This window comes from Spirochaetota bacterium (genome assembly GCA_040756435.1).
Taxonomy (GTDB): domain Bacteria; phylum Spirochaetota; class UBA4802; order UBA4802; family UB4802; genus UBA4802.
Window position 1 is genome coordinate 1 of record JBFLZD010000021.1, and the last position, 55,058, is coordinate 55,058.

49 protein-coding genes are annotated in these 55,058 nt (G+C 34.8%); 13 read left to right on the forward strand and 36 right to left on the reverse strand.

All coding sequences use genetic code 11. From position 1 onward, the window contains the following. A partial coding sequence (locus AB1444_07545) for a M23 family metallopeptidase (GenBank protein MEW6526501.1) occupies positions 1-637 on the forward strand: 637 nt, incomplete at its 5' end. A gap of 6 nt (positions 638-643) precedes the next feature. On the opposite strand, the gene AB1444_07550 is transcribed toward AB1444_07545, so the two are convergent. Both AB1444_07550 and AB1444_07555 read right to left on the reverse strand, forming a co-directional pair. Continuing rightward, on the reverse strand, positions 644-1,375 hold the full coding sequence (locus AB1444_07550; protein ID MEW6526502.1) for an NTP transferase domain-containing protein: 732 nt from the start codon (positions 1,373-1,375) through the stop codon (positions 644-646). Next, the gene (locus AB1444_07555; protein ID MEW6526503.1) at positions 1,357-2,004 is read right to left on the reverse strand and encodes an HAD hydrolase-like protein; all 648 of its coding nucleotides are present in this window, start codon (positions 2,002-2,004) and stop codon (positions 1,357-1,359) included. The genes AB1444_07550 and AB1444_07555 overlap by 19 nt, the downstream gene beginning before the upstream one ends. A gap of 224 nt (positions 2,005-2,228) precedes the next feature. Here AB1444_07555 and AB1444_07560 point away from each other — a divergent pair, with 224 nt between their 5' ends. Genes AB1444_07560 through AB1444_07570 form a run of 3 tightly spaced genes read left to right on the forward strand, consistent with a single transcriptional unit; the run spans position 2,229 to position 5,865 of the window. Next, positions 2,229-2,516 carry a Smr/MutS family protein gene (locus AB1444_07560; protein ID MEW6526504.1) on the forward strand — a complete coding sequence of 96 codons (288 nt, stop codon included), beginning with the start codon at positions 2,229-2,231 and terminating at the stop codon, positions 2,514-2,516. A gap of 1 nt (position 2,517) precedes the next feature. Then, a complete protein-coding gene (locus AB1444_07565) occupies positions 2,518-3,441 on the forward strand; it encodes a TIGR01777 family oxidoreductase (GenBank protein ID MEW6526505.1) in 924 nt (307 codons plus the stop codon). A 30-nt stretch (positions 3,442-3,471) separates the two neighbouring features. Further along, positions 3,472-5,865: an endonuclease MutS2 gene (locus AB1444_07570; protein ID MEW6526506.1), complete on the forward strand. Its 2,394-nt coding sequence runs from the start codon at positions 3,472-3,474 to the stop codon at positions 5,863-5,865. Positions 5,866-5,879: 14 nt separating this feature from the next. Here the strand turns inward: AB1444_07570 and AB1444_07575 are convergent, their stop codons facing one another. Then, complete coding sequence (locus tag AB1444_07575) at positions 5,880-7,466, reverse strand: alpha-glucosidase (protein MEW6526507.1); 1,587 nt, start codon at positions 7,464-7,466, stop codon at positions 5,880-5,882. Between the two features lie 11 nt (positions 7,467-7,477). Continuing rightward, positions 7,478-8,674, reverse strand: coding sequence for a class II fructose-bisphosphate aldolase (locus tag AB1444_07580; protein MEW6526508.1), 1,197 nt, complete (start codon positions 8,672-8,674; stop codon positions 7,478-7,480). A gap of 168 nt (positions 8,675-8,842) precedes the next feature. Here AB1444_07580 and AB1444_07585 point away from each other — a divergent pair, with 168 nt between their 5' ends. Continuing rightward, positions 8,843-9,547, forward strand: coding sequence for a sulfite exporter TauE/SafE family protein (locus tag AB1444_07585; protein ID MEW6526509.1), 705 nt, complete (start codon positions 8,843-8,845; stop codon positions 9,545-9,547). Between the two features lie 5 nt (positions 9,548-9,552). Here AB1444_07585 and AB1444_07590 read toward each other — a convergent pair whose 3' ends face one another. Both AB1444_07590 and AB1444_07595 read right to left on the reverse strand, forming a co-directional pair. Next, positions 9,553-10,386: an amidohydrolase family protein gene (locus AB1444_07590; protein ID MEW6526510.1), complete on the reverse strand. Its 834-nt coding sequence runs from the start codon at positions 10,384-10,386 to the stop codon at positions 9,553-9,555. Further along, positions 10,383-11,513, reverse strand: a complete 1,131-nt coding sequence (locus AB1444_07595; protein ID MEW6526511.1) for a helix-turn-helix domain-containing protein — start codon at positions 11,511-11,513, stop codon at positions 10,383-10,385. Before AB1444_07595 ends, AB1444_07590 begins: the two co-directional genes overlap by 4 nt. Positions 11,514-11,680: 167 nt before the next feature. On the opposite strand from AB1444_07595, the gene AB1444_07600 reads away from it, so the two are divergent. Next, complete coding sequence (locus tag AB1444_07600; protein MEW6526512.1) at positions 11,681-13,522, forward strand: long-chain fatty acid--CoA ligase; 1,842 nt, start codon at positions 11,681-11,683, stop codon at positions 13,520-13,522. A 296-nt stretch (positions 13,523-13,818) separates the two neighbouring features. Beyond that, a complete protein-coding gene (locus tag AB1444_07605) occupies positions 13,819-14,256 on the forward strand; it encodes a hypothetical protein (GenBank protein MEW6526513.1) in 438 nt (145 codons plus the stop codon). 93 nt (positions 14,257-14,349) lie between these two features. On the opposite strand, the gene AB1444_07610 is transcribed toward AB1444_07605, so the two are convergent. The 4 genes from AB1444_07610 to AB1444_07625 form a co-directional block, all read right to left on the reverse strand. Then, entirely contained in the window at positions 14,350-16,959 is a 2,610-nt protein-coding gene (locus tag AB1444_07610; protein ID MEW6526514.1) for an adenylate/guanylate cyclase domain-containing protein, read from the reverse strand. Between the two features lie 86 nt (positions 16,960-17,045). Beyond that, complete coding sequence (locus AB1444_07615) at positions 17,046-17,657, reverse strand: YkgJ family cysteine cluster protein (protein MEW6526515.1); 612 nt, start codon at positions 17,655-17,657, stop codon at positions 17,046-17,048. Between the two features lie 113 nt (positions 17,658-17,770). Then, positions 17,771-18,361, reverse strand: coding sequence for an epoxyqueuosine reductase QueH (locus AB1444_07620; protein MEW6526516.1), 591 nt, complete (start codon positions 18,359-18,361; stop codon positions 17,771-17,773). After that, on the reverse strand, positions 18,358-18,714 hold the full coding sequence (locus AB1444_07625) for a hypothetical protein (protein ID MEW6526517.1): 357 nt from the start codon (positions 18,712-18,714) through the stop codon (positions 18,358-18,360). The genes AB1444_07620 and AB1444_07625 overlap by 4 nt, the downstream gene beginning before the upstream one ends. Positions 18,715-19,164: 450 nt before the next feature. On the opposite strand from AB1444_07625, the gene aroF reads away from it, so the two are divergent. Then, on the forward strand, positions 19,165-20,040 hold the full coding sequence (aroF, locus tag AB1444_07630) for a 3-deoxy-7-phosphoheptulonate synthase (GenBank protein MEW6526518.1): 876 nt from the start codon (positions 19,165-19,167) through the stop codon (positions 20,038-20,040). 5 nt (positions 20,041-20,045) lie between these two features. On the opposite strand, the gene AB1444_07635 is transcribed toward aroF, so the two are convergent. Next, complete coding sequence (locus AB1444_07635; GenBank protein MEW6526519.1) at positions 20,046-20,966, reverse strand: diacylglycerol kinase family protein; 921 nt, start codon at positions 20,964-20,966, stop codon at positions 20,046-20,048. A 307-nt stretch (positions 20,967-21,273) separates the two neighbouring features. Here AB1444_07635 and AB1444_07640 point away from each other — a divergent pair, with 307 nt between their 5' ends. Continuing rightward, positions 21,274-21,831 (forward strand): SGNH/GDSL hydrolase family protein, encoded by a 558-nt coding sequence (locus AB1444_07640; protein ID MEW6526520.1) that lies wholly within the window; start codon positions 21,274-21,276, stop codon positions 21,829-21,831. 46 nt (positions 21,832-21,877) lie between these two features. Here AB1444_07640 and AB1444_07645 read toward each other — a convergent pair whose 3' ends face one another. From AB1444_07645 to AB1444_07765, 25 genes are all read right to left on the reverse strand, one after another. Further along, positions 21,878-22,867, reverse strand: coding sequence for a nitronate monooxygenase family protein (locus AB1444_07645; GenBank protein MEW6526521.1), 990 nt, complete (start codon positions 22,865-22,867; stop codon positions 21,878-21,880). A 27-nt stretch (positions 22,868-22,894) separates the two neighbouring features. Continuing rightward, positions 22,895-24,043, reverse strand: a complete 1,149-nt coding sequence (locus AB1444_07650; protein ID MEW6526522.1) for an iron-sulfur cluster-binding domain-containing protein — start codon at positions 24,041-24,043, stop codon at positions 22,895-22,897. Between the two features lie 10 nt (positions 24,044-24,053). Beyond that, positions 24,054-25,541, reverse strand: a complete 1,488-nt coding sequence (locus AB1444_07655) for an NAD(P)/FAD-dependent oxidoreductase (GenBank protein MEW6526523.1) — start codon at positions 25,539-25,541, stop codon at positions 24,054-24,056. A gap of 386 nt (positions 25,542-25,927) precedes the next feature. Beyond that, positions 25,928-27,331 carry a citrate synthase gene (locus AB1444_07660; protein ID MEW6526524.1) on the reverse strand — a complete coding sequence of 468 codons (1,404 nt, stop codon included), beginning with the start codon at positions 27,329-27,331 and terminating at the stop codon, positions 25,928-25,930. A gap of 224 nt (positions 27,332-27,555) precedes the next feature. Then, positions 27,556-29,523, reverse strand: coding sequence for a glycoside hydrolase family 36 protein (locus tag AB1444_07665; GenBank protein MEW6526525.1), 1,968 nt, complete (start codon positions 29,521-29,523; stop codon positions 27,556-27,558). Between the two features lie 9 nt (positions 29,524-29,532). Then, entirely contained in the window at positions 29,533-30,573 is a 1,041-nt protein-coding gene (locus AB1444_07670; protein ID MEW6526526.1) for an SMP-30/gluconolactonase/LRE family protein, read from the reverse strand. A 143-nt stretch (positions 30,574-30,716) separates the two neighbouring features. Continuing rightward, positions 30,717-31,430, reverse strand: a complete 714-nt coding sequence (locus AB1444_07675) for a hypothetical protein (protein ID MEW6526527.1) — start codon at positions 31,428-31,430, stop codon at positions 30,717-30,719. A 41-nt stretch (positions 31,431-31,471) separates the two neighbouring features. Next, positions 31,472-32,851, reverse strand: coding sequence for a hypothetical protein (locus AB1444_07680; GenBank protein ID MEW6526528.1), 1,380 nt, complete (start codon positions 32,849-32,851; stop codon positions 31,472-31,474). Between the two features lie 14 nt (positions 32,852-32,865). Beyond that, positions 32,866-34,023, reverse strand: coding sequence for a hypothetical protein (locus AB1444_07685; GenBank protein ID MEW6526529.1), 1,158 nt, complete (start codon positions 34,021-34,023; stop codon positions 32,866-32,868). A 45-nt stretch (positions 34,024-34,068) separates the two neighbouring features. Next, positions 34,069-35,247, reverse strand: a complete 1,179-nt coding sequence (locus AB1444_07690; GenBank protein ID MEW6526530.1) for a BamA/TamA family outer membrane protein — start codon at positions 35,245-35,247, stop codon at positions 34,069-34,071. 51 nt (positions 35,248-35,298) lie between these two features. Continuing rightward, positions 35,299-36,669 carry an amino acid permease gene (locus tag AB1444_07695; protein MEW6526531.1) on the reverse strand — a complete coding sequence of 457 codons (1,371 nt, stop codon included), beginning with the start codon at positions 36,667-36,669 and terminating at the stop codon, positions 35,299-35,301. A 5-nt stretch (positions 36,670-36,674) separates the two neighbouring features. After that, positions 36,675-37,268: a sulfurtransferase TusA family protein gene (locus AB1444_07700; GenBank protein MEW6526532.1), complete on the reverse strand. Its 594-nt coding sequence runs from the start codon at positions 37,266-37,268 to the stop codon at positions 36,675-36,677. Between the two features lie 26 nt (positions 37,269-37,294). Then, complete coding sequence (locus AB1444_07705) at positions 37,295-38,089, reverse strand: transglycosylase domain-containing protein (GenBank protein MEW6526533.1); 795 nt, start codon at positions 38,087-38,089, stop codon at positions 37,295-37,297. Beyond that, positions 38,040-39,020, reverse strand: a complete 981-nt coding sequence (locus AB1444_07710) for a kelch repeat-containing protein (GenBank protein MEW6526534.1) — start codon at positions 39,018-39,020, stop codon at positions 38,040-38,042. The genes AB1444_07705 and AB1444_07710 overlap by 50 nt, the downstream gene beginning before the upstream one ends. Before the next feature lie 32 nt (positions 39,021-39,052). Beyond that, positions 39,053-40,525: a sigma-54 dependent transcriptional regulator gene (locus AB1444_07715; GenBank protein MEW6526535.1), complete on the reverse strand. Its 1,473-nt coding sequence runs from the start codon at positions 40,523-40,525 to the stop codon at positions 39,053-39,055. 27 nt (positions 40,526-40,552) lie between these two features. After that, positions 40,553-41,176: a histidine kinase dimerization/phospho-acceptor domain-containing protein gene (locus AB1444_07720; GenBank protein MEW6526536.1), complete on the reverse strand. Its 624-nt coding sequence runs from the start codon at positions 41,174-41,176 to the stop codon at positions 40,553-40,555. A gap of 7 nt (positions 41,177-41,183) precedes the next feature. Next, positions 41,184-41,561, reverse strand: coding sequence for a ribosome silencing factor (gene rsfS, locus AB1444_07725; GenBank protein ID MEW6526537.1), 378 nt, complete (start codon positions 41,559-41,561; stop codon positions 41,184-41,186). Next, on the reverse strand, positions 41,558-42,664 hold the full coding sequence (locus AB1444_07730) for a LytR C-terminal domain-containing protein (GenBank protein ID MEW6526538.1): 1,107 nt from the start codon (positions 42,662-42,664) through the stop codon (positions 41,558-41,560). Before AB1444_07730 ends, rsfS begins: the two co-directional genes overlap by 4 nt. Further along, complete coding sequence (gene nadD, locus AB1444_07735) at positions 42,654-43,241, reverse strand: nicotinate-nucleotide adenylyltransferase (protein ID MEW6526539.1); 588 nt, start codon at positions 43,239-43,241, stop codon at positions 42,654-42,656. Before nadD ends, AB1444_07730 begins: the two co-directional genes overlap by 11 nt. A gap of 68 nt (positions 43,242-43,309) precedes the next feature. Next, a complete protein-coding gene (locus tag AB1444_07740) occupies positions 43,310-43,792 on the reverse strand; it encodes a hypothetical protein (protein MEW6526540.1) in 483 nt (160 codons plus the stop codon). 104 nt (positions 43,793-43,896) lie between these two features. Next, positions 43,897-44,376: a hypothetical protein gene (locus AB1444_07745; protein ID MEW6526541.1), complete on the reverse strand. Its 480-nt coding sequence runs from the start codon at positions 44,374-44,376 to the stop codon at positions 43,897-43,899. A 19-nt stretch (positions 44,377-44,395) separates the two neighbouring features. Next, positions 44,396-47,644 carry a CusA/CzcA family heavy metal efflux RND transporter gene (locus AB1444_07750; GenBank protein MEW6526542.1) on the reverse strand — a complete coding sequence of 1,083 codons (3,249 nt, stop codon included), beginning with the start codon at positions 47,642-47,644 and terminating at the stop codon, positions 44,396-44,398. A 22-nt stretch (positions 47,645-47,666) separates the two neighbouring features. After that, positions 47,667-48,926, reverse strand: a complete 1,260-nt coding sequence (locus AB1444_07755) for an efflux RND transporter periplasmic adaptor subunit (GenBank protein ID MEW6526543.1) — start codon at positions 48,924-48,926, stop codon at positions 47,667-47,669. Beyond that, positions 48,923-50,245, reverse strand: a complete 1,323-nt coding sequence (locus tag AB1444_07760; GenBank protein ID MEW6526544.1) for a TolC family protein — start codon at positions 50,243-50,245, stop codon at positions 48,923-48,925. Before AB1444_07760 ends, AB1444_07755 begins: the two co-directional genes overlap by 4 nt. A 366-nt stretch (positions 50,246-50,611) precedes the next feature. After that, positions 50,612-51,322 carry a hypothetical protein gene (locus AB1444_07765; GenBank protein ID MEW6526545.1) on the reverse strand — a complete coding sequence of 237 codons (711 nt, stop codon included), beginning with the start codon at positions 51,320-51,322 and terminating at the stop codon, positions 50,612-50,614. A 315-nt stretch (positions 51,323-51,637) separates the two neighbouring features. On the opposite strand from AB1444_07765, the gene gatB reads away from it, so the two are divergent. From gatB to AB1444_07785, 4 genes are all read left to right on the forward strand, one after another. After that, entirely contained in the window at positions 51,638-53,071 is a 1,434-nt protein-coding gene (gene gatB / locus AB1444_07770) for an Asp-tRNA(Asn)/Glu-tRNA(Gln) amidotransferase subunit GatB (GenBank protein MEW6526546.1), read from the forward strand. Positions 53,072-53,119: 48 nt separating this feature from the next. Further along, positions 53,120-54,004, forward strand: coding sequence for a phosphoribosylaminoimidazolesuccinocarboxamide synthase (locus AB1444_07775; protein MEW6526547.1), 885 nt, complete (start codon positions 53,120-53,122; stop codon positions 54,002-54,004). A 95-nt stretch (positions 54,005-54,099) separates the two neighbouring features. Next, on the forward strand, positions 54,100-54,534 hold the full coding sequence (gene fliS, locus AB1444_07780) for a flagellar export chaperone FliS (GenBank protein ID MEW6526548.1): 435 nt from the start codon (positions 54,100-54,102) through the stop codon (positions 54,532-54,534). Beyond that, the gene (locus AB1444_07785) at positions 54,449-54,976 is read left to right on the forward strand and encodes a hypothetical protein (GenBank protein ID MEW6526549.1); all 528 of its coding nucleotides are present in this window, start codon (positions 54,449-54,451) and stop codon (positions 54,974-54,976) included. Before fliS ends, AB1444_07785 begins: the two co-directional genes overlap by 86 nt. The last annotated feature ends 82 nt before the right edge of the window (positions 54,977-55,058 follow it).

The following is a 55,058-nucleotide window of genomic DNA, read 5'->3' on the forward strand; positions in this document are numbered from 1 at the left end:
GTTAGATTCATTACTTGCAAAGGCAGGCACCAAAGTTGTTATCCCCCATAAAGATGGGCTCCTAATTGTGTGCAAACATTTCTATGATGCATGGCTTGCTAAACTCTTTACAGGTGGTAAAGGTTCAATTAACGGCAGATACATACACCATCCACTTGAATTATTAGCAATGGATGATATCCGGTTTGCATTTATTGAAAATGCCCGTCCTATAGCAGTGAATAGTAAAATTGAAAAGCTTTATACTCTAAGACAAAAATTCCAGTCACCTATAAATGGAAGGTTTACATCCATGTACGGCGACAGGGTTGACCCGCTTGAACATGGCATGGCTTTCCATAATGGGCTTGATATCTGTGCACCGCAGGGTACTCCTATTAAACCAGTTCAAAAAGGGTTTGTCAATTTCACTGGTTGGTTGGATGGGTATGGGTTTACAATCATTATTCAGCATGATGAAGGTTATGAAAGCTGGTATGGACATTGCCAGAAAATATTTGCCCAAACAGGCGAATTTGTAACAACTGATACTATCATTGGAACGGTAGGCTCGACAGGAAGATCAACTGGCCCTCATCTTCATTTTATGTTGTTGCAGCACGGCAAGATGCTTAATCCTATCATGTTTATATGGTAACTTACTTTAAGAAAAATTTGGATTTTGAAATAAACCTTTTTCAGCTTTAATTAAATCTTGTTCATCATCCACTTCATACCACCCAAATCCTGAAAGGTCACATATTGTTGGTGCGGTTTTAGGATTTTCTGCAAGTATTTGTAAAATATTTTCCACTACCGCTTTTTCTCCAAACCTTTCTATTGCCCGGTATGCTGAATCTCTATATACCGTTTCCATGGTTCTATCAACATACGTCATTCCTATATATCCACAGTCAAAATCATGCAGTTGTTTGCTTATATGAATAACTGTCTTCTTATCAGCATCTAATTTAACCTTCATATCATCAGGACCCAGTTTTCTGTCAAAATCACACATGGCAGTAATTTTATTAAATGATTGCTTCATCTTTTCAAACATAACCCTTGGATAAATATGATCAACATTAGTTATAAGGAATGAATCATGAGCAAATGTTTTTAATGCGGTAATTAAAGTAAATATATTTCCTTTGTGGTATTCTTTATTTTCAAGTATTTTCAAATGTTCTATCTGTTTTTGTTTCAAATGCTTTTCAAGGTCGTTAAAAGCAAAACCACCTACAACAATGATTTCATTAAAAAAATTAAGATCAAAAAATTCAAACAAATAGTCTATAAGAGGTTTTCCATTTACCTGTACCATCCCTTTTGTCTTGTCTTTAGTCATTTCACCTAATCTGCTACCAGTACCTGCTGCTAATACAATTGCACGCATGATAATAACTCCTTCAATGATTCAATTGTTACAATATTGGGATATTTTTGTAAAAATTGCTCCCTGGTAAAAGTTCCACATAAACCTATAAATTTAATATTATTCGTAATAGCCTTTTCTGCATCTTTAAGTGAATCGCCAACAAAAGTCAAATCTTCTTTTTGCAAATTAAATTGCTTAATTACATATTCAAAATGTTGTTTACCTTTTTCAAAACCATCTTTAAAACCTAAAACTATGTCAAATTGTAGTCCTTCCCTGCTGATAAATTGCTCTATGAGATATTGAAAATTATTTGACGAAACTCCAACTATAAATCCTGAGCGACGCAATTCACTGATCACATATCGCACTTCCTGGGAAAACGTTGATCTAAAAAAACCATCTTTTTTTGTTTCTTCAAAGATTGCAGCTTTCTGGCTGTTTGTTGGATCACCAGGCAAAATTATCTCAAGCTGCTGGAAAAAAGGAACGCCCGATGTTTCTAAGTATCTTCTGCGTGCTTCCTCAAACGAAATTTCTGGATGAAATCTATTGATTACTTCACCAGCTATATCAGCAAATCCTTCCATAGTATCAACCAGAGTACCATCAAAATCAAAAAGAAGAGCCTTCGTTTGAATGATCATGTACAATTATTCCTATTTTATTAAGCTTGCAGCAACTATCACGTAAAACCAACTGTTACTGCTTATATATTAGTACATATTAAAATTTTTTATCAATCTTGCGGATTTCATATGATTGTCAATAGAAAAAATTATATTATACCATAGCATAACAGTTTTACTTTTAATAGAAAATCAACACAATACTTGACATATGATTAAATATATTTACAGTATAAGACATCATGACAAAAAATACTATGAATTCAGAAGAATACATTATAATAGAATTAGCTGATACTATTGATCTACATTGTTTCCATCCTAATGACATAAAAGGTATTCTTGATGAATTTTTAGATAATGCTCTCACAAAAGGCTATAAAAAGGTTGAGATAATTCATGGTAAAGGAAAATCAGTAATCAAATCACTTGTTCATAACTATCTCAAAAAAGATTCAAGAATTATTAATTTTTTTGATAAACCCGGCAATTGGGGAACAACAGTTGTCATTTTGAAAATTGGAGAATGAAATGAATACAATAATTATTACCGGAGGCACGGGATTTATTGGATCATATCTGACGCAAAAACTACTGACAAAGGGATATTCTGTTGTAATACTAACACGTAACCCTGATAAATTTTTATCACATACTCCTGCATTGAAGTATGCTGGATGGGATGGGAAAACTGCTGATGGTTGGGGTAATCTTGTTAATAAAGCCAAAGCTATTATAAATTTAGCCGGCGAATCAATAGCAAGCACCCGATGGACCACGGAAAAGAAGTCAAAGATATTGCTAAGCAGAATCAATGCAGGTAACGCCATCATGGATGCAATAAAAAAAGCAAAACATTATCCTGAAGTATTAATACAGGCTTCTGCCATTGGATACTACGGTTCAAGAAGTGAATCATTAACTGAAACATCAAGCCCTGGACTGGGTTTTTTGCCTGATGTTGCTATCCAATGGGAAGCATCAACAAAAGAAGCTATTAATTATGGAATACGCCATGTAATTATTAGAACCGGGCTGGTGCTTGGAGAAAATGATGGATTTTTAAAAATATTAATTCCGGTATTTAAATGGTATTTGGGTGGATACTTTGGCGATGGCTCACAGTGGATGTCCTGGATTCATATTGAAGACGAAGTTAATGCCATTATACATTGTTTAGAAAACAATATAATCAAAGGCCCTGTTAATGCGGTGAGTCCAAATCCGGTTAATGCAAAATATTTTTATAAAACATTGGCCAAGGTTCTAAAAAGACCATGTTTATTTAAAATCCCTGAATTTGCTATTACATTGTTATTGGGACAAATGGCAGAAGAGCTAATTTTATCCAGTCAAAAAGTCCATCCTGATGTGCTGATATCCACAAAATTTAACTTTACGTATGCTAATCTTTATGAAGCATTGTATTCCTTACTATCGAAAAAATCACATTAATTCACCTAAGTGAATAATCCATTCTGCGACATGAATAACGTACCAGTAATTACATACGATGAAGCGCAAATGCTTGAATGGCATACCCTTTTGACATATTTCAGGGATTTTTGTTATACAGAAATAGGAAAACAATTTTACACAACTTTACAGCCTTTACAGTATCATGAAATCATGACACAGTATGCAAAGATAAACTGCGTAAAAGAAATTTTACGTGTAGGCCACTCTCCTGATTTTTCCGGTATATATGATATAACACCCTTACTTGATAAGGCAGCTAAGGGTGGGACCCTTTTATTAGATGAAATTTTTAAAATTCGTTTGTTCCTTGTTGCGCAACACAGAATAACATCTTTTTTTAAATCAGTACACTATGATACATCAGTTCTTACAGAACTTCATGCAATTAATGATTGCGCACAACTTTTCAGACTGTTAACAACCTCAATAACCGAGAATGGCAATCTTAATGAGAACACCTATCCCTCTTTACGTAAAATACAAAAAGATATCAATGAAATACGCAGTACCATAGAAAAGAATCTTAATAACATTATGCATTCACAAGCTTTTCAGAATGCATTACAGGAAAAGATTTACACAGTAAAAAATAATAGATATGGTATCCCGGTTAAATCTTCGCATAAAGGTAAAATTAAAGGTACAGTTTTAGATATATCTTCTTCAGGTGCAACTTTTTTCATTGAACCTGAAAGCATTCATGAATTAAACAATACATTATTGTATAAAGAAATAGAATTGCAGCGTGAAATAGATAAAATACTTCAAATTCTTTCTTCCGAAATTGGAGTCTATTCACAAGATTTAAAACATAATACAGCCATTTTATCCTATCTGGATTTCTGCATATCGTGCGCACGTTTTGCCATTACCTACAATGCACATACACCTGCTGTTTCACCTGATCCCCTTTTAGATTGCATAAACGCTAAACATCCACTTCTTGCAATTCTTCTACGTGATGCCGTTGTACCCTGTACCATAGAATGTGGAAAATCATTCAACTGCCTCATCATATCCGGTGTTAATACCGGCGGCAAAACAGTTTTGCTTAAAATGTTAGGATTGTTTGCGCTTTTGGTACGACATGGTCTTCCAGTTACAGCTAACCCCGATTCAACCATTGGTTATTTTGAAAATATATTTGTTGATATTGGTGATGAACAAAATATTATGCAATCGCTTTCCACTTTCAGTGGCCAGATAAAAAATATTGTGCGAATACTCAATCATGCCAATGATAAAAGTCTTATTTTGATAGATGAGATAATTGTTGGTACCGACCCAAAACAAGGAGCAGCCATAGCACAGGCAGTACTGGAATATCTTACTGATAAAAAGTCAATTATAGCTGTTACCACTCACTATTCGCAATTGAAGGAAATTGCATCACATGATAACCGTTTTGAGAATGCATCGGTAGTATTTGATATTCATACCATGAAACCAACATACCAGGTTCTTTCAGGTATACCAGGTGCAAGCTATACTATAGAAATAGCTAAAAATCTATCACTCCCTGATACAATTATTAATAAGGCACTATCACTCCTGGATTCAACCTCCCAATCTATTGATGCTCTTCTTTCTAAAATTACTGAACAATCGCACGCTTTGCAGCAAAAGGAGCAGGAACTATCGCTTTTAAAAGAAGAACTACAAAAATTACAGCAAGAATATAATAAAAAAATTATAGAGCTTCAGGCAACCATTGAAAAAGTCACCAGAGATCAGGCCACATCTTTTATGAATGAACTACAAGAATACCGTAATATAATTGTCAATAGAATCAGGGAAATACAATCAATGTCTATGAAAGATGCAACGACTTTGATACGTGATATAACTCAATTGCAAGAAAAGGTTAAGGGCACAATTTCATCATTGCACAAGCCTCACGAAAACTCTGTGGCCTGCAATACCGAAACTGCAAAAAAAGGTGTGCGTGTGTATATACCCTCTTTACAACAATATGGTATAATTGAAGAAGTAGATGCCAAAGAACAAACCGTTAAAGTCAGAATGGGTTCTATTGCCAGTAGGTTCTCATTTGATGATGTATACTGTATTGTTGAATCAAAAAAACCTGTTGCCATAAAAAAGAAAAAGCCTACTATAAAAGAAGAAATAACATCAGTACCCCTTACCATCCAAACACAGTACAATACTATTGACCTTCGCGGCTTGCGAGTTGATGAAGCATTACAAAAGTTAGACAGTGAACTAGATGCTATGGTAAAACAAAGTGTTCCGTCTGCAGTTGTAATTCATGGGCATGGCACAGGATCATTGAAAAAAGCAGTGCGGGATTATGTAAAACATTCTTACTATGTTAAAAATTTCCGCCCTGGCGAGCCAGAAGAAGGTGGTGACGGCGTTACCATCATTCAGTTGCGATAATTCATTGTAAATACTCATTGGCTGCAAATAACTGCTTCAAAAGGATCCAGGGTAATTGTTTGCCCATCAACAAATTGTTTTTCATACGATGATAGCAACACTTTGCATTTGTTACTGCAATCGACTACTTTTTTTGAAGAAGAAAAATTTAGTGCAATAATACACTTTTCATTGTTCCATACACGTTTATACAGCATGACATCATCAGGTGCTGATAAAAATTCTATGTCACCAGCATACAATTCTTTACGAGATTTTCTCAATCCAATCAATTTGCGATAGAATTGGAGCATGGATTCTGTTTGTTTAGACTGTCGTGCCACATTGGTGCGTGTATAATCAGGATTGACTGGCAACCACGGTTTAACTATTGAAAAGCCTGCATAGTTGGTTGCGTCCCATTGCATGGGAGTCCGTGCCTTATCCCTTCCTGTATGGAAAGGCCAGTACTTTTTACCCACAGGGTCCTGAATATATTTTCTAGGGATATTCCCATCAACCATTCCAATCTCTTCGCCATAGTATATAAACGGCGTTCCTTTCTGAGTAAGCAATAAAACCGCCAGAAGTTTAGCTTTTTGTAGATCATTCTTTGCTATACGTGTAATAGCACGTGACTGATCATGATTAGAAAATACATGGCATGGCCAGCCTCTGCTGCCAATGGCATTATACCAGTCAATCATTATCTGCTGTAATTCTGTGCAATCAAACGACGCAAACATTGTTGAAAAATTAAAATTCATGTGTAACTCATCATTATTACCCAAAAACGATGCAGGCAGGTGAGAATCACGAATCCCTTCATCTAAATATATTTCTCCCACACTCATTATGTCACCATAACTATCGAACAAAATCCGCATTTCTTTTAATATATCATGTGTTTCAGGCTGATTACGGTCGTAAACATGCAATTGCTGATCATGCCTTCGGGGATTAGTAAAACGCAGCTTATATGGGTTATTCCTGAAATGCCTGTCCTTAACCAATAAATTAATAACATCAAACCTGAATCCTTTGACTCCATTATCCATCCAGAACCGCAGCACATCAAACATTGCTTTTTTCACGTTTGGATTGCGCCAGTTTAAATCAGGTTGTTGCTTGGTAAAAAGATGAAGGTAATATTCTTTAGTTAATGGATCCCATTCCCATGCACTTCCGCCAAATGCTGCCATCCAATTATTGGGCACTTTCCCCTTTTTGCCAGGATGCCATATATACCAGTCTCTTTTCGAATTGTCTTTTGATGAGCGTGATTCCAAAAACCATGGATGCAAATGGGATGTGTGGTTAAAAACCATATCCATTATAATTGCAATATTTCTTTTTTCTGCTTCTTTTACCAGTCGTTTGAAATCGCGCATAGTGCCAAACACGGGGTCAATATCGCAATAATCACTGACATCATATCCAAAATCATACATTGGTGAACGGTAAATTGGTGATAGCCAGATACCATCAATACCTAAATCCTGCAGGTAATCAAGCAATCCGGTAATTCCGTTTATATCACCAATTCCATCATTATTGGAATCTTTAAAACTGCGGGGGTAAATCTGATATATTACCCCGTGTTTCCACCAGACCTTTTTCATGAATGTTTTATTTATTCGTAATCTTTTTCTTTTGACTCTTTGACTTCCTGTTTACTAACAGTCTTTTCCATCTGCGCCTTTACATCATCAGCTTTTCCCACAGCCTGTAATGCCTTAAAGTATGCAGCAGCAGTTTCATAGACAGCCTGATCAATCCTTTCCTGTATTTTTTTGTTAGAATAATACTCCTGTGCCATAGCATCCTTAAAGGGCTTAAATAACTTTTTCATGTTACCGCCCTTCATGTTATTGGATAGCGCATACTCCTCCATCTTCTTCCATAAATCCATTGAAATGCCTTTATCAGGATTCTTTTGATATGAAGGACCCTTTTCCACTGCAACACCAAATTCATCTGTATCAATACCCCATATCACATTCTGCCAGGTTGTACCAACATTAGCTTTGAAAATTCCATATTTATAAAATTTTCCAACATCTTCTATTGCTGTTCCTGTTGTCCCATGCTGAGCAATTCCAACACCCCATGGGGCCATAGCTTTATAGGTATTATACGTTAGCTTGAGATCAATGTTACCCCGCACATTGCCATGAGTGGTACCATTATTAATGGCAATTAAATCAGGGCATTGACCTAACTTTGCCAGTGCTTCTACAAGCGTCACAGCCTCACTGACTGAAGAATTACCATGAGCACCACCAATCTCCCCAACTTCAGATTCATACATAAGTCCTGCCCGTATAACCTGTTCACTTAAAAGAGCACTCAATGCAATATTCTGTTCCATTGGTAAAAAAGAACAATCTATTGAAAATGAACCATACCCTGCCTCAATAGAAGCTTTTATAAGGGAATCAGCTTTATCAAACGCTTTGCGGGTTATCTCCTGCACTGTGGTGTGATCTCTGTGGCAGGTAAACGGAACAGCCTTTTCACCAACATTTCCCATTTTTTCATTTAAGGTTACTACCAGAGTAATAAAATCTTTAGGTGTTAAACCTGTATATCCGCCGGTTAAATCGCTTTCGGATAATGCTAATTCATATATAACTGGTGCTTGCAATTCCATGGAAGCTTTTATCAATCCGGGAATAGCAATTTCATGTCGTGTATTCACCGCCATCACCACCCAGTGATTTCCTTCTTTCATTGAAGATTGTATAATAGATTTTCCATTTACATGCATCACTTTGGAATCAGGAAATGCTTTCCTAAAATTTTCTGGACGTAAATCAAGAATACTCATATATTCCTCTCCATTATTGTTTTAATAGTGTAATGTGATAAATTAAATAAAATCATATTACAATTGCAAGAAATTTTTATTTTATTTGTTGCATAAATTACTGAATGTCATTATCTGGATTATAATATAAAATACTTCACAAAAATAACTATAATAAGGCATTTTTATATGAGTTATGATATTTTTATACTATCACTTTCCACTATAAGCATCGGGTTTATACATACGATACTAGGACCAGATCATTATCTCCCATTTATTGCTATAGCAAAAGCCAAACAGTGGACGCATAAAAAAACTGCATTAATAACTTTCATTTGCGGATTGGGACATGTACTGAGTTCATTCATAATAGCTTTATTGGGAATATTATTAGGATTATCCTTAGAAAAACTTGATCTAATTGAAGGTTATAGGGGTTCTATAGCTGCCTGGATTATCATCACATTTGGCTTTATATATTTTATCTGGGGAATTACATACATTGTTAGGAATAAACAACATACACATTACCATATTCATAATACAACTTTCCATGTGCACCAACACAATCACCACGATTCTCATATACACATACACCATGGTGAAAAATCCATTACACCGTGGGTTTTATTCATCATTTTTATCTTTGGCCCTTGCGAACCATTAATCCCTATGGTTATCTATCCTGTTTCACAGAATCATTTTGGTCAGGCAGTTTTTGTAAGCTTGCTATTTTCACTAACTACAATTACCACCATGCTTACCGTCGTCATCATTAGTAGCTATGGATTGTCATTACTTTCGTTTAACAGATTTGAAAAATATTCACATGCCATTTCAGGTCTTATCATTTTTTTGTGTGGTATAGGCATACAATTTTTAGGATTATAATGTTTTTATTGTTTCCCTTGTATTATATTTTTAATAAGTCTATGACCATTATCATACAATATCTTCTTTAGTGTACCTTGAGTTATGCCATAGTTTTTGATTGTATTAATCTCCAACTCACGGGGAAAGATAATATTGGGAAAATCAGAACCATACAAAATTCTATCCTGATATTTTTCCAGCACCTCAGAGTCCTTATGGAAAGCTCCTTCATAATCCGGTAAAAAAACAAACGCCGTATCCATCATAAGATTGGGATAATCATCTAAAAGTTCTAAAAATTCATCATATTCATACGCACCCATATGGGCGATAGTTACCGGTAAATCAGGATATTGCCTCAGTAATTTCTTAAATCCGCCAACCCCAACAAACTCGTTCCCCACCGGGCCAGTGCCAACATGCATCAGGATGCGCTTTTTATAGTGTTGTACCAGTTCATATAGTGGGAAAAGGCGTTCATCATAAGGATAAAATTTCTGAACTAAAAGCTGCAACTTAAACCCCAATACCTTGGGATGAGTAATAATATTTTCAGCAATAGCGATATCATCATTGGGATGAAATGCACCAAAGCAATACACGTTATCCTGTTCATTCAAAACCTCAAGGTTCCACTCATTTAAATGTTTTGCAACACCTTCTCTATGAGCATAATTTGAATACACAATTTTTTCAACACCACATTTCTTAAGATGTGAAATACATTCCTTATAGTACAGATGATAGATAACATCCCAACCATAGTCTTTCACAAAAGATTTCCAGATAGCATCAAACATCTTGTCCGGAAACAGATGCACATGAAAATCAATGATTGGATATTGATACATGTTCATTTTTTACCATATTCTTTGCGGTATTGTTTTGGCGACATCCCGGTCATTTTTGAAAAAACCGTACAGAACGTAGTATTGGAATTAAAACCAACTGCAACGCCAATAGATAAAATTGAACGGTCAGGTTCTTCCAATAAAAGCTTTTGGGCTTCGTTTACTCTGAATTCATTAACAAAGGTGTTAAAATTTTTTTGGATATGTTCATTTAAAATTTCTGATAACTGATGGGTGCTTATATTAAGTTCTTTAGCCAGATCAGGCAGTGACAGTTCCTCATCAGCAAATGCTTTCTCATCTTCCATAATTTCATATAATCGCTGAATAATTTGCTGTATATCAAGCCCTTTAATCCGTGAACGTTCATATCGTGCCTTCATAGCTTCACTTTTTAGTAATTTATTATAATCAGGATGACGCTGTGTAACAAGATACACAAAAGTCATTGCCGTATTAGCTATGATTACTGCCCATTCCACTATGTGTAATGAAACAAATGCTCCATACACACATATAATATTGGATACAACTATGGATAACGCAAATATGTAGCCCATTCTTGAAACTCCAGGCACTACATTCCATTTTTTCTTATTCCATACATATTCCATAGTAATCAAATTAGGCAACATGAACGTTATAAGATAGATATTGGGAATTATAAAAAGGAGGTATACCCCTTTATCATAAAGCGATAATTCATAGAATCTGTCACTCAGCAGTGGCAATCCCGGGAAACATGATACACCGCAAGAAATACCTTTGATGCAAAGAGGTGCCAGCAAATAGAATAAAGAAATTATAGAAGGCAAAAATACAATATAATATATTTTCTTTATATCAAAGAGGCTTGATATTATCCAGGTGTATCGCATCACCATAAGTGGCGGAACAATAAAAATTACAGGAATTGAGGCAATACTTACATAGTACCCAATACCGGAGCTATCGAACAAACCTGACGAATAGATGCATATTTGCAGAAGCCAAATTCCTAAACCAAAGAAAGAAACTGCATATAGCTTGTTAATGGTTACAATTTTTTTTTGTACAAACTGACCCATGGCAATAATCACTGAAAAAACTGCGCCATAGAACATAAAAAAATGTAATATTGACTCGCCGCTCATGGATACTCAAATTTATATAATTATAATTTTAAAAATATAAAACTTTCAAAGTTATAACTCTGAAAGACTTTGAAACATATAAATGATATACTCTGAATAGTATTATACAATACCATCCGGTCGTTATCTTGCTTTACCGGATGTAACCTATCATGGGAGGTTATTTTATGACTCAACACCAAAATGTCAATTATGAAAAAGAATTTGAAGAATACCTTAACAGGGAAAAGCACCTTGCTCTGATGCTGCTTAACAGGGCAAAAAAATTTGGCGATTCAAAAATTGCTGTACGCCATAAAGCGTACGGGACATGGGAAGCATTTACCTGGAAACAATTTGGTGATTTAATTGAAGCAGCAGCCAAAGGATTGCTTCTTTGGGGAGTCAAGGAATTTGAATTTGTAGGTATTTTTTCAAATAACAGAGTAGAATGGGCTGTTATTGATTATGCATCATTTGCAATACGAGCGTGTTCAGTGCCGGTTTATGCCACAAACTCAGCTAAAGAACTAGAATACATTGTTAATGATTGTGGAATACGAATTCTTTTTGTAGAAAAGCAGGAACACTATGACAAAGCAATGAGTATAATAGATTCATCAAAAAACCTTGAAAAAATCATTGTTTTTGATCGTAATACAAAAATTACCAATGACCCCCGTGTCATGTTGTTTGATGATTTTATTACCATGGGCAAAATTAAAGGCATTGATGCACAATTGCAAGAACGTTTATCAAAAGTACAGAGTGATGACCTTTCTACACTTATTTATACTTCAGGAACCACAGGCGAACCAAAAGGTGTTATGCTTACCCACAAAAACTGGTTTGCCATGTTGTTTGGAACAGGTTATCATATTCCAGTAGAACCAACAGACGTAAATTTAGCATTTTTGCCATTATCACATGTTTTTGAACGTGCCTGGAGTTATTTCATCCTTTGCAATAATGCACAGGTAGATTACTGCCATGATACAAAAGCACTTCTTGACTTCTTAAAAGAATCCAGACCACACTTTATGTGCAGTGTTCCTCGAATGTGGGAGAAGGTATATGCTACTATCATGGATGGTATAAAAAATGCACCTACAGTAAAACAGAAACTTTTCAACTGGGCACTTGAAATTGGCGGGAAATACCAGTATTTAAAGAAAGATCACAAACCTATTCCAATAGGGTTAAAATTTAAACATGCATTGGCTACAAAGCTGGTGTTACATAAAATTCGTGATCTTTTTGGTGGTAGAAACAAGGTATTCAATTGTGGTGGTTCTGCATTTTCAGGTGAAATTAGTGAATTCTTCTTTAAAGCGGGGGTATTCATTTTACAGGGTTATGGTATGACAGAATGTTTTGTAATATGTGTATCCAACCCCGAAAGAAATAAATTTGGCACCTGTGGACCTGTTGTTCCACTTATGCAGGTTCGTGTATCACCAGAAGGTGAAATTCAAGCTAAAGGTCCCAGTATGACACAGGGATACTGGAATAAACCTGAACTTACCAAAGCTCTCTTTACTGAAGATGGATGGATAAAAACAGGTGATGTTGGTTTTATTGACAGTGAAGGTTTCATCACAATTACTGACAGAATAAAAGACCTATTCAAAACGTCCGGCGGAAAATATATTGCACCACAACAAATTGAAATGTTATTCAAAGAAGATATCTACTTTGAACAAACTGCAGCAATTGGTGATGGTCGTAAATTTGTTTCAGCTTTAATTGTTCCCGCATTTGAACAACTGGAAAAATGGGCAAAAAACAATAATATTAACTTTTCTTCACGTGAAGACCTTGTAAAACATCCAGAAATAATTAAATTCTATCGTGAAAGAATTGATTATTTAACACGAGATTTGGGACAGGTTGAAAAGATTAAAAAATTCACATTACTTCCACATGAATTTACTCAAGAAAGTGGTGAAATGACACCCACCCAAAAAATAAGACGCGAAGTAATAAATGAACATTACAAAGATATTATTGAAGCAATGTATGCTGAGTAAAAAAATATAAGGCCGTCTCAAAACAAACCTTGGAGCTCGCAATGACGTGGGTGCAATGTCATTGCGAGCGTAGCGCCTGTGCTGAGCTTGTCGAAGCGAAGCAATCTCAATGCCGTAGAAGACAAAATTGCTTCGTCACTTCGTTCCTCGCAATTACACGGGTGCAAAGTCATTGCAAAGAGATGTCTTTTATGACACCCCCTTTTTTCTTTTAAAAAAATACAGAATTACTTGACATTTACTATCTCTTTAGTTATATTTAAGTATATTCTTAATATCTTAAAAGGAGTTCATGTATGTACAATATTAAAACAATTATAACTTTAAGTTTTATTTTTATTGCTTCCATGGTATTTGCACAGCATCAACATGGTAAAGGTATGATGTATCATATGTATGATCCATCATCTGAAGTAACAATATCAGGTACAGTTGAAGATACTGTAACAGAATCCCACCCATGTTGCGGTTCAACTATGAATCATTTTTATATAAAAGTTAAAAGTAATAAAGAAATAGTTAAAATATTTTTAGGACCAACTGACTATGTAAAATCACAGATAACTATTAACAAAGGTGACAATGTAACAGTAATGGGATCAAAAACAACAATGAACAATGAAACTGTTATAATTGCAAAAACAGTTAAAACCAAGGATAAGGAAATAACTTTCCGTAATGATGACGGTACACCCAAATGGGCAGGTCAGATGAAGTATAAAATGAAGAAGTAATGTTTAAAAATAATATTAATAAAAAATAAGGGACTAAATTACGTCCCTTATTTTTTACTATATGAAATAAATAGTTTTATGGTAATCCACAATTTATTTGGTTTTTAATCTATATACTCCATCCCATTTCTTTGGTGGAGGATTTTTGGCAAATTCTTTACAACGTTCTATATACGTTTTACAGGGACCATCATCGGGAACAATCTTAAGCCCGGCTTTAAAGGCTGTTTGTGCATCCTCCCATTCCCTGTTCCTGAAAAGCTCCAATCCTTCTTTATATTTCTTCAACATTTCATACATGTAATCAGGGAGTGTACCTTTTTTTCCCAATAACTCGTACACCTTAATTGGCTGCTCTTTACCAACAACCCGTATTAAATCAAGCTCCCGTGCTTCTACAACATCTTTTACACGTTCATATGTTGTTTCGCTTATCATTGTATACGTACCATAATACTTATTTGCTCCTTCTAATCGTGAAGCCAGGTTAACAGCATCACCCATCATGGTATAATCCATACGCTGTCGTGAACCCATATTCCCAACTACAGCATCACCAGTGTTTATCCCCATTCTTACCCTTAACTCAAATGTACCCTTTTTACGCCATTCTTCTCGTAGTTCTGCAAGCCGCCGTTTCATATCAATAGCTGCTAAGCATACCTTTTCAGGATGGTCCTCAAAGGCAAGAGGTGCTCCAAAAAACGCAATTATTGCATCCCCTTCATATTTATCTACAGTACCTTCATAACGTAAAATTATATCCGTCATTTCGGATAAATATTCATTTAATAGTGCAACAAGCTGTGGTGGAGTTAATTTTTCTGAAATTGATGAAAATCCTGCTACATCTGAGAAGAAGATACTTATATTTCGCAGTTCGCCTCCTAACTGCAATTTGCCGGGATCCTTTATGAGTTCTTCAACAACCCGCGGTGCCATATATTTTGAGAATACCTCTTTAATATACCGCTTCTGGCTTTCCTCACTCATGAACTTGACACTACTTACAATTGCTGAAGGTAAAAGTATAGCCAGCGATACACCCAGTTGGTCCAAATAAAGATTTTGAAATGCAAATAATGCTATGTTAATAATATTATACACCACAAGCGTTCCAACAATTGCTGTTATTGTACCTGTTGCACTTAACCGTTGAACAGCAAGCACCAGTATAACTGCCAATACTAGTATTAAACAATAATCTATCCATTGTGGAACCTGATAGATATAGGCTTGCTGTAAAACCGTGTTGATAAAATTATGATAGGTACCAACCATCAGATATTCTGACGATAGCGGTGTCACACCAATATCATGTGAAGCTGTTGCTGTTAATCCTATTATGCATGAATGATCTTTTAACCTGTCAACCTCAAGCACCAGGCATGCAGCGTTGATAAAATTAATTAAATTTATACTTGCCTCTTTTAACTGATTATCTTTGCTTTCTTTTAATTGTTTATTGATTTCAGCTAACTGATTTTCAAGATTCTTTATATATCCACTTTCTATTTCATACAACCTTTTACGATTAGTTTTTATTTTTCCCCATAGATCCTGTTTGGCTTTCAGGTCTTTTGTTTTTTCAAATATTTCACGCATGGTAGACAGTTCGCCATATAATCTGCTTCGTTCAGTGTTTTTAGAATGCACCTCCTGCTCATCAAAGAACTCATGGATTGTGTCTTTAACTTGATTATATTCCAGCAGTGCATAAAAAGATACATGATTGAAAGTTTCAGTAAATTCTCCACTCCAGTGAACATATGCCATTCCATCATCATCAATTGGGATGACATAATCCTTTTTTTGCAAGGTTATTGGGTCAATTGCATTGTGCAGTATGATATGTTTGCCATGTACTATCTCCACATCAGTTTTTTTAACTTTCATCAAATCCATCAACATAACCATAGCCATGTGGAAATAAATTCTGTCATTGAATACACGTATAAGTCGTATGCGGCGGGCAATACCATCAATATCAAAGTCACTATCCACATATCCAAAATCCCTGGCACTCATGGCAAGTTCTGGTATTGGATACTGAATAATTACTCTGGTGGGATCAACGTAACGTGAAAATTCTTTATGCTTATCTTTGGGAACCGGAATTGAAGCTATTTTCTCAAAGCGCTGAATGGATTCATTTCGTTTTTGCTGCTCTTCTGGTGACAATTTTGTTTGCGTCAGCGTGCGGTTTAAAAATGAATATGCTAAAACAACATTATTTTTAGCAATAGCTTCCGAAAACAGTCGGTCGCTGTCAAGTATTGCCTGATTAAGTTCTTCATACGTTATTCGTTTGCCAGTTTTTGCTTTTTCCTCAACAATTTTCAATATGTCAGGTTGTGCATACCGTGGTGATTTATCCATAAATTGAATATCAAAGGCTATCTGTTTTGGCACAATATCCTTTATCACTTCAAGACCACTGGCATAGATATACCGTGGCCATGGAAATTGGCCAACATTGCTGATACTGTTATCATCAATATCAAGAAAGGTAAGATATTCCCATTGTGGAAGCTGTGGTTTTATTTTAAACCGCACATCAAATAATTTGTATTCAAAAAGCCTGTACACATTAGTGAACAAAAAGCCAATAATAAGCAAACCTAAAATCAACCCTAATGCAGTTCCATATAATGGATTTGATTCAATATTTTTTCTTATAGTATCAAATTTTTTTTCTGGCATAAACCACCTGCTTTTCTTTGTTTTTCTGCATTATAACAGATTGTTGGTAATTTTTACAAGTATATTAATAATAATGCTGTAGTAATTTATGCAGTTTTATTGCAGTCTAATTGATTGTGAATCAAACGCATTTTCAAGATAACATATTCCATTGATTTTATAAAAGCCTCATTAATTGGAAATCTTTCACCATTTACAGGGTTAATCATCATCGACTGCATTGAAAGAGAACTCATCTGTGGGAATTCACTTGTGTGGATGCCAACCATTTCTTTTTTTTGAGTATATTGCTTTTGTAGCGTTGTACATGCTACAGGAACTATCGCCCCATATTTATTTTTCATAAAACTAAAACCAAACAAGCGACACACCAACGGCCTATATTCATATACAGCACAATTTCCAACATTGTTGTACAGTGTTTCAGAATCATAAAATGGGCACAGATTACTAAAAGCTTTATCAAGCCAAAACTGATAGGAATTGTTTTCATACAGGTATACACAAAGCGGTAACATTTCAATTATTGATGCTTCAATATTATAGCAAGCTGTATTGCAGCACTGGCCACAACCGTTTGGACAGCTTACTGAAAATAAACTTTTTACATTACTGATGATTGTTTCAATTTCTTCATACAGTTGGATAATTTTTTGCAGTTGTGGAAATAACGAATAATAATTTTGACTAATATACATAATCTTGCAACACCACTTTTGTAGATTAGAAAATTATTACTGTTACATAAGGAAGTAAATTCAAAATAGGTAATGTGCTGTCAACTTATTTATTTAATGCATTGTGAGATCCTTTAAATGCATGTACTCGTTTGGACCATAAAGAAATTTTTTTTCCTTTCAAGCTTTGAGTATATGCACCCACAATATTTCTGGCGATACATCCCATATTGTTTGGATAATTCTATGGAATGCTGGTAGCCACCATTTGATTTAAAATCTGAAGGTATATAGGTTACCTTATACACTTTTGAAAGCGTGCTACCTATCTCATTTATTTTTTCAGCATCTTTATATGGGCTGACGGTTAACGTGGTGCATACAGCATCAAATTTTTGTTCCCGGGCAAGTTTAAATGTTTCCTCTAAACGGAATGCATAGCATGCATGACAGCGCGGCGATAGTTCCCCATAAAAGCGATAAGGCTTTATTGCATCAAACCATTCCTTTTGATTATATTGTCCGATAGTTATTGGGATGGAATGAAGACGTGAAAATTGTTCCACTTCATACAATCGCCTTTTGTATTCTGACTGTGGTGATATATTGGGATTGTAATAAAAAACATGGATAGAATAGCGAGACACAAGGACAGAATACACATGTGTTAAACACGGTCCACAACATGTGTGTAACAGAACAGTTTGTAATTGACTATTTCTCACTTAAGATACTTATCAATAAAACTATTTAACTTTTTCAACTTTGCAGGATTTACTTTGCCATCAAGCCACAATAAAAGATCTGCATTCACACCGCGGTTACAGTTGTATTCGTGATGAATCACAAAATTAGCAATTTCAAATTTCAGCTTTTCAAAAATCTCTTCAGCAATACACAGATTTGAAGGCTCGGGTCCAATACAGTCAGCAATTTTTACGATGATCTCATGTTTGTTGATTTCTTTGATCTCTTCACGGTAAGGTTCGTCAAAAATACATTTTGCTAAACAAATATTATCAGAAGGGGATAAATACCATCCATTTATCCCAAAAGAAGCCTTATTTTTCTTCTTCATTGATTATCCCTCTTGTACCATGGCTAGATATAAAAAATAAATACAACATAATATTTCTATAAAATATATAAAAATATTATCAAAATGTCAAATATTTAAGGCTAAATTGCTCCATGAAACTAAATTTTTTTTTGATTCTCCATATATTTGTCATTGGTAAATAAAATTATTTTTTTGCTTGACATGATTACATTCAATTGATTATTGATTTACACATCATTAAATGAATGTATTAACTATGGAACTATCATTGTATAACATCATCAGCAAAAGCTATTATTTTTGGTTTTATTATTTTTATAGCAGGGCTCGTCTGTAGCTTTTGCTGATGCTGTTATATATGCAAGGGCCGCAGGCGGGTAGCCGGCGGCCTTTGTTATTTAAGGATTCATGTATAAGGCCGCCACCCTCCGGGCTCGTGAATGAATTTTCAAATTTACGGAGGAATATATGGCCACATGTAATGCAGATCCTGCTCCATTATCTTGCAGTATTACCAATGGTGCAACACCATCATCACCACTTTATAGCAAAACATATCGTGATAGTACGGTAATTCACCTACCCTATAACATATCAATATCGGAAAGCACATTATCAGTTATAGCGGGACCATGCTCTATTGAATCAGAAGAACAAATTATGGCAACCGCTGAATTTGTAAAAAAATCAGGTGCTACAATATTACGGGGTGGTGCTTTCAAACCAAGAACATCACCTTATGCATTTCAGGGCATGGGGATAACTGGCTTACAGCTGTTACGAAAAGCTGGTAATTATTTCAGGATGCCAATCATTACAGAAGTTTTGGACAGTGAAGATATCTCTATTGTGGCTGACTATGCTGATATCCTCCAGGTTGGCGCACGCAATTGCCAAAATTTTTCCCTGCTGCGGAAATTGGGGAAAATCCGTAAACCAGTGCTTCTAAAACGTGGAATGATGGTTACCATAAAAGAGTTTTTAATGGCTGCAGAATATATATTAGCTGAAGGTAATGAAAATGTCATACTGTGCGAAAGAGGCATCAGAACATTTGAAACAGAAACCCGTAATACACTGGACATATCGGCAGTGCCTGTTTTAAAGCATAAAACACACCTGCCTGTTATTGTCGACCCTTCACATGCAGCAGGTAACTGGAAGCTCATTCATCCATTAGCACTTGCTGCGCTTGCTGCAGGCGCTGATGGCCTGATGATTGAATGCCATATAAGCCCGGAATCAGCATTATGTGATGGTGAACAATCGTTACGTCCTGATAAATTTGCTCTTTTAATGAATGATGTACAAAAGATGAATACCTTGCTCAACAAAAAACTTTGATATATCTAAACATAAACCAATTGTACAGGTATGCCAATGGAAACTTTTAATGAACCATCACAGTGATACAGGTCGCCATCCATAGTATACATAAACGGTTTGGTTGAATGTATTTCTATTGTGCTAACAACTTTTTCAATGTAATCTTTATGGTTTATAGGTGAGCCATTTTTTAGTTTTAGTACATTCTTTGCCAGTTCCCCTGGTTTCATTGCACAAACTATGGTATGAAATTTATCATTATTTTCATTTGCTCTGTATAATGGATAAAACCCCATGCCTATAGTCTCTATGGTTCCTGCAAGAATCCCCAATACTTTTGAATACGGCATACTTTCATCATCACATTTAATATTTCCTTCAAATCCTTTAAATAAATTTGAATGTTCTTTAGCCAATGCCTCATAAATACTGTTAAATATTAAGCCTACCAGTTTAGTATAGCTTTTGCCTATGCCATAGTAAGTTTCCAGAAAATCTGAAACAAGACCATTGCCAAATAAAAAACAGTGATTTTTTTCTATACACATTGTTTTACGACTTACAACGCTGATATTCTTGCCATTGTTCATGGCAACAATTGTCCTCTGCAATATCGACTCTGCATCACCATTTAAATTAATACTATTAGCAACGTTGTTCATTGTGCCACCTTTTAATATTAACACAGGAGGCAGGTTATTTTTATACACAGTTGCAAACTGTGTAATAACATGATGTAATGTACCATCACCGCCTGAAGGAGCTATATAATCAATACCCATATTTTTAAACTCACGCGCTACATCAGCAATTTCTTCTATTGATTTTGTATATTTCACTATGACGTTATCCCGCCCAATTTTTTCAGATATACCTTTGGGACTTTTCTTTGATAATTTATATTTCCTTGAGTTGAGATTAACAATAACACCAATCTTTTTCATATGGTATCCTTTATATGTTATGATATAATTTCACAATGATTTTGTATTTTCTATGTATGCATGGTATATGTGTCAAACCTTTTTGGTTATGGGCAAATCTAAAAACTGCTTCCTTCCTAAATTTTTATATAATATTAAAGAAGTTTTATCCTTATTTATTATGCCCACAATGGAACATCCAAGTAAACAATTTTTTTACAAATCCCCTTATTATTAAAAATATATTGACTGGATCTTTATTGCAAGAAAATATATATTGCAAATAACAAAATTGTTATATCAAATTATAGTTGGATTGTAATCTTTTATGGCAATTATTTGTATACGTGGTGGGTCTCTATCAGCGGGACATAATGTTATTACATCATATGTCGATATACTTTCCCATGATGGGCTGCTTCAAGCTCATACATTAATTAATCTTTCAAAATTGGGCGATAGTTCCTTTGAAGGAGTGTGGCAGTTTGATACTGTACTATTGCATAAGCCAGATATTTTGATACTGCATTTTGGAATAGATGATATTTATAGGCCAGTCTACCGTTCAGAATTTAAGGAAAACCTTGTACGAATGGTACAGAAAGCACGCAATGCATCAATTAATCATATTATTCTGCCAACACTACATCTGGTTAGAAATCAATACGACATGAATGCAGTAGACGTTTTTACACGTACTGTACGTGAAGTAGCATTAGATATGGATTGTTTGCTTGCAATGGTGCATATTGAATGGATAAACTATCTCTATGAAACAGGACAAAGCTTAGATAGGCTATTAACTGTCGATGATAGATATCCCAATGAACAGGGACATGCATTAATTGCTGAAGCGATCAAGAAAAAGTTGGTACATTTATTGTAAGGGCACAATTCAGTGTGCCCTTACAATAACTTTATTAATATACTAACTACATTATATTACCTGCAATTTTTTTAATCTGTTCTTCAGCTTCTTTGTTCATCTTTTCAAGTAGCTGTGCACAAGTTGGTATATCATCTATAAGTCCTATGGATTGTCCAACCATCAGTGGTGCTGCATCTACATCACCCTGTTCCCATGCTTTACTCATTCGTTCACCTGATATTAATGGGAACAGTTCCTCAAAGCCTCCACCTCGTTGTTCAATTTCCAATATTTTATTAACTACTTCATTTTTCAAAGCCCTTCCTTGTAAATGCAGGCTTTTCATGATAAGTGTCGTTTCATACTCCTGACGTTTGACAAGCTCCTGTTTAATATTATCATGTACCTCACATTCTTTTGTAGCTATAAAGCGGCTTGCCATCATAACGCCTTCAGCACCTAACATCAGCGCCGCTGCCATAGTTTTCCCATTTGCAATACCACCAACTGTAATAACTGGAATTTTTACAGTCTGTGCAATTTTTGTCGTTAACACCATGGTTGTTACATCATCATTTAACGGATGTCCGCCTTCCTCTATACCCGCTGCATAAATTCCATCGTATCCAACGTGTTCAGCATGAACGGCATGCCGTACTGCACCCACTTTATGAAAAAGTTTTACACCTGCTTTTTTCAGCATGTCAATATATTCCATACCACAAGCTTTATCAATAGGTGCTCCTGAAACTTCAATTCCTGCAACCTTTTCTTCAGCACATACTTTAAGATACATTTTATGATGCTCCCCTGTGATACGAACAGAAGGTAGTATTGTGACATTGACAAAAAATGGTTTGTCGGTTAATTTTCGTGTTTCACGGATAGCATTTCTGAATTCTTCTTCGGTATTGTAATTACCTGCTGTGAGATTCCCTATCCCACCTGCATTTGAAATTGCAGCACATAATTTTGGCTTACACAACCACATCATTGCACCACAAATAATAGGATATTTAACCCCAATCATCTCAGTAATCTTTGTTTTAATCATATAGAAACTCTCCTAAAAAATATTGTATTAAATTATTATCTCACAATCACTGATTGGAAATGCTGCGCATGAATGGATGTACCCAAAACGCCTATCGGCCTGTCTAAGTTTTACTCCTTCAGGTTGATATACTTTACCACTCACTAACTTAACCCTGCACAAACTGCATTCACCGCTTCGGCACAGTGATGGTACCACAATCCCATTTTTTTCAAGTGACTGAAGCAATGGTTCACCTGCACTAACGGTAAAACTGTTTTTCCCTCGTACTTTAATAACAAAGGTTGTGTTTCTATTAATATCTTTTGGCCATCCTGGCTGCGCAAAGACATCAGTGGGTACACCGTACATCTCCATTCGTAGCTGCTTTGGTTTTAATTCAAGCGGCTGCAATTCTTTGAGCAAATGTTCATATAATGCCTGTGGTCCGCAGATAAAGAATGTTTTATCGGAACTATCGCCCACTACTTCTTTTATGATTTTTGCTGTAATGTACCCTTTATATGTGCCTGTGCCTTCTTCAAGTACGGGGATATAGTGAAAATATGAATATTTGGAAGCTAGCATAGAAAAGTAATCATGAAAAATCAGCTCACCTGCATTTTTACTTCCATAGATAAGCCATATTTCCATTTCAGTTCCTGTATTGATAGCATGTTGTATCATTGACTTAAATGGCGTTATACCACTACCACCTGCAATACAGACAAGTTTCTTGCTATGGATAATGGGATTATGATAAAAATTACCTGCAGGGGCTGATATCTGCAAACTATCGCCTATGGTAATGCTATCAAGTAGAAAGCTTGATACTAAACCGCCCTCAACACGGCGTACTGTTATATCATAATAGACAATTTCATCTGGCGAAGACGATATGCTGTATGGACGTGATGTGCGTATTCCATTGATTTCAACAATCACCGATATATATTGACCAGCCTGAAACGGTGGAAGATATTTTTGTTTTGATGCCAGCCGCAATGTTTTTGTTGATTGTGTTTCTTCTATAACATCAATTACCTTAACATCAATGTTCTGCGGATGCAACCGTTCAACATATTTTTTTGCAAGGCCTCTGTCCAATCTATAATTATATCCGTAGCGTTTCAGTACTTCTATATCTGTTATAACTTTGTCATATCCTTCAAGCTGTTTTAATATCTGGCTGTCCATGTGTTACCCCCTATTTATTTCTCATTTCTTTCAGGATAGCGCGTGCAGCTGAATGCCCTGAAGTGAGTGTTGGCTGATAACCAGCAGAACCATACCAGCTGCCTGCACAATACAGCCCATCAACAGGCGGTTTTGGCGAAACAAACAACGTAGAGTCTTTCACATACTGGTCAAATCCGTACGCTCCGCCACCTGGATGTCCCAAATAGCGCATATGGGTAATTGGTGTCGCTATCTCCATTTCTTCAATATGGCTAATAAGTCCCGGGAAAACTTTTTCTGCATTTTTCAGCATGGCTTCAGCACATCGGCATTTTTCATCATTGTACTGATGGGGAGGCACTTTCAGCCATGGTTCGGCATACTTCATGGTAACCAATACAACCTGCGATGTCCCTTTTGGCACCATTTCATTGTCAAAAACATTATAACAGGTTAATATGAATGAACTTTGATCAGTTTCAAGTGTTTTCGATAGTTCATAATCAAAATCCATATTTGTGGTGTTGCTGATAAAATTTGTTTCTTCATTAATGCCAACTTCATGATACTCACAATCCAGACCGCAATATATGGTAAAGAACGATGTCCCCACGCTGCTTCCTTTATATTGATCCAGAATTTTCTGATTTTCCCCATCATCCATCATATCTACAAATGTGCTTATTGCTGAAGCATTGGACAGCACATACTTAGATTCAAACTGCTGACCAGCAGCTGTCCTAACGCCACAAGCCTTATTGTTTTTAACCAATATTTTTTCAACTTCAGTATTGAACAATACCTCTCCGCCATTTTCATATACCACTTCCAGCATTGCATTTGACAGCATCTGCGAACCGCCTTTAATATGATATGGTTTAAACTCTACATATGAAAAGAGCAATGCTGCCATATCACTGAAACAAAGTTTGGAAGGTGGCAGTCCCATGTATGTCCAGTATGGGCTTATGACTGCTTTTAGTAACGGATCATTAAAATATTCATCAAGTACTGATTGAGTATCTTTTAAAGCATATTTGTAATATAAGGGATATTTTTTTGGATTAATATCTGGGTCATTTAAGTAAAATGCACCAATAACTTCAGTGAAAAACTGCCATACAAAATCAAAAAACTTCTTTATTGCATCCTTTTCTTTAGGGAACTTGTCCTGCAACACTTTAATCAGTTCTTCTTTATTTGTGGGCAAAGTTACATCGATAACACCAGGTAACACAACCCGGTAAAGTTTTTCCATTTCAACAAATTCCAGTTTATTCAGCACACCAATGCTATCCAGTACACTTCTTAGTGGTCCTGGCCGTTCAGGAGTACCCAACCCGCTTAACTGATGAAGCGAGACTTCAAACTCAAATCTACCCCGGCAAAAGCTTGTTGCACACCCGCCGGGAATGTTGTGCTTTTCTATTAAAAGGATTTTAACTCCTTTTCGGGCAAGAGTAGCAGCTGCAGATAAACCCGCATTTCCTGCACCAATAATTATTACATCATACATTGTAGAACCTCCTTTAACATAACATTGTTATGTTAAAAAACTAAGAATTTTAGTCAACTATTTTTAAACAAAAAAAGTATTAAATCTCCAACTAAATTCAGTAATAATTCCTTAAAAAATATCATAATGAATATAGTGTACGCCCCGCCGCCAAAGGCTGCGGGGGTGTACACTATATTATATTTTGTTCAAATTTCCACATTTAGGAATAATTAATAAACTAAGTTTATCATTTATATAAAATACTTCGCTAACGATCTATAAAGTCACGCATACACTCTTTTTTTTGTTGAGACTATATGATTATTATAAATTATCACCAAAAACTAAAAGAGAGGCATGACCAACCTCTCTTTTAAAAAATTTTTTAACATATCCTGATATATTTATCGTTTTGCTAATGGGATATACTCTTTATAGCCATCAAGAGAAGATGCATACGCTGGCCGTATTATTTTATTATGAATTATCTGTTCTATCCTGTGAGCTGACCATCCACTAAACCTGGCCATTGCAAAAATAGGAGTAAACAGTTCCATAGGTATACCCATCATTTTGTAAATTAAGCCAGAATAAAAATCAACATTTGGTGAAGCAACTGTTCCTTTATATTTCTGTACTAAGCGTGAACCAATATCTGCAACTTTTGCAAAGAGATTGAATTCATCTAAATTCTTTTTCATCCTTGCAAATTCTTCTGCTTTTTGCCTGAAAATAATTGCACGTGGATCAGATTTTGTATAGACCGCATGACCTATACCATATATTTTACCACTTTTGTCATGAGCTTTCTTTTCAAGCATAAGCTTAAGATAATGTTCTACCTCTTCATCATCCTCCCAATCTTTAACATGCTGCTTAATATCTTTCATCATTTTCATGACTGCTTCGTTTGCTCCACCGTGTAAATGGCCGCTTAATGAAGCCACACCAGCACATAAAGCCATATAGGTATTGGCACCACTTGAAGTCACTGTTCGTACAGCAAATGTTGAGTTATTGCCTCCACCATGCTCTGCATGCAACATGAGAGCTAAATCAAAAAGTTTAGCTTCATATTCATCAGGTCGTTGGCCTCGCAACATATATAAAAAGTTTTCAGCAGTACTCCATTCAGGGTTGGGCTTTGTAATAAATAAATCACCCCCTTTTCTGAATTTCATTACATTATAATTATATGCAATGATTACCGGAGCTTTAGCAATAATGTTTATACACTGTCTGCTTACATCCTTTATATCTGTTGAATCGGGATCTGGATCACATCTGCTTAAATGTGAAATGACAGAATGTAAAGCATACATCTGATTATAGTTAACATCTTCCTGCATTATAATACTGCGTTCAAGTTTAGTCAATGGGCGTCTGTCAGCGATTACTTCTTCAAATCGCTCAAGATCCTTTTTATCTGGCAACTCACCGGTAAGCAGCAAATAGGTTACTTCATCAAATCCATATCTCCCTTCCTCCTGAATATGCTGTGCTAATTCACAGGCATCATACCCACAATAATAAAGCTTACCCTCAACTGGCTTAACAGTAAATGTCCCATCAGGATTTGGAATTTTTTCATACCCTATAACTATCCCTTTAGAAGTTATACCGGCTACAACTCCTGAACCATCCGGATTCCTGAGGCCTAATTTGATATCCTTTTTCTTAATCAACTCTGGAGAAATTGCATCATGCTCCAGCATCAGCTTTTCAATCTTCTTTAAGATGTTTTCCATCCACGCCTCCGTATTATTAATTGGTATTGGTTCTGCTGTTTTTGCCAGTATCATAGCCATATGAGTACCTACCTTTTTATAATTTATGACTATGATACACAGTATAGTGTAATGTACAAGAACATCTACATTAAATAACAAAATTTTCTATATATTTAACATTATTGCAATAAAAGAACAGGATTTTGTGGGATTTTCAAAGCAGCAATCAGATAGATTAACTAAAATTCAAGGTTCTAAATAATAACAAAAAATTTGTATCATAATTTTGTCAAGCTTTAAAATCACTTAATCTTACATAAAATGGATTCATGCGGCTTGAGCTCGCCTAAATCTATATGGTCACTATACATATAAATTTCCCTGTTACCCCAAACGTCAACAAGCTTACTTGTTGGTGTCATGATTGTTTTTAATAATCCTTTAAGTTGCACTATCTTTTTCCTGGTACTATCGGAAAAATTGAAAAATGCAATATAACCAGCTGAATTATATATAATTTCGGGCATCTCCTTTTCCATTATATCAACTGGATAAGATTTTTCTAAACTACAAATCTTACTCAATTCATCAATGGTATCTATCAGCTTCCAATCATCATTGTGCAATAAGGCCAAATTATCCGAAATAAAGTACATGCCACCTGTAATAATAACCGCATTGATCAGTGTCATCCTTTCTTCTTTTGAAAGTTTTGTTTCTGTTTTTCGCAACATGATACAATCAGGGTCATTGAGCCATAAAAACCTATTCATCTGAGATCGATTCAGTATACTTCGTATTGCAAATTTAGTGCATAATGCATGTGGATCACGTGTTAGATAGTAACGATATTTAGCCATCCAGTAAGGAGCAACGTCAGGGCCAATACGCATACCATCAACATGCCCTATTGATGCTGATAAAGGCGCACCACATCCCAGGATAAACACTCTATCACCGGCAATATCCCTGATCAAGGAGTATCCTAATTTCAAACGTTGAGCAGATGTTAAAGTCATATCATATGCCTTGCCGCACAATGAAGCAGCATACACAAAATCTAATTTCAAATATCCAAATCCCCATTCATGGACAAATGTATTAATAACCCCTTTTATGTATTCCTGATACTCAGGATGCGTAGTATCCAGAGCATAAAAATATCCAAATATATCCCAATTGGGATTCCATCCTGCAACAACTGGCTTCCCATCACTATCATGAAGAAACCAGTCAGGATGATTTTGATAAAGCATTGATTTTCGTGAAGCTATAAAGGGAGCAAGCCATATACCCGGAACCATCCCCATAGTCCTGATCTTGCGGGCAATTGGAGCAAGACCACTGGGGAATTTATTATTTATAGATAGCCAGTCACCTATTGCTGTTTGATAACCATCATCTATCTGGAAAACATCAAACCGCTTTCCTTTACTTCTTAAAACATGAAGATTGTGATAAATACTTTTTTCATCCACTTTTGTATAGTAATAGTACCAGGAACACCACCCCTTAGGTATTTTTCTTCGTAATGAAATTTGAGAACGAATGAGTGCAAAATATCGATCAAAAGCTTCGTTGATGTTTTTATTGGTAATTAAGTAAATTAAATCAGCTCTTAATTTTAATGAAGGGCTTACTATGATATTGCAAAAATCATGAATTATATCCAGCTGTATAGTGTTGTCGACAGTTAATGTATTTAAATATACATATTGATTAAACTGCCTTCCCTGCCCTATCACACAAAATGATGAATTTTCTGAACCAATAGCAGTAAACATGGTACTGTTAAAAGAGCCTTTTTTTCCTGAAGGCAAATTTCTGATATTATCCTGTAAGATATTCATGCAAGAAAGCCAGCTAGCCATTTCTTTATCATTCAATGAATAAGAACTGGTTAAACTCCATGACTGATAACCATTTTTAAATACACGATAATTCTCAGTTTTTGGAATGGAGAATCTGCCAATTGATGTAATAATTTTATCTAAGGATATATCCTCATCGGAAAGGTTGTCTATAGTATATTTTATAGCAAGATGATCTTCTTCATCTGATATAACAACAGTAATTCGTATAGTATCATCATTGATGATACAGGTGGTTTTCTTTTTACCCAATGCTGTTACAGGTAATGAGTGAATCTTATGAATAGTTTGATTTTGTAAGCGGTATATATATTGTATTTTCCATCCTTCAAAAAGTACATCCGGCTTTTTTAATTGTATTTTAAGTTCTTTTTTACTTTTCGATACAATCCATTCCATAATGGGCCTCTATTTTGATGAGCAATCAAGAATGTGATTATCAAATACGGAACCAATCAGCAGTGATGAATTGTATCGCACACCCACAGTAGAAGATTGAATTAATTTACCATCATCCAGGAATTCTATTTCTTTTTTGTAGCCATTATCAGTAAAAATAATTTTAATTATTTCGGATGGGGCAATTGCCTTTTCATTTTTTGAATGTTTTACAAATGTTAATAATTTTGGATGGCAACCTGCCCATAACATTCCCTGTCTGTCAAACGTTATATTATCAACACCTGTATTGCATTGTATATCATATAAAAACGTTAAATTATAATCTTTTTCAATAGCATATGCTTTTATACACTTACCTACAGGCGAAGCAACAAATAACTTTGACCTGTCAGGGCTTAATGTTACACCATTAGCATATTTAATATGTTGAGCTTTTATGTTAAATTTTTTCCCATCATAAAACAATACATACGAATTGGATAGCTGGAGATATTCCTCCAGAGCCTTGCCAAATGATGATTTGTTGCCATGATCATTGGTAACGTAGAATATATCTTCTGCTACCATGGCACAATCGTTGGGTGAAAACATAAGATTATGATCCTCAATGGATTGTATATATTTCAGATTGTTTTCTTTAACAAGAAATTTTTCAATATAATGACCATTAGTACGATGATTCACCACATACAGTAACAGCTTATCTTTTGTAATTTTAATTAAATCAATACCATGGGGATGAAACTCAAAAGGAAAATCAGATTTCATTTTATTGAGAACTTTTGTTTTTGTATTGTACGAAAATATTGCCCCATTTATATTCTGCCCACGAGCAAATGCTCTGCGGTCATCAGAAGAAATGTATGCAATCCCGGAATTATAATCTACAACGATATCTTCAGGCCCCGGTATAGAACCAACTGGTTTACATGAATAATTTGAAAATGGGGTTATTGTTTTAAATTCACCCGCATCATATAATGTTTTGATTACAAAGACTATAACTATAAGAATTAATACAATAATTGTTATAGTTGACTTTTTCATATATAGAACCTCCCAGAAGAATCATACATAAATTTATTTTTGTGCTAAATATACTATATGCAATACATTATAGTTTACTTGATGATAGTAAGATAGTGTATATGTCGTCAAGTATTATTACAATAAATTTTTTATGAATATTATTAAATTTTATTTACATCCTTCTTCATGGATTCCCATATCTCTTTAAGTCCCTTTTTCCACTTTTCATTTTCCAATGCTTTACCCCGCCATTTTCTACCTTCAATGACATTACGTTCCAGTACTTGCCAACCATGTTTATAATCAAACCACTTCCACTGGCTTCCAGCTTTATAGATACATTCACAATTTTCTATTTTAATCAATACATCTGAGGCTTTAACATAGTCAAAATAAACCCAGTGCATACCAGCATAAAAGATATATTCTGGATCTTGTATGCTCAATAATGCATCAAAACCCCTTGTATGATTAAAGCTTTTCCAGTCCAACCCTGCATGGTATATATATTTGGAAGAGTGCAATTCTATAAGGCGGGCAAGCCCCCTTTCATAATCAAACTGCTTCCAGAACCTCCCTGCCCTGAAGATATACTCATCATTATCCCATTTAAGAATTTGATTAATCCCGCATTGATAATCAAAGTTTTTCCAATAAATACCTGCATGATACAATCCATCGATATCATTATTTTTTATGAAATACTCCATTGCCAGAGCAACATCAAAGTATATCCAATCTTTGCCAGCTTTTACAATATAATCTGTTACATTGCAGGCTAATAGTTCCTGAACCAGGTTTAACGATCGGTCATGCTTTTCTAATCCTTCTCTGTAAATTGCCTGGGCTTTTTTTATGTTATCTTCTTTAATCATATTGTATGTTCTAAATCATCTAAAACAATATTGCTATGGTATCAAACAATGGGAATTGCTTTCCCAAATGGTGCCACAAAATTTTCATTGCGGCTTTTTGTTATTAGCCATAAGGTATTGGGATACGGCTTCAATCTATCAACATCATATATATATCCATCCGTAATGACAAGCACCATTTCCTTATGCCCTTTTAAATAGTCATTAAAAAATGATGAAAAGAAGGTTGCACCGCCATATCCTGATTTAATGAGCTTCCAGTCACCTTTTTTATATTCATACGGTCTTGCTGATGTGTCAGAACGTATGAATGTGTCCCCATGTTTTACCGGGATGAAATATTCTTCGTCAACACATACAAGAAAGACTTTATATTTGCCGGTTAAATCTTCTATAATCCCAAAAGCTGTTTCCAGATCTTCCCTTTGTGCCATCATAGAAGCAGAAATGTCGATAGCTACTGTGATTATTTCACTCTGTTTATAAGCCCTGCCTGCTATATATATTCCCCGGGCAACATATCTTCGGTTAAACCGCGAATGGGTGTAATACCACTCGTTTGAATGCGACATGTAGTCAATAATACTTTTGATATGATTTTTATAGTATGAACTATCGCACATATTAATTTTTTCAAGTAATGCCACTATATCCATATAAGACCGTTCAACAGCACACCATTCATCTTTTTTTGCATGGGCAATAATTTTATTCTTCACTGAGCGCTTGTTGGCGTTATCTTCGGCAAAATAATGGACACCGGTTGGAAGATGTGAATTTTCATCCTGGAGGACTATTTTTTCATCATCTACGGATGAATGAGAAAGATAATTTTTATAATTAAATTCATCATCATTTTCCTGGCTATTATTATGAGCTATCGCATACCGATCATCATGAAACATTCCTTTTTGTTTTTCTATATCACCATGATGATGTATAACTGTTAATTCATTTTGTTTTTTTAATAGCCACCGATATACATCCTCCCACAGTGGATCCTGGATAGCTGTTTCATCATAAAACTCCTGAGGAATAAATGGTAAGCCTTGAGGAATAGTAAGAACAGGTACATCCCACTGATATTGCCCTTTATGAGAAAAAAAACTTTTGCTATGGTTATGAATGAATGTATTGACCACCATATCCTGGGCAATGTTCTGCAACACAATATCACCTGCCTTTGCCCTGTGTTCATGTTCCAGTATGACATGAAGCATTTCATGAACTAAAAGACCAATAAATTCATCCTGCGAAATGGTGTTTAAAAAATCAGGATTGTAGTATAAAACCATTCTCTGTGATGCAACCAGTGATAATGTTGGGATTGATTGTGTTTCTACAAATTCAACGGCATGATAAAAATACGAGGTAAACCTGCTCTGTTTCCAGATTTTAAGAAGTGCTTCGTTAATAAACATATTGGCCATTGCTATTACACATCAAGAAAAACCTGAACTTTTTGCATGATACTCTGTTTTTCTTCCGGATTATCAATATAGTTTAACGCATCCGGTATTTGTGTAAACAGCCCACAGTCCCTTACCAGTGAATACATGAATGATACTCGTGTATCGGCGCGGGTGCAGGATACAAATTTCAAGAAATTGGATAACTTTTTCAGCAATTGTTCATCGGGGCTGCCACTTCTTTTTACATTGTCATCGTGCAGCATATGAATGGCGCCGTTAACAGCCCACAATATATCTTCAGCGGGAATAGTATCATTTAAAAGTTCTTGCAATTTATTTTCATCACCTGCAAGGATATCATTGCTGCTTATAGCTCGCGGCGATACATACTGTAAAATAAAATCTGTGCCGGCAATATCGCCAATTAAGGATATAATAATTTTTTGAAGCACCGTATAATCATTATTTAAGAGATAGTTCCTGAATTGCTCATCAGTCTGGAAATTATATGCCTTATACAGTGTATCTGAAACCTGATGCCATCCACGGGGATTAGGATTAACCGATGAACTATCCCATAATCTGTCAGGGTACGTTGCAATGTATTGGATAACCGCAGGATGAATGCCTTCTTCAATTGCCCACTGCAGCCAGTTTGAAGCATCCGGAACCAGATTAAATACTGCTAATCTACCATCAAGAGCAGAATCATCAAAATCAGTGATGACTGTATTATCTGAATCACCTAAATTACCTGCAAGGACAATAGCAGTCTTTGGTGGCAATATATGTTCGCCACACATACGCTCGGTTATAATCTGAAATAATGTCTGGATAACAGTTGGGTGAGCCCTGTTTGCCTCATCTAAAAACCATAAAATCCCATTATAGCCTTCCGGAATAGTTTCTGGAGGGATGAATCGCGGTCTGAAATAAATCATCCTTTTAAGATTGTTGTCGGGTACAGGATAGCCACCCAAGTCCACATTTTCTTTGAATGCTAATCGCGTATCTATGTAATAATAATTATGTTTTTTTGCAACCTGCTCTACAATTGCTGATTTTCCAACACCCGGATACCCAACTATTTTAATAGCATAGTTGATTGAACCTTCAGTTTGCAGGTATCTGTCAAGAATCTCAATTAATTCAATAGTTGATACTTCTACTGGCCGTTTCATAATAATTAATTCTATCGTAAACAATATATTTATTCAATAATTTATTTATATAGCTTCACCTATTGTCACATAAACACCAGTAAAGTTTTTACTAAATCCTATATCCAGGCGTGCATTAAGAGTTTGATCTTTCTTTAACTTAAATCGCAAACCTCCACCCCAGGTATAGACGATGCATTCTTTGTTAAAATCACGTATAGCCGGAGCAACTTCTCCAGCACCAGCAAAACCACACCCAATAAACCTCCAGAATAAAGGGAATCTATACTCTGCCTGTACAACAACGACATTGCGGTCCCTGTATCTACCTTCATACAAACCTCGCATAAGCTTTGCTCCTCCCATTTGTGACAATAAATAAAAAGGAGCCTGACCGTGTATATAACCCGAAAAAAATTGCAAAGCCAAAACATGCGAAAACCAGAAAGGTTCAAAGAAACGATAATCAAAGGTTACATTAATATAATCAAAATCACTTTTGATATATTTTGAATACTGTGTAATGGTAAAATTAGCATACGAACCATCACGCGTAAACAAGATGTCATCACGATTGTCATAATTTAAGGTAAATCCAAGACCGGAAACAAGCCCTTTATCTGCCCCTGGTAATATATTTGAGTCAATGAGTCCACCATCTTGAGCCTGTGTTGTTTTTCTTACATCTATGTGATACAACAAGCCAATATAAAATCCAGGAATAAATGCACGCTCAATAATATTTTTAAATGAAAATATCCTGGATGTATAGGCTTCTTTGTCCTCTTCTAAAGTATCCTGGCCAATTCCATAAAATTTATCGGGATAATTCATATACTGGAATTCATTCTTGATATGATATTTGTCTCTAAAAAAATAGAACTCAGGAAAAACCTGAAATATAAACTGATCATTTTGTGTATGGGTAAATGTTATTGCCAATGTTGTTGGACGCAATTTTATTGGTGGTATACTCATTATTATATCCTGAAAGTATGTCAAAAATACGACACCATAGGCAAACTGTGTTTCAGGTTTATAATAAAGATGTGGTATTATCAACCAGTCATTCTGGCTTATGACAACTATATCCTGTAATGGCTCACCTGTTACAGTATCTTTTATGTCAGTTTTTGCATACAAATTAGATGAAAAATAAATACATAATAAAAACAGTATTATACATAAACTGATTTTCGTGGATTTTCTTATGATAGATCTATTCATAATTACTATTATAGACATAAATATGAATCTATTCCCAAAAAATGGAACGAATGGCATTCATAACAGCTGCTACTGTTTTATTTTAATCCAGTAGTATACTAATCCTGTAGAGGTTAACACTATCCCTAACAGTGAAGGAATAAATGCAGTAATCAGTGTAACTATTAAATATATTACATAAAATAAAACTACCAGAATTACAGTGGTAGGATATCCCCATGTCTTAAATGGCCTTACAGCCTCAGGGTATTTTCTACGTAAAACAATAACACTTGTTAAAGTCAATATATTAAAAATGGTTCCTGTTGCCGAAAAATAATCAATGACTGCTTCATAAGAATTTTTATATATCGATGCAAAAATTACCAGTACACATGCCCAAACACCCTGCATAACCATTGCATTATTAGGTGTTTTATAGGTATCATGAACCTGTGCACACCATGAAAAAAATAAATTATCCTGTGCCATGGCGTGCCATGTCCGCGCTTTTACCATTACCTGAGTACCAACATTGCCAAATGTATTAATCATTACTGCATATGCAACAAGCAGTGCCCCTGCTGCACCAAGAGCATTTTGCAAAGCATCAACCGCTATCCATTTTGAAATTGCAAATTTATCTACCGGTATCTGAAACAGATACGCTGCATTAGCACTCATATAAAGAATCAAAACACACGCGATACCAATCAGTAACGACATTGGCAGGTTTTTTCTGGGATTCTTTACCTCTTCGGCAACATACGTTGCCCCTTCCCAGCCACTGAATGCAAAAAATGCATACCTGAGAGCAGCTCCAATTCCCAGAATATGAGTAAACGTAAAATGCTCTGGCAAAAGTGGTGTATAGAAATTATGAACATTACCATTTTTTGCAAAACACGCTATTATAATGTAACCAAGCGCAATGACTTTTGATGAACTGATAATAATTTGTACAACGCCACTGAGCTTAACACCAAAACAATTAATAATGGTATGAAACACTATTATAAGTAATGCAATGATAACAACCATAGCATGAGATAGATATATCCCTGAAGAAATTTCAAGGGAAGCCTGAGTATATTCGGCAAAGACCAATGCCACAGCAGCAATAGCTCCTGTTTCAGATACAAAGAACATTGCCCACCCACGTAAAAATGCAATCAAAGGGCCATATGCTTCTTTTAAATATATATAGGGACCACCAGACCGTGGCATCATTGCTACCAGTTCAGCATAACACACTGCAGCAAAAATTGTAATAACTGCACCAATAATCCAGACGCTTCCAAAAAGCAGTGTTGACCCCACAAGAGCCATAATGGGTCCGGGTGTTCTGAAGATGCCTGATCCAATAATACGGCTTATTACAATAGAAACAGCTGAAGGTAACCCCAATCCCCGAGTTAAATTTGTTTCTTCAGTAAAATTCTTATTATTGATGTTATGCATGGTGGTTATTGCGCAGGATGGTAGGTATAGTTACGCTTTATGTATATATCTTCAACCTTAAAATCATTAGAACGCAATAAATTAAATAACTCCCTTGCCAGCGTAAGATTAGATAATCCAATTACCACTCCACAATGTCTGGTTATAGCATTAGGAACAGGTAATAACGCATATGATAATTCAGGATAATTGTTCTGCAACCAGTAATGTGCACGCATTCCTTCGGCAACTGACACAAATGTGATTAAACATCGGGTAGTATCTTTTCTGAAAAGAGAAACAAAAATTTTGTGAATATGCAATCGTACCCCTAATAGAAAAAAAGCAATCATATCAAATAATGATTGAGGTTTATATCCTTTCCCTTTTATTATTTCAAAACGGGCAGTTGAATTATCAATGACAACGGTGTTCATGATATTACCCGATTCAACACACCATTGCTCTATCTCTTTCTTCATAGAAGGGTCATCGGAAATAATCTCTACAGATGAACCATCACTGACGGTATTCATAGTTTTAGCAATCAATGCAACAGATATGGGACAACTATATCCACGGGTATCTATAACTGTTTTTTCACTTTGATTTTTAGCCATCAAACTATGACCTGATAGAGTATATCTTAATTATGATATGCATACTGCAACATGTTTCTATATTTATTATATGTATAATACCTGAACTTTAATATATAGTAACGGTTTGTGATGAGTTTTGAATTTTTAAAATCATATGGCGAAAAAAGTATAGGATTTGCTAAAATTGCTAACATCCTGGATTTTTCATCAGTGCTTAGCTGATATATATTTCTTCCAAAATAGTAATATGAAGCATTTTTAATTCCAAATACTCCCTTACCTAATTCACAATAGTTAAGATATAATTCAAGTATCCTATCCTTATCCAGAATCATTTCCATTTCCAATGAAATCAAAAGTTCAACATATTTTCTGATAATTGATTTAACTGGCAGTAGAAAAAGAGTGCGCGATAGTTGCTGGGTTATAGTGCTGGCTCCATACATTCTATATCCAACTTTATAATTAATTACTATCGCCCGTTTGATTGCTTCAATATCAATACCATTATGTTTATAAAATTTATAATCTTCTATTGAGACAACCATCTTTTTAATGTCATCAGGGATTTTCTTAAATGGTATGAACTTTACCGGTTTTACCGTATAACCATCAACATACAACCGGTATGCCATTAACGGTGTTGTATAGGGGTTATGATTAGAATAATATAATAGTAAAGCCCCCATACCCAGAAAAAAGACTATATGAAGAGCTATCGCCGCTTTAATAATTTTTTTTGTGAAAGCCCACTTATAGTTCAAAGATTCCAAATAATAATCAGTTGTATTACTCCAGCGTTTTAAACGCCCATACATCATTTTTAAATCCTGTACCATCAAAACCACCTATTAAAATAATTCTGTCTTTGAAAACAGTACAACTGTGCGAAACCCGCTCACCCATTGGCGTGAAGCTTGAAAAAAGTTCCCAATCTTTCCCATTGTCCGACCTGTAAACAGTGCCTCCTTTTCTGAATCCACCAATAACCCACAATGATTTTTTATACACCACTGCCCCATGGCCACCGCCAGCAAAAAAAGGCATATTGCTTGCCACTTTATGCCAGTGAATTCCATCAGATGAATTCCACACATCGCTGAAGCTTGTAAAATTATTGTTTCCGTCAACACGGATACCGCCAATCACCCATAATTTATTGTTAAATGATGTCAAAACATGTCCACCACGTGAACCAAAAGGTAAATTTCCTGCTACTTTATGCCAGCTAATACCATCGTCCGATTTGAAAGCTTCTGCGCCACAGGCAATACCTCCAACCAGCAAAATAGTGTTTTTAAATACTGTACATGCATGTCCGCCACGGGGCATAAATTCAGCCGTTTCTTTTACACACTGCCAGCTAATGCCATCATCTGTTGCCCATACGTCATTCAGGTCAATAATATTTCGTGATTCATCAAATGTAAGCCCACCAACAATATATAATTTATCATTATATACAAATGCAGTATGTCCTGCCCTTGGTTTAAAAGGCATTGGCCCGGCATTATACCAGTGTAATCCCTCTTTAGAATACCATACATCGTTATACGGATTATTGCCGTCCCATCCACCTATAAGCCATAATTTCCCTTTGAAGACAGTGCAGGTATGCCCTGCCCTGCCAGAAAATGGTGCATGCAAAAGATAACGGGTAAAGCTTGATTCTTTTTCGTTAAAACCAATCAGCAGTGAAGTAGCAAAAACAATCAGCCCTGTAATTAATAGTACTGTTACACCATATTTATATAAAATTCTAAAATTCATATGTATTCTTTAAGTTTACCTGACAATGTTATTTAGTTTTCTATTACAGTCTTTTTTATCGCTATATTGTATTTTTTCAATTTATTATGCATTGTTTTACGCGATACATTAATGGCCTTTGCTGTTAAGGAAATATTATAATCAAAATGTTTCAACATTTCTTCAATATATTCTTTTTCAATTTCGTCAAGCGTTTTAACATATTGGGCCTTGCTTTCACTATCTTCTATTTTTTTTGTAGTTGCATCAGTCTCAGAAATGACATGGTTTATGTTTTCGGATTCAACATCTATGGCTTTTGCTTTTGGTTTATTATATTCTTCAAATTCCAAAACGCTTTTAACAACATCAAGTTTAACGGCAGGTTCCGTTGAAAGTAGTACAAGCCGTTTGATAACATTTTCCAGCTGCCGCACATTGCCAGGCCAGTGATAATCTGTCAAATATAATCGTGACTGTAAATCAAGTGAAATATTCCGACCATATTCGGTTGTAAATTTATTCAGGAAGTAATCAATAAAAAGGGGGATATCTTCTTTTCGCTCTTTTAAGGGGGGCAAATAAATTGGCACCACATTTAAACGATAATATAAATCTTCCCTGAATGTGCCCTGCTTAACCATCTCGCGTATGTCGCGGTTACTTGCAGCAACAATTCGTGTGTCCACTTTAATGATTTCGTTACCACCAATGCGCTCAAATTCTTTTTCCTGCAAAACACGCAACAGTTTTGCCTGCATATCAAATGAAAGGTTACTTATCTCATCAAGAAAAAGAGTCCCTTTACTGGCAACTTCAAACTTTCCAATTTTTCGGGCGATAGCACCTGTGAATGCTCCCTTTTCATGGCCAAACAGTTCACTACCAATTAAATCCTGTGGTATTGTACTGCAGTCAATTGATTTGAAAGGATATTGTTTGCGATTACTGTTATAATGGATAGCTTTTGCAATAATCTCTTTGCCAGTGCCACTTTCACCAATTATTAAAATGGTACTATCAGTATCAATAACACGTTCCAGCGTTGCAAAGATACGCTGCATCTTTGGTGACTTGCCAATGATATTTTTAAACCTGAAACTTTCTCCAACTTTTTCGCGAAGCTCATTGACTTCGTTTTCCAGATCAAGTTTTTCAACTATATTTTTCAGTATAACCAGAAGCTTATCGGTATCAAATGGTTTTACCAGATAATCATACGCTCCTAATTTCATGGATGTTATTGCCAGTTGCACATCGTTTGAAGCGGTGATCACCACCACTACAATATCAAGTTTTAAATCACGTATTGTCTGTAACACCTCAATGCCGTTTTTACCAGGCATTTGCAGGTCAAGTATCAATATATCATATTTATTTTTTGTTAATTCCTCAATTATAGTATCACCACGGTCAATGGTACTGACATAAAATGATCCTTCAAGCAGATCTTTTAACAGGTCACGAATGCCTTTCTCATCATCTGCAATAAGCACTCTATAATATTTTTCTAGAATAGTGTTCATGGTCACAGCATTATGTATAAAAAATATTTATATTGGGATCTGAAGAGTAAATCCATTCCTATCTTGTAAAAATGTAAACAGCCATCCACTGCGCTGTGCAATGCAATACACTTTAAAAAGCTCCGTACCCTTACTAAAAAACTGCTTACACTGGAAAGGGTAATAAAAAATATCTTCAGGGATACTATCGAATACTACACCCGAAAAATTGATACTGACATTACACTGCATTTCTTTTGAAGCATTAAGATGCAACGATGAGCCCGAAAAATATTTCCAATTAAAACCATTGATGATGCTGCTCAGGCATTGTTGAAATCTATTGATATACAGTGATACACTGAATTGGTCATTGTGTTCAATTGTAATATACTCGCGATAGGAAGATTCTTCAACTATCGTACACAAAACTTCTGGAAAAGCGCACTCTGCAATATCATCGTCTATTACAGTAAATGCATCATACAACTGTGTAAAAATAGTATCAATGCGTTCGGATTGCTCAATAATCATGTTCTGCGACTTGACAATTAAGGCAGGCTCATTTTTTTGCGATAGTAACTGTGCATATCCCTTTACTGTGGTTAAAGGGTTGCGGACTTCATGAGCAATATTTCGTATTACTCGTTCAATGATATCAACTTCATGCATGTGTGCTTTAATCTAATTCAATTTGCTTCGCATCGGCCCATAGACGCTCTAACTGATAAAATTCACGTGTTTCTTTAGTAAATATGTGAATGATAATATCATTGTAATCCAGAACAATCCATGGTGAATTGGTTGTGGTACGCGAACGCTCTTTTATTCCCATATCAAGAAAATATTTATGAACTTCTCGTGCCAGTGCCTTGCAATGTAATATGGAATTGCCGGTACATATTAAAAAATAATCAAGATATGAATTCACTTCCCTTAAATCAAGAAAGACGATATCAATGGCCTTTGTATCATCAAGGACCTTTTTACATCCTTTCATCAGGGATAATACTACAGGATCTATCGAATGTTTGGGTTTTTTACTTTTTGCTGTCACTGTGAATAATCCTTTCCTACTATTACTAATACATCTGCTAACTGTGATGAGTCAACTATATGATACATAGTATCAATTCCAAGAATTGAAGATACTTTTAAAGCCGAGTTTAAATTTCCTTTTTGATTTATTATAACGGTTTTGTCAGTTACCTCATACGGTGATGTACCAAATTCAACCACTGTAAGCCCTTCACGCGTCAACACATTGCGCATCTTTCGCGCAAGCCCGGGGATATCCGATCCATTTAAAATTTTAACTTTAATAGATTCAGAATCTTTAATATCAAGAACCAGAGGGCGCAAGAACTTTTGTTCATATAATTTTCTGGTAATATCATCCACCGTGTAATTATTGTCCTTATCCATCTTGCCTGGCATAATGGTTGTATATACAGTCCTGGCATCATACACAACATCAATAAGGGATAACATTTCCTGTAATAATAAATTGGTGTTAATTGAACTGACCATTTCACTAATATGCTCTTTATTTGCATACTTTTTATATAATTCTTTATTTGTGAAAAGGGTAAGGGCAATATCCATTATTCTATCGTATTTCAGATAAATTGAATTTTGTTCAACTTTATTAATATACCATAAAGCCTTACGGCCATCACAATAATTGATACCAGTTGTATATCCTAAATCCATTTTTACCTGGTCAAGTATATATAAATTTATTCCATCAATTAAATCAATAATTTTTATGGCATCTGAAGCATACAATTCAATATAAAACGGTAATGTTATATGAAGGTCATCTTCAAGTGAGTCTATTATATCACTGTAATCAGAAAACGAAAGTGATTCAAGCCTTTTTGCTTTTCCGGTTCTTTTATTAAGAGTCACCAGATAATTTGGTGGAACAAATGTAACACCTATACTTTTTTTTTCAGGATTAAAATGAAGAATTGCATAAAACGAATGCCGCCTTTCATTATATTCATTGCTAGCAGTTACAAGAATATTAATCAATTCTTTATTAGCAGCCAGTGTGTCTATGGCATTACGTGTAAACCTGCGGTAAATATAAAATATACCCATTACTATTATACAAATTAATGTAATAGAAACAATTAAACGTATTTTATCTTTCACTTTTATATAACCCATGCTTATAGATATATTGTTCTACCCTGCCAGGTAATAAATACTTGATGGATTTGCCATTTCTTACCCTGTCACGGATAACAGATGAGCTAACATCGATAACAGGATTTTTTGCACAGTGAATGCGTGACATATACTTGTTAAAACGTTTATGCAGTACATCACCAGGACGTTTCATTATGATGAAATCAATTGTCATAAGCAGACGCTTCCATTCTTTCCATGTATTAATTTCATTGAATGCATCACATCCAATAATAAAAAACAATTCCCAGTCCGGGTTTTTCTGTAATATTTCTTCAACGGTATAAATAGTATAGGATGGCTTTTCTCTGTCAATCTCAAGCCGTGAAACTTTGAAATAATCTACACCTTCAATGGCCAGCTTAATCATTTGATAACGATGTTCTGCCGACACATCATCTTCCAATTCCTTGTGAACCGGATACTTTGTTGGAACAAATACAACAAAATCTAAATTAAATTCTTCATGTATAAACTGAGCATTAATGAGGTGCCCTATGTGAACAGGATTAAATGTACCACCAAATATACCAACCTTCAAATGAGCCTCACCGTATATACATATTTGATTCATCTTTATGAATTCAGTGTAGCAGTCAAGAAAATTTATTAATCAGTATGGATCCACTGCGCGTCAACCTTATGTTTTTGGGCAAAACTATCTAATTTTTTAGGATAATGTTGTTTTACTATTTTCACCATTTGTTTCTTTAAGGTTTTGTCAGATAGCTCATATACTTCATCAAAAAAGTGTAAAAGTTCTTTGCCGCCATATAAAGCCAAAACATTCAAAATCACTCTTTTAGATGCAATATTTTCTTCCTGTTTATAGCGTTCAAATAAAAAAGGCTTATCTATAATATGTAATTCATATAATGTACAATACCCTGTTAATCTTTCTAAGGGATTATTGCTGTAAAGTTTGTTATTGATAGTGGAGTACGTATATAATGGCTGTGTTATAAAGAATGATATTGCAGTACTACCTGATACCGTTTTAGCTACAAGCAATTTCCCTAAAATAAAACCGGCAACTATACTTGTAGATACTATGAACGCTATCCGTATTAAATTCTGCTTGTTTATCATCATTGTAAAGCCTTTATAAAGTCATCAATAATTGAGCTATGGCTACTATCTGACCTGACGATAGTAATAATGCATTATAATGTCAATAATGATTAATAGTGTTTCTATCAAATAGTAATGGTAAACCTGAATTGCAATCCCTTTTTCTTTTCAGTATTAAAAGTTAGTATAGCATCATATGTACCCTTGTTCTTTAATGAGACATCCGAACCATAGTGATTTTTCATATGAATAAGGGTATATGTTTTGCTGTTTGTTTTGCTTTGAATATGTAATATTGCACTTTTAATAGTTCCCGCATCATTACCTTTTACAAAAATAGACATATGATGAGTAATATCAGGATCAAGCTTGCTGGCATCAAATTTCATTCCACTTTCTTTCATCATCTGTTCCATGGCGGTTTTAATATCATTCAGATACACTTCTATTGATAATCCATCTTTTTGTGCTTGAAACACCATTGTACCCATAGCTTTATGCGTTGATTTACCACCTTCATGCCCATGGTGCATGTGTTGAGACTGACCAAAAGCAGCATACATCATTAACAGCACAACTGTTAAACAAGCTATTGATTTTTTCATACAATCCCCCTTATAGTTATTATTGTAAATTAAGTTCTCGCTTTTTCCAGAGATAATATATAGCCGGATATACAAGAAGCTCCATAATAAAAGAAGTTGTCAATCCTCCAACCATAGGAGCAGCAATTCGTTTCATCATATCAGCACCTGTTCCGGTAGACCACATGATAGGTAATAGCCCTATCATGGTTGTCATCACTGTCATCATCTTGGGCCGTATTCTTTGTACTGCACCATGCATTATTGCATTCTTCAAGCCTTCAATAGTTTTCAATCTACTATCTTTTCTGGCTTCTTCATAAGAAAGATCTAAGAATAATAACATAAATACTCCCGTTTCTGCATCAAGCCCCATCAACGCAATCATACCAACCCAAGTAGCAATTGAGATATTATATCCCAGGATATACATTAACAGTACGGCACCAATTAATGAAAATGGAACAGCTAACAATACAATTATAGTCTTAATTATGCTCCCTGTATTAATAAATAAAATTAATATTATTAAAATAATTGTAACCGGTAAAATAATCATCAAACGTTTTTTTACCCGCAAAATATTTTCATATTGGCCACTGAATGTGACAGTATACCCTGCGGGTATTTTTAAGGATTTATAAACCACTTCTTTTGCATTATTTACATATGATCCAATATCTACAGTATCATAAATATCAACAAATACATAGCCAGTTGTCATCCCATTCTCATTTCGAATCATAGATGGTCCATAAGATAGTGTAATAGTGGCCACTTCCTGTAGTGGAACATGGAATTTATTTTTTGTAGGTATTAACACCCTTTTCAGTTCATCTATGTTATTTCTGAAATCTCTTTGATATCGTACATTAATGGAATATCGCTCCCTGGAATTTTCAATAGTAGTAATAACCGTTTGCCCCCCAATAGCTGTTGCAATAATGGTCTGTAAATCTTCTACTGTTAAACCATATTGGGCTAATGCATTTCTATCTGGAATAATATTAACATAATATCCTCCACCCACACGTTCTGCATATACACTGCGAGTTCCCTCTAAATCTTTTATCAGCCCTTCAATGTTCATGCCAATTTTTTCAATTTCTTTAATATCCCCACCCATAATTTTAATTCCAATCGGCGTACGTATACCGGTAGTTAACATATCAATACGTCCTTTTATTGGCATTGTCCATGCATTGGTTACTCCTGGAACCTTTAAAGCACTATCCATCATGGCAATGAGTTCCGAATACGATATATGTTCAGGCCATACAAGACGTAATAATTTTTTTAGTGGTTCTGGAGCCCAAGGGGAATACCATTGTTCTTTTGTTCGCCATTGTTCCTTTGGTTTAAGTACTATAGTGGTTTCTATCATTGACAAAGGAGCTGGATCAGTTGAAGTTTCCGCTCTGCCTGCTTTCCCAAAAACTGATTCAACCTCAGGAAAACTTTTTAAAACCTTATCCTGATACAACAAGAGCTTTCTGGCTTCAGTAAGTGAAATTCCAGGTAATGTTGTGGGCATATACAGAATTGTTCCCTCATTGAGAGGTGGCATAAATTCTGAACCCAGTGAAAAAAAGACTGGTATTGTGATAATGAAAATAATTAATGAACTACCTATTACATGTTTTGGGTACTTCAATACAAATCTACATGCAGGCTCATACATCTTAAAAAGTGATTTACTGATTGGATGTTTTTCTTCAGGATAATATTTTCCAATAAAGAGTGTTGTAAGAATTTTTGATACTTTTTTTGATTTTAGTTTATATGGCTCTAATCGTGTAAAGAGCATTCGCACTGCTGGATCAAGTGTTATAGCTAATAGAGCTGCCAGTGCCATGGTTAACGTTTTGGTCCATGCAAGCGGTGTAAAAAGCCTTCCTTCCTGATCAACAAGAGTAAAAATAGGTAAAAATGCAGTTGTTATCACCAGTAATGAAAAAAACACTGACGGTCCAACTTCCATAAGTGCCTCTAAACGCACTGCATGATAATCTCCTTTTCTTCCATTTGCTATCCAGTGTTCAATTTTCTTATATGCATTCTCAACTTCTACAATTGCTCCATCAACCAGAACCCCAATAGAAATAGCAATCCCTGTTAAACTCATAATATTAGAAGTGATTTTCATAAAATACATAGGTATGAAAGCAAGAATAACTGATATAGGAATTGTTATAATTGGTACAAGGGCTGATGGAATATGCCACAAGAATATCAAAATAACTATGCTCACAACAATCATCTCTTCTATAAGCGCGCCTGTTAATGTAGAGATTGATTGCTTAATTAAACCTGATCTGTCATACACAGGCACTATCTGTACTCCTTCAGGTAATCCTTCTTTAACTTCCTGAATTTTTTCTTTAACTTTTTTGATTACAGTAAGGGCATTTTCTTTATGGCGCATAACGATGATTCCCCCAACCACCTCACCCTCACCATTGAATTCAGCAATACCTCGCCTGATCTGCGGCCCTACAGTTACATCAGCCACATGCTCAAGTAAAACGGGAGTGGGGATATTCGATTTAATCACAACTTTTTTTAAAGCATTAATATTCTCTATATATCCTTCCGCTCTCACCATATATTCTTTGCCCGACCATTCAATGAGGCGACCACCCATTTCATTTGTGCTTTTTCTAATTGCTTCTATGACATCCAATAAACTGATATCATAACTATGTAATGTATTGGGATTAATAGTAACCTGTAATTGCTTCTCAAAACCACCAACTGTTGCAACTTCAGCAACCCCAGGAACCGATTGCAGTGAATACTTAATATACCAGTCCTGCAATGTCCTCAATTGCGAAAGATCATATTTCCCACTTTTATCAATCAATGCATACTGATAAATCCACCCCACCCCTGTTGCATCCGGTCCCAATTCCATTTTAACGTCCTGTGGCAATGATCCCTGCAACTTAGAAAGATACTCAACCACCCTGCTTCGTGCCCAATAAATATCAGTTCCATCTTCAAAGATAACATAGATATATGAAAATCCGTAGTCACTGAATCCACGGATGGTTTTAACCTTTGGTGCTCCCAATAAAGCCGAAACAATTGGGTATGTTACCTGATCCTCAACTATCTGGGGGCTTCTGTCCCACCTGGTATAAATTATCACCTGTGTATCAGATAAATCTGGAATGGCATCAAGAGGAATGTTATCAATAGCATAGACAGCATATAATAGCAAAAACGATATAACAAATAAAACCAAAGCTTTATTATGAACAGAGAATGAGATAATTTTTTTAATCATATTTTTTTACCATGATCTAACATCAATGAGCATGGCCTTCATTTACATTACTGAATACAGCTTTTAATTGCGATTCAGAATCAATCAGGAAATTTGCAGGGGATACAATAACATCACCTTTCCTTACACCTTTTAATACTTGATAATATCCATTATCCCCCAAAGCTCCTAATATAACTTCATGTGGCATCAACGTTTCATCAGTATGTTTTACAAATACATAATTTTTTTCGCCAGTTTTAAATACTGCCTGTTCTGATATAGCCAGATGTCTTCCAGTAGAATATCGCAATAACATTTCACCATATAATCCCGGTTTAAGCTCTATTGAAGTATTATAAAATAATGCTCTGACTTTTACAGTACGGGTTTGCTCATTGACAAAAGGATACACAAATTGCACATTCCCCCTATATTCTTTATTACCCCAGTACGGTATGCGCAACGTAGCCATCATTCCCGGTTTTATATACGGCAAATCAGGCTGATAAACTTCAGCAATTGCCCATACTGTTGTAAGGTCAACAATCGTCATTAAAATTTCATTAGAATTTACTTTTTGACCCTCAAAAACATTTTTGTCTATAACGTATCCTGTATACGGCGAATATATAGTTACAGCTCTTGAGGCTTCTCTTTTTGTTTCTATTTCGTTAACCTGTTTTTCAGTAAGGCCATAGAGCAACAGTTTTTCTTTCGAAGATTTTTTAAGATTTAATAGCGTACCAGTAACAGTTTGATTATTGGATAGTGTTTCAATAGAATTAATGATAGAAATATATTCACTGACCGCTGCATACAGTTCAGGACTGTAAAGTGAAAGCAATGGTTCTCCTTTTGAAATGAACTGACCCGTTTTATTAACAAATAATTTATCAACCCAACCTGAAATTCTGAAACTAATTTTATATGTTTTTTCTTCATTTGCCATTATTGTTGCTGATGTCCGCAATTCTTTTACGATGTCTTTAATCCCAACTGTTTCATACGTTAAACCCAGTATATTTGCCTTTTCACCAAGTGATAAGGAAGCATATCCTACAATATCCTGATGTTCTTTATGCGATTCATTTTTCTTTTCCTCTTTAACTGGAACAAGGTCCATGCCGCATATTGGACAACTACCTGGTTTATCCGAAATGATTTGTGGATGCATTGGACAGGTATAGCTAACTTTTGTGGCACTTTTATCAGCTATATTTTGGCGATAGTTACCAACAATAAATACTATTGCGGCAATAACTATGACAATTACAACAATTAGAATAAACAATTTTTTCATTGTACACCAGACCAATCAAGTATTGATGTATCACCCTGTAAAAAATATAAAAATGAAACCGATTTACAATATTCTTTAATCGTATTCAGTTGCTCCTGCTTATAATTTAATAACAAACGAATGGTATCCATCAATTTCATAAATTCAGTAGTCCCTGTACGATAGTAGGCAATATCAGTCTGCAGCATTGCTTCAAGTTGCGGTATAATATGTTTTGAATACAATTCATAAAATTGTTTCCACTTCTCAGTATTAATAGATATTGTAGAAAGCGCAAATGTAATTTCATTTTTCTTATCATTACGCTCTGCTTCAGACTGGCCTTTTTTAATTTTCATTTCCTGAATTGCAGGTATATTTTTGCTTATAAACCATGCTGGTATATTGAATGTTGCCATAACGCTAAACATATCATCACGTTTTGCACCCTGTGGTGTTTTATCACGCTGCATATATGAAACACCCACTTCCACATCCGGATACAGATCTTTTTGTGTAAGATTTATTGCTTCTTCATCTATGAGAATTTGAAGCGATAGTAACTGCAATTCAGGATTTTCGCGTAAAACTTTTTCACTTACAGCAGTGTCTGGTTGGTTATGGATTGTTATAGTATCATAATTGAAGTCAGCACTATAGTTTTTCTTTTCACCATTACTATCGCCAAGAAGGTATGCTATGTTTTCTTCAGTTTCAGCAATTGCAGCAGTAACCTTAATTATCTCTTCATCAAGTTTGGATAATTCTACGCTTATTTTCAGCACGTCCGATACCATACCAATTCCGGCAGTGCTTCTTGATTTCTGAATTTCCAGAAGAATGGTTAGATATTTTTTTGTTTCTTCTATAATTTTTATATATTCTTTCAAATACGCAATTTCAAAAAAGTACGAACGCACTGCATGGAGATAATATGCCTGATATAATCGATACATTTCCTGAGCTTTTTGATATTCAAGTATTGCTATACGTTCTTTAGCAGATAATTTCCCAAAAGAAGGAAACATCTGGTATATGCCAATTTCTTTACTGGTCATATCTGATTCATTGAACGATGGTTTACTAACTGGAATATTGTTCAATCCCAATGTAACTTTTGGATCAGGTAACGATGAAGTAACAGTGATTTTATTTTTAAATTGATCTACCTGAAGCTTCATTGCTTTTAATTTAAAATTATTTTCAAGAACCTTATGTTGTACTAATACTAAATCTATTGACTGCGGCCATAACCATAAAGGAGTTATGAAAATATATAAAAAAACAAGAAGTGTTATGCTCATTGAATACGTCATTCTATTTACGTTTGAACTTTTCATCGTCTTTTTCTTTTGTAATATACTACCATAAAAGTAGTATATAACAAGTTCATAATTAAATCAATAAAAATATTTAATAAAAAGATAATTGTAAATATTTCTAAATTTTTTATACACCATTGTATGTATTTTTTACTTTATAATAAATGAATTGGAATGGGACTATATTCTATTGATTACTGAATACGTTTACGGCTTTTTATGAAAATATAAATCGATTATAAATATAATGTACATTCCCGCCAAATATGGGGATATAAATTATGATGTTCAGATTTCTCATTTATAAATTTATCGCAATTATATTCTTATTGGTTATAGCATAAATAAGAAAAAACCACCATTTGAACAATCTAAAAGAATGTATTATAAAATGAAGCTATATGTTGCTGCTGCAGTAACACCCATCATTTGATGATATTTGAATGCATCTTCAATATTTCTGTCCTCATATAAACGCTGATATCTTCCACCCAAATATACAGTTACTGAAGCAGGTGCAATATAATAACCTAATGAAGCGGATGTATTTATCCCTTTTGTAATCATAGATGAAGAACTATCAACCAGATCAGCCTTCCCTTTCATATATACATAGCTAACATTTCCGGTAAAATAGAGATTACTCACAATATTCAAAATTATTGATAATCCCGTACCTGGACCATACATATAATAAGATGCTTCTTCATTTGATACTGAAAAATCAAATTGTACATATTTGCCACCAATAAATAACTTAATGTTATTAGTAATCCCATAATTAATCGTTATATCAAAATCATATCGGTTAAAATTACCAAAGGTAACACCACCTCCTGAATACTCCGGATTATTGAATTGCCCATATAAGAAGACGCCGGCAATACTCCAATTTTCCAAAAAATTGAGTGACATTACTGGCCCATACATAATACTTCTATCAGTTTCTATTGTGCCACCTCCCGCACTTTTCTCAACAGCAATCTCCCATGTTGTATACCAGGTTGAAGCTCCTACACTCAAATTTGCTGCAAAACTTACTGCAGTAAAAAGAAGAATGAATAGTATAGTACATGTAGTATAAATATTTTTCATGATTTTCCTCCTCAATGTAAAATGTTGCCCAAAATCTATTCCAGAATATACTTCACCACTTTTAATGGTAGATTGTATTTTCCGATTACTATTACAATTTTAAAGGTACAACCTATCAAATTGTATTAATATATACATTGAAAAAAATAATTAAAAAAGTAGTTGTAAAATACTTCTAATAATACCAAAAGTCAACAGTCGGTATTGAAAATTTTTCATTGTATAAACTCATTTGTATCTTTTTTGTTGACAAATATTTAATAGCCTGACTAATCAAAGGTAAATTGAAAATTATCTTAATCATGGTGTCGTCTTATGGAATTTGATGCAGTCATTGGCCTTGAAGTGCATGTGCAATTGAATACACAATCCAAGATATTTTGCTCTTGCTCAACTCAATTTGGAGCACTAGCAAATACTCAGGTATGTCCAGTATGTTTAGGGCTTCCGGGTGTATTACCAGTATTAAATAAAGAAGTATTAAAAAAAGCTATACAGGCAGGGCTTGCTTTAAATTGTAAGATTGCGTCATACAGCAAATTTGACCGTAAAAACTATTTTTATCCTGATCTCCCCAAAGCTTATCAAATATCACAATATGATAAGCCAATATGTTACGATGGCTATATTGAGATAGCTACTGACAATGGAATCAAAAAGATTGGAATCACTCGCCTGCATATGGAGGAAGATGCTGGTAAGAATATCCATAGTGAAGATTCAAACTATAAAGTTTCTTATGTTGATTTCAACAGAACGGGAGTTCCACTAATAGAGATAGTATCTGAACCAGATATTAATACTCCTGATGAAGCGTATCAGTATCTCCAGAACCTGCGCTCAATACTGAAATATATTGAAGTATCAGATTGCAATATGGAAGAAGGAAGCTTGCGATGTGATGTCAATGTTTCGTTAAAACCAAAAGGTTCCCCAACATTTGGGCAAAAAGTTGAAATAAAGAACTTAAATAGTTTCCGTTCGGTTAAATTGGCCCTTGAATATGAAATTGAACGCCAGAAGAAGATGTTATTTCAAAATGAAAAAATAGTTCAGGAAACCCGTTTATGGGATGCTGATCGCAATATCACGTTTTCCATGCGCTCAAAAGAAGAAGCGCATGATTACCGATATTTCCCAGAACCGGACTTGCCACCCATTGAGATATCTCAGGAATTCATTGAACAATTAAAAAATGAATTACCTGAATTGCCACACCAAAAACGTATACGATTTATGCAACAATATGGATTGCCTGAGTATGATGCTCAGGTGTTGACCACAACCAAGCAATTAGCATCATATTATGAATCAGTTGTTGCTGATGGGGTACAGCCCAAAAAAGCATCTAACTGGATAATGAGTGAGGTTTTAGCAAAGATTGATGATCCGGAAACTATTGATTCTTTCATTGTTAAGCCCAAAGATTTAGCTATACTTTTGAAGCGAATAGACGACGCAACAATCAGTGGAAAAATAGCCAAAACTGTTTTTGAAGAAATGCTTGAAACTGGCAAAAATCCTGATACAATTATTAACGAAAAGGGATTACGTCAGGTAACAGATACTGGCGCAATAGAATCTATCATTGATGAAGTACTTAAAAACAATCCTAAATCTGTTGAAGATTATAAAAGCGGCAAGGATAAAGCACTGAAGTTTCTCATTGGACAGGTTATGAAAGAATCCAAAGGTAAGGCAAACCCACAGATGGTTAATGATATACTTATTAAAAAATTATCACAATAATAGCTTATACTTCAAACTATCGCAAAACAAAACAAGAAAGGAAAAAATATGGAAGCAGTCACCACAACAAAAGTCCCCGGTACACGAAAGCTTTTTTCAGGTAAAGTACGTGATGTATATAAAGTTGATGATGAGCATCTTGTCATTGTATCAACCGACAGAATTTCGGCTTTTGACTGGGTATTTCCAAATGGCATTCCCGGCAAGGGCATTATTTTAAACACCATTTCAAACCTGTGGTTTAAAAATATAAAAATTATTAATAATCATATTATAGAAACCAACTATAAAAATTTCCCAAAACCATTTTGTGATTATCCAGAATTTTTTAAAGATAGAGCCGTACTGGTAAAAAAAGCAAAACGAATTGATTTTGAATGCGTTGCACGTGGTTATATAATTGGCAGCGGCTGGAAGGATTATCAAAAGACAGGCAAGGTATGCGGAATTGAATTGCCCGGTGGACTACAGCTTGCCGACGAACTGCCATACCCAATTTTTACCCCCGCAACAAAAGCAGAATCAGGACATGACGAAAATATTACCATTGAAGAAATGAAAAAATCATTGGGAGCCGATATTGCCGAAAAGTTAGCGCAGGTTACCCTTGATTTATATGATTTTGCCAGGGATAAATTAAAAAAAGCAGGTATAATTTTAGCTGATACAAAGTTTGAATTTGGTTTTTCTGATAAAGAAATTATTTTGATTGATGAGGTATTAACACCTGACAGCTCCCGATTCTGGGATGCATCATTATATAAACCCGGCATTTCACCGGTAAGTTTAGATAAGCAGTTCATACGCGATTATTTAGAAACTACCACCTGGGATAAAAATTCGCCCCCTCCTCCTTTACCAGATGAAATTATACAGAAAACAAAAGAAAAATACGAGGAGATTTTACAAAGAATTAAACACATTTTAGGTTAAATATTTGTGTTTAATATTGGATTAATCCATAAAGATTTGTATATTTTTATCCGATACTTTTAATGCCAATGCGTTTATAATCGAGGGGGGATTACATGGCTTTACCCAGTAGAAATCCGTATGACCAGTACAAACATACAGAAATAAATACCGCCAATCAGGGTAAATTAATCGTAATGCTTTATGATGGTGCCATTAAATTCTGCAACATAGCTATAGAACATATGCATCCAAAAACCTACGATATTGCCAATACCAATATTCTTAAGGCTCAGGACATAATTAATGAATTAATTTTAGCGTTAAACATGAATGAAGGTGGAGATGTTGCACGAAATCTTTTTAACCTGTATATATTTTTCAAAAAACAACTTTTAGAAGCCAATATTCAGAAAAACGCTGATATATTAAAAAATGTCGTTAAATTATTAAAAGAGTTACGGGATGCATGGGATAAAATTTCTACTAAAGAAACTCCTTCGGACAGGGTTGCAACAGCATCCAAAGGTTCCTTTTCAATTGAGGGATGATATTGAATCACTTCTTCATAATGTATCAGATTTACTGTTAACCAAACAAATGCTGTTAAAAAAGTTTGAGGTAAACCTACAAACTATACAGATAAATTTGATAAATGAAAATGAAGAAGCGATAGTTACCATAATATCCTCAAACAATGAAATTATTGAAGATATCTCTCTTTGTAATTATTCTATTGCCAATTGCATTAATGATTTAACATCTAAAATTGGCATTGAATATACCGAATTTGAAAAATTCCTTAGAAAATTAAATCATCCTGTAGCAAATATCATTTGCGATACAATGAAGAATATAAATTTATCTATTAAATATATATATAACCTGAATCAGACTCTGATTATTTTGCTTACCAATCATGAAGAATCAATACTAAAAAATATTAATGAAATAAATAAAATAATCGAATTACAAACGCAACTGGCATATTAGTCAATTCATTAATAATCTTTTATTTTTTATAAAACCTGCTTAAAATATATTCTTTTTAAACCTGTAACCTTACAGATTTTTA

Bases quoted from the DNA above. Each gene is read 5' to 3' on its own strand.
- AB1444_07740 (MEW6526540.1), bottom strand. From the start codon at position 43,792: ATGATGATAAACAAGCAGAATTTAATACGGATAGCGTTCATAGTATCT.
- AB1444_07610 (MEW6526514.1), bottom strand. From the start codon at position 16,959: ATGCCAGAAAAAAAATTTGATACTATAAGAAAAAATATTGAATCAAAT.
- AB1444_07755 (MEW6526543.1), bottom strand. From the start codon at position 48,926: ATGAAAAAATTGTTTATTCTAATTGTTGTAATTGTCATAGTTATTGCC.
- AB1444_07710 (MEW6526534.1), bottom strand. From the start codon at position 39,020: ATGAATTTTAGAATTTTATATAAATATGGTGTAACAGTACTATTAATT.
- AB1444_07575 (MEW6526507.1), bottom strand. From the start codon at position 7,466: ATGAAAAAGGTCTGGTGGAAACACGGGGTAATATATCAGATTTACCCC.
- AB1444_07715 (MEW6526535.1), bottom strand. From the start codon at position 40,525: ATGAACACTATTCTAGAAAAATATTATAGAGTGCTTATTGCAGATGAT.
- AB1444_07645 (MEW6526521.1), bottom strand. From the start codon at position 22,867: ATGATTAAAACAAAGATTACTGAGATGATTGGGGTTAAATATCCTATT.
- AB1444_07600 (MEW6526512.1), top strand. From the start codon at position 11,681: ATGACTCAACACCAAAATGTCAATTATGAAAAAGAATTTGAAGAATAC.
- AB1444_07690 (MEW6526530.1), bottom strand. From the start codon at position 35,247: ATGTCTATAATAGTAATTATGAATAGATCTATCATAAGAAAATCCACG.
- AB1444_07700 (MEW6526532.1), bottom strand. From the start codon at position 37,268: ATGGCTAAAAATCAAAGTGAAAAAACAGTTATAGATACCCGTGGATAT.
- AB1444_07765 (MEW6526545.1), bottom strand. From the start codon at position 51,322: ATGAAAAATATTTATACTACATGTACTATACTATTCATTCTTCTTTTT.
- AB1444_07570 (MEW6526506.1), top strand. From the start codon at position 3,472: ATGAATAACGTACCAGTAATTACATACGATGAAGCGCAAATGCTTGAA.
- AB1444_07675 (MEW6526527.1), bottom strand. From the start codon at position 31,430: ATGATTAAAGAAGATAACATAAAAAAAGCCCAGGCAATTTACAGAGAA.
- AB1444_07775 (MEW6526547.1), top strand. From the start codon at position 53,120: ATGGAAGCAGTCACCACAACAAAAGTCCCCGGTACACGAAAGCTTTTT.
- AB1444_07590 (MEW6526510.1), bottom strand. From the start codon at position 10,386: ATGAACATGTATCAATATCCAATCATTGATTTTCATGTGCATCTGTTT.
- AB1444_07660 (MEW6526524.1), bottom strand. From the start codon at position 27,331: ATGGCTATGATACTGGCAAAAACAGCAGAACCAATACCAATTAATAAT.
- AB1444_07655 (MEW6526523.1), bottom strand. From the start codon at position 25,541: ATGTATGATGTAATAATTATTGGTGCAGGAAATGCGGGTTTATCTGCA.
- AB1444_07605 (MEW6526513.1), top strand. From the start codon at position 13,819: ATGTACAATATTAAAACAATTATAACTTTAAGTTTTATTTTTATTGCT.
- AB1444_07665 (MEW6526525.1), bottom strand. From the start codon at position 29,523: ATGGAATGGATTGTATCGAAAAGTAAAAAAGAACTTAAAATACAATTA.
- AB1444_07560 (MEW6526504.1), top strand. From the start codon at position 2,229: ATGACAAAAAATACTATGAATTCAGAAGAATACATTATAATAGAATTA.
- AB1444_07580 (MEW6526508.1), bottom strand. From the start codon at position 8,674: ATGAGTATTCTTGATTTACGTCCAGAAAATTTTAGGAAAGCATTTCCT.
- AB1444_07640 (MEW6526520.1), top strand. From the start codon at position 21,274: ATGGCAATTATTTGTATACGTGGTGGGTCTCTATCAGCGGGACATAAT.
- AB1444_07595 (MEW6526511.1), bottom strand. From the start codon at position 11,513: ATGAGCGGCGAGTCAATATTACATTTTTTTATGTTCTATGGCGCAGTT.
- AB1444_07680 (MEW6526528.1), bottom strand. From the start codon at position 32,851: ATGTTTATTAACGAAGCACTTCTTAAAATCTGGAAACAGAGCAGGTTT.
- AB1444_07685 (MEW6526529.1), bottom strand. From the start codon at position 34,023: ATGAAACGGCCAGTAGAAGTATCAACTATTGAATTAATTGAGATTCTT.
- AB1444_07745 (MEW6526541.1), bottom strand. From the start codon at position 44,376: ATGAAAAAATCAATAGCTTGTTTAACAGTTGTGCTGTTAATGATGTAT.
- aroF (MEW6526518.1), top strand. From the start codon at position 19,165: ATGGCCACATGTAATGCAGATCCTGCTCCATTATCTTGCAGTATTACC.
- AB1444_07750 (MEW6526542.1), bottom strand. From the start codon at position 47,644: ATGATTAAAAAAATTATCTCATTCTCTGTTCATAATAAAGCTTTGGTT.
- AB1444_07555 (MEW6526503.1), bottom strand. From the start codon at position 2,004: ATGATCATTCAAACGAAGGCTCTTCTTTTTGATTTTGATGGTACTCTG.
- AB1444_07785 (MEW6526549.1), top strand. From the start codon at position 54,449: ATGCATGGGATAAAATTTCTACTAAAGAAACTCCTTCGGACAGGGTTG.
- AB1444_07705 (MEW6526533.1), bottom strand. From the start codon at position 38,089: ATGGTACAGGATTTAAAAATGATGTATGGGCGTTTAAAACGCTGGAGT.
- AB1444_07650 (MEW6526522.1), bottom strand. From the start codon at position 24,043: ATGGACAGCCAGATATTAAAACAGCTTGAAGGATATGACAAAGTTATA.
- AB1444_07695 (MEW6526531.1), bottom strand. From the start codon at position 36,669: ATGCATAACATCAATAATAAGAATTTTACTGAAGAAACAAATTTAACT.
- AB1444_07760 (MEW6526544.1), bottom strand. From the start codon at position 50,245: ATGAAAAGTTCAAACGTAAATAGAATGACGTATTCAATGAGCATAACA.
- AB1444_07720 (MEW6526536.1), bottom strand. From the start codon at position 41,176: ATGCATGAAGTTGATATCATTGAACGAGTAATACGAAATATTGCTCAT.
- AB1444_07635 (MEW6526519.1), bottom strand. From the start codon at position 20,966: ATGAAAAAGATTGGTGTTATTGTTAATCTCAACTCAAGGAAATATAAA.
- AB1444_07550 (MEW6526502.1), bottom strand. From the start codon at position 1,375: ATGCGTGCAATTGTATTAGCAGCAGGTACTGGTAGCAGATTAGGTGAA.
- AB1444_07615 (MEW6526515.1), bottom strand. From the start codon at position 17,657: ATGTATATTAGTCAAAATTATTATTCGTTATTTCCACAACTGCAAAAA.
- AB1444_07565 (MEW6526505.1), top strand. From the start codon at position 2,518: ATGAATACAATAATTATTACCGGAGGCACGGGATTTATTGGATCATAT.
- gatB (MEW6526546.1), top strand. From the start codon at position 51,638: ATGGAATTTGATGCAGTCATTGGCCTTGAAGTGCATGTGCAATTGAAT.
- AB1444_07670 (MEW6526526.1), bottom strand. From the start codon at position 30,573: ATGAAAAAGTCAACTATAACAATTATTGTATTAATTCTTATAGTTATA.
- AB1444_07585 (MEW6526509.1), top strand. From the start codon at position 8,843: ATGAGTTATGATATTTTTATACTATCACTTTCCACTATAAGCATCGGG.
- AB1444_07625 (MEW6526517.1), bottom strand. From the start codon at position 18,714: ATGAAGAAGAAAAATAAGGCTTCTTTTGGGATAAATGGATGGTATTTA.
- fliS (MEW6526548.1), top strand. From the start codon at position 54,100: ATGGCTTTACCCAGTAGAAATCCGTATGACCAGTACAAACATACAGAA.